The sequence below is a fragment of the Rhizobium sp. L51/94 genome, assembly GCF_019355555.1.
Taxonomy (GTDB): Bacteria; Pseudomonadota; Alphaproteobacteria; order Rhizobiales; family Rhizobiaceae; genus Rhizobium; species Rhizobium rhododendri.
In genome coordinates this window covers 113,580-169,765 of sequence record NZ_CP072144.1, presented here as the reverse complement: position 1 = coordinate 169,765, position 56,186 = coordinate 113,580, and the positions used below count along the sequence as shown (strand labels likewise).

The 56,186-nt window shown below is 62.0% G+C and carries 56 protein-coding genes (2 of these 56 cut by a window edge); 32 read left to right on the top strand and 24 right to left on the bottom strand.

All coding sequences use genetic code 11. The features are described from left to right. Window positions 1-383, bottom strand: partial view of a Urease operon accessory protein gene (locus tag J5274_RS26570; protein ID WP_142829456.1) — the 5' portion only. It extends 253 nt beyond the left edge of the window; the window shows 383 of its 636 coding nt (coding positions 1-383); the start codon lies at window positions 381-383; the stop codon falls past the left edge of the window. Window positions 384-528: 145 nt separating this feature from the next. Here J5274_RS26570 and folE point away from each other — a divergent pair, with 145 nt between their 5' ends. The 5 genes from folE to J5274_RS26545 all read left to right on the top strand — a co-directional run bounded on the left by folE (window position 529) and on the right by J5274_RS26545 (window position 3,697). Then, window positions 529-1,134 carry a GTP cyclohydrolase I FolE gene (gene folE / locus J5274_RS26565; protein ID WP_142829374.1) on the top strand — a complete coding sequence of 202 codons (606 nt, stop codon included), beginning with the start codon at window positions 529-531 and terminating at the stop codon, window positions 1,132-1,134. Window positions 1,135-1,162: 28 nt separating this feature from the next. Further along, entirely contained in the window at window positions 1,163-1,870 is a 708-nt protein-coding gene (locus J5274_RS26560) for an SDR family NAD(P)-dependent oxidoreductase (protein WP_224128006.1), read from the top strand. Window positions 1,871-1,929: 59 nt separating this feature from the next. After that, on the top strand, window positions 1,930-2,295 hold the full coding sequence (locus J5274_RS26555) for a thiol-disulfide oxidoreductase DCC family protein (RefSeq protein WP_142829372.1): 366 nt from the start codon (window positions 1,930-1,932) through the stop codon (window positions 2,293-2,295). A gap of 97 nt (window positions 2,296-2,392) precedes the next feature. Then, window positions 2,393-2,977 carry a response regulator gene (locus tag J5274_RS26550; RefSeq protein ID WP_142829370.1) on the top strand — a complete coding sequence of 195 codons (585 nt, stop codon included), beginning with the start codon at window positions 2,393-2,395 and terminating at the stop codon, window positions 2,975-2,977. An 81-nt stretch (window positions 2,978-3,058) separates the two neighbouring features. Continuing rightward, on the top strand, window positions 3,059-3,697 hold the full coding sequence (locus tag J5274_RS26545) for a glutathione S-transferase family protein (protein ID WP_142829368.1): 639 nt from the start codon (window positions 3,059-3,061) through the stop codon (window positions 3,695-3,697). A gap of 29 nt (window positions 3,698-3,726) precedes the next feature. Here the strand turns inward: J5274_RS26545 and J5274_RS26540 are convergent, their stop codons facing one another. Together J5274_RS26540 and J5274_RS26535 are read right to left on the bottom strand one after the other, a co-directional pair. Beyond that, a complete protein-coding gene (locus J5274_RS26540; protein WP_143122941.1) occupies window positions 3,727-5,094 on the bottom strand; it encodes a sensor histidine kinase in 1,368 nt (455 codons plus the stop codon). After that, on the bottom strand, window positions 5,091-5,759 hold the full coding sequence (locus J5274_RS26535) for a response regulator transcription factor (RefSeq protein WP_142829364.1): 669 nt from the start codon (window positions 5,757-5,759) through the stop codon (window positions 5,091-5,093). The genes J5274_RS26540 and J5274_RS26535 overlap by 4 nt, the downstream gene beginning before the upstream one ends. A gap of 134 nt (window positions 5,760-5,893) precedes the next feature. Here J5274_RS26535 and J5274_RS26530 point away from each other — a divergent pair, with 134 nt between their 5' ends. The 6 genes from J5274_RS26530 (at window position 5,894) to J5274_RS26500 (ending at window position 10,564) form a co-directional block, all read left to right on the top strand. After that, window positions 5,894-6,385, top strand: coding sequence for a hypothetical protein (locus tag J5274_RS26530; protein WP_142829362.1), 492 nt, complete (start codon window positions 5,894-5,896; stop codon window positions 6,383-6,385). Window positions 6,386-6,438: 53 nt separating this feature from the next. After that, a complete protein-coding gene (locus J5274_RS26525; protein WP_142829360.1) occupies window positions 6,439-6,861 on the top strand; it encodes a hypothetical protein in 423 nt (140 codons plus the stop codon). Window positions 6,862-7,009: 148 nt separating this feature from the next. After that, window positions 7,010-7,414 (top strand): hypothetical protein, encoded by a 405-nt coding sequence (locus tag J5274_RS26520; protein WP_142829358.1) that lies wholly within the window; start codon window positions 7,010-7,012, stop codon window positions 7,412-7,414. 227 nt (window positions 7,415-7,641) lie between these two features. Next, window positions 7,642-9,030 carry a PepSY domain-containing protein gene (locus J5274_RS26515; protein ID WP_142829356.1) on the top strand — a complete coding sequence of 463 codons (1,389 nt, stop codon included), beginning with the start codon at window positions 7,642-7,644 and terminating at the stop codon, window positions 9,028-9,030. Further along, a complete protein-coding gene (locus tag J5274_RS29195) occupies window positions 9,027-9,962 on the top strand; it encodes a copper uptake system-associated protein (protein ID WP_224128009.1) in 936 nt (311 codons plus the stop codon). The genes J5274_RS26515 and J5274_RS29195 overlap by 4 nt, the downstream gene beginning before the upstream one ends. Then, window positions 9,959-10,564 (top strand): SCO family protein, encoded by a 606-nt coding sequence (locus J5274_RS26500; RefSeq protein WP_142829354.1) that lies wholly within the window; start codon window positions 9,959-9,961, stop codon window positions 10,562-10,564. The genes J5274_RS29195 and J5274_RS26500 overlap by 4 nt, the downstream gene beginning before the upstream one ends. Window positions 10,565-10,581: 17 nt before the next feature. On the opposite strand, the gene J5274_RS26495 is transcribed toward J5274_RS26500, so the two are convergent. The 8 genes from J5274_RS26495 to J5274_RS26460 all read right to left on the bottom strand — a co-directional run bounded on the left by J5274_RS26495 (window position 10,582) and on the right by J5274_RS26460 (window position 21,121). Further along, window positions 10,582-11,349: an EAL domain-containing protein gene (locus tag J5274_RS26495; protein ID WP_142829353.1), complete on the bottom strand. Its 768-nt coding sequence runs from the start codon at window positions 11,347-11,349 to the stop codon at window positions 10,582-10,584. 101 nt (window positions 11,350-11,450) lie between these two features. Then, window positions 11,451-14,618, bottom strand: a complete 3,168-nt coding sequence (locus tag J5274_RS26490) for a PAS domain-containing protein (protein WP_142829351.1) — start codon at window positions 14,616-14,618, stop codon at window positions 11,451-11,453. 134 nt (window positions 14,619-14,752) lie between these two features. Beyond that, on the bottom strand, window positions 14,753-15,958 hold the full coding sequence (gene pcaF / locus J5274_RS26485; protein WP_142829349.1) for a 3-oxoadipyl-CoA thiolase: 1,206 nt from the start codon (window positions 15,956-15,958) through the stop codon (window positions 14,753-14,755). A 10-nt stretch (window positions 15,959-15,968) separates the two neighbouring features. After that, window positions 15,969-16,658, bottom strand: coding sequence for a CoA transferase subunit B (locus tag J5274_RS26480; RefSeq protein ID WP_142829347.1), 690 nt, complete (start codon window positions 16,656-16,658; stop codon window positions 15,969-15,971). Next, the gene (locus J5274_RS26475) at window positions 16,655-17,362 is read right to left on the bottom strand and encodes a 3-oxoacid CoA-transferase subunit A (RefSeq protein ID WP_142829345.1); all 708 of its coding nucleotides are present in this window, start codon (window positions 17,360-17,362) and stop codon (window positions 16,655-16,657) included. The genes J5274_RS26480 and J5274_RS26475 overlap by 4 nt, the downstream gene beginning before the upstream one ends. A gap of 140 nt (window positions 17,363-17,502) precedes the next feature. Then, on the bottom strand, window positions 17,503-18,624 hold the full coding sequence (locus J5274_RS26470) for an FAD-binding oxidoreductase (protein ID WP_142829343.1): 1,122 nt from the start codon (window positions 18,622-18,624) through the stop codon (window positions 17,503-17,505). A 64-nt stretch (window positions 18,625-18,688) separates the two neighbouring features. Further along, entirely contained in the window at window positions 18,689-20,221 is a 1,533-nt protein-coding gene (locus tag J5274_RS29320; protein ID WP_142829341.1) for an amino acid ABC transporter permease/ATP-binding protein, read from the bottom strand. A gap of 66 nt (window positions 20,222-20,287) precedes the next feature. Continuing rightward, window positions 20,288-21,121, bottom strand: coding sequence for an ABC transporter substrate-binding protein (locus J5274_RS26460; protein WP_244615327.1), 834 nt, complete (start codon window positions 21,119-21,121; stop codon window positions 20,288-20,290). Window positions 21,122-21,342: 221 nt separating this feature from the next. Here J5274_RS26460 and J5274_RS26455 point away from each other — a divergent pair, with 221 nt between their 5' ends. Continuing rightward, window positions 21,343-22,413, top strand: a complete 1,071-nt coding sequence (locus tag J5274_RS26455; RefSeq protein ID WP_142829339.1) for a LacI family DNA-binding transcriptional regulator — start codon at window positions 21,343-21,345, stop codon at window positions 22,411-22,413. 41 nt (window positions 22,414-22,454) lie between these two features. On the opposite strand, the gene J5274_RS26450 is transcribed toward J5274_RS26455, so the two are convergent. Next, window positions 22,455-23,432 (bottom strand): magnesium transporter CorA family protein, encoded by a 978-nt coding sequence (locus tag J5274_RS26450; RefSeq protein ID WP_224128013.1) that lies wholly within the window; start codon window positions 23,430-23,432, stop codon window positions 22,455-22,457. Between the two features lie 262 nt (window positions 23,433-23,694). Here J5274_RS26450 and J5274_RS26445 point away from each other — a divergent pair, with 262 nt between their 5' ends. After that, the gene (locus J5274_RS26445; RefSeq protein WP_142829338.1) at window positions 23,695-24,492 is read left to right on the top strand and encodes a creatininase family protein; all 798 of its coding nucleotides are present in this window, start codon (window positions 23,695-23,697) and stop codon (window positions 24,490-24,492) included. A gap of 3 nt (window positions 24,493-24,495) precedes the next feature. On the opposite strand, the gene J5274_RS26440 is transcribed toward J5274_RS26445, so the two are convergent. After that, window positions 24,496-25,446 (bottom strand): LysR family transcriptional regulator, encoded by a 951-nt coding sequence (locus J5274_RS26440; protein ID WP_142829336.1) that lies wholly within the window; start codon window positions 25,444-25,446, stop codon window positions 24,496-24,498. 186 nt (window positions 25,447-25,632) lie between these two features. Here J5274_RS26440 and J5274_RS26435 point away from each other — a divergent pair, with 186 nt between their 5' ends. The 6 genes from J5274_RS26435 (at window position 25,633) to J5274_RS26410 (ending at window position 31,695) form a co-directional block, all read left to right on the top strand. Continuing rightward, entirely contained in the window at window positions 25,633-26,655 is a 1,023-nt protein-coding gene (locus J5274_RS26435; protein WP_219276098.1) for an ABC transporter substrate-binding protein, read from the top strand. Window positions 26,656-26,723: 68 nt separating this feature from the next. Beyond that, entirely contained in the window at window positions 26,724-27,548 is an 825-nt protein-coding gene (locus J5274_RS26430) for an ABC transporter ATP-binding protein (protein WP_142829332.1), read from the top strand. Then, window positions 27,548-28,393: an ABC transporter permease gene (locus J5274_RS26425; protein WP_142829330.1), complete on the top strand. Its 846-nt coding sequence runs from the start codon at window positions 27,548-27,550 to the stop codon at window positions 28,391-28,393. The genes J5274_RS26430 and J5274_RS26425 overlap by 1 nt, the downstream gene beginning before the upstream one ends. Next, complete coding sequence (locus J5274_RS26420) at window positions 28,393-29,706, top strand: cytosine deaminase (RefSeq protein WP_142829328.1); 1,314 nt, start codon at window positions 28,393-28,395, stop codon at window positions 29,704-29,706. The genes J5274_RS26425 and J5274_RS26420 overlap by 1 nt, the downstream gene beginning before the upstream one ends. Before the next feature lies 1 nt (window position 29,707). After that, window positions 29,708-31,114 carry an FAD-binding oxidoreductase gene (locus J5274_RS26415; protein WP_142829326.1) on the top strand — a complete coding sequence of 469 codons (1,407 nt, stop codon included), beginning with the start codon at window positions 29,708-29,710 and terminating at the stop codon, window positions 31,112-31,114. Next, complete coding sequence (locus J5274_RS26410; protein WP_142829324.1) at window positions 31,114-31,695, top strand: NAD(P)H-dependent oxidoreductase; 582 nt, start codon at window positions 31,114-31,116, stop codon at window positions 31,693-31,695. The genes J5274_RS26415 and J5274_RS26410 overlap by 1 nt, the downstream gene beginning before the upstream one ends. A gap of 15 nt (window positions 31,696-31,710) precedes the next feature. Here J5274_RS26410 and J5274_RS26405 read toward each other — a convergent pair whose 3' ends face one another. The 4 genes from J5274_RS26405 to minC form a co-directional block, all read right to left on the bottom strand. Next, complete coding sequence (locus J5274_RS26405; RefSeq protein WP_142829322.1) at window positions 31,711-32,100, bottom strand: RidA family protein; 390 nt, start codon at window positions 32,098-32,100, stop codon at window positions 31,711-31,713. A 76-nt stretch (window positions 32,101-32,176) separates the two neighbouring features. Continuing rightward, complete coding sequence (gene minE, locus J5274_RS26400) at window positions 32,177-32,434, bottom strand: cell division topological specificity factor MinE (protein ID WP_111221087.1); 258 nt, start codon at window positions 32,432-32,434, stop codon at window positions 32,177-32,179. Next, window positions 32,431-33,246, bottom strand: coding sequence for a septum site-determining protein MinD (gene minD / locus J5274_RS26395; RefSeq protein ID WP_111221088.1), 816 nt, complete (start codon window positions 33,244-33,246; stop codon window positions 32,431-32,433). Before minD ends, minE begins: the two co-directional genes overlap by 4 nt. Before the next feature lie 33 nt (window positions 33,247-33,279). Further along, complete coding sequence (minC, locus tag J5274_RS26390) at window positions 33,280-34,002, bottom strand: septum site-determining protein MinC (protein ID WP_142829321.1); 723 nt, start codon at window positions 34,000-34,002, stop codon at window positions 33,280-33,282. Window positions 34,003-34,287: 285 nt separating this feature from the next. Between minC and J5274_RS26385 the strand changes: the two genes are divergently transcribed. Continuing rightward, window positions 34,288-35,019, top strand: a complete 732-nt coding sequence (locus J5274_RS26385) for an SDR family NAD(P)-dependent oxidoreductase (RefSeq protein ID WP_142829319.1) — start codon at window positions 34,288-34,290, stop codon at window positions 35,017-35,019. A gap of 96 nt (window positions 35,020-35,115) precedes the next feature. Continuing rightward, a complete protein-coding gene (locus J5274_RS26380; protein ID WP_142829317.1) occupies window positions 35,116-35,331 on the top strand; it encodes a hypothetical protein in 216 nt (71 codons plus the stop codon). Between the two features lie 37 nt (window positions 35,332-35,368). Here J5274_RS26380 and J5274_RS26375 read toward each other — a convergent pair whose 3' ends face one another. Together J5274_RS26375 and J5274_RS26370 are read right to left on the bottom strand one after the other, a co-directional pair. After that, entirely contained in the window at window positions 35,369-36,151 is a 783-nt protein-coding gene (locus J5274_RS26375) for a cell wall hydrolase (protein WP_374113783.1), read from the bottom strand. Window positions 36,152-36,443: 292 nt separating this feature from the next. Further along, a complete protein-coding gene (locus J5274_RS26370) occupies window positions 36,444-37,016 on the bottom strand; it encodes a tyrosine phosphatase family protein (protein WP_142829311.1) in 573 nt (190 codons plus the stop codon). A 337-nt stretch (window positions 37,017-37,353) separates the two neighbouring features. On the opposite strand from J5274_RS26370, the gene J5274_RS26365 reads away from it, so the two are divergent. Then, the gene (locus J5274_RS26365; RefSeq protein ID WP_142829309.1) at window positions 37,354-38,325 is read left to right on the top strand and encodes a DMT family transporter; all 972 of its coding nucleotides are present in this window, start codon (window positions 37,354-37,356) and stop codon (window positions 38,323-38,325) included. A gap of 7 nt (window positions 38,326-38,332) precedes the next feature. Here the strand turns inward: J5274_RS26365 and J5274_RS26360 are convergent, their stop codons facing one another. The 4 genes from J5274_RS26360 to J5274_RS26345 form a co-directional block, all read right to left on the bottom strand. Continuing rightward, a complete protein-coding gene (locus J5274_RS26360; protein WP_224128015.1) occupies window positions 38,333-39,331 on the bottom strand; it encodes a YihY/virulence factor BrkB family protein in 999 nt (332 codons plus the stop codon). Between the two features lie 69 nt (window positions 39,332-39,400). Continuing rightward, window positions 39,401-41,323: a molecular chaperone HtpG gene (gene htpG, locus J5274_RS26355; RefSeq protein ID WP_224128017.1), complete on the bottom strand. Its 1,923-nt coding sequence runs from the start codon at window positions 41,321-41,323 to the stop codon at window positions 39,401-39,403. 939 nt (window positions 41,324-42,262) lie between these two features. After that, window positions 42,263-42,553, bottom strand: a complete 291-nt coding sequence (locus J5274_RS26350) for a GIY-YIG nuclease family protein (RefSeq protein WP_111221098.1) — start codon at window positions 42,551-42,553, stop codon at window positions 42,263-42,265. Between the two features lie 96 nt (window positions 42,554-42,649). Continuing rightward, window positions 42,650-43,621, bottom strand: a complete 972-nt coding sequence (locus tag J5274_RS26345) for a GlxA family transcriptional regulator (protein WP_142824869.1) — start codon at window positions 43,619-43,621, stop codon at window positions 42,650-42,652. A 104-nt stretch (window positions 43,622-43,725) separates the two neighbouring features. Between J5274_RS26345 and J5274_RS26340 the strand changes: the two genes are divergently transcribed. The 8 genes from J5274_RS26340 (at window position 43,726) to J5274_RS26305 (ending at window position 54,149) form a co-directional block, all read left to right on the top strand. Further along, a complete protein-coding gene (locus J5274_RS26340) occupies window positions 43,726-44,628 on the top strand; it encodes a 3-keto-5-aminohexanoate cleavage protein (RefSeq protein WP_142824870.1) in 903 nt (300 codons plus the stop codon). 45 nt (window positions 44,629-44,673) lie between these two features. Beyond that, window positions 44,674-46,170, top strand: coding sequence for a carnitine 3-dehydrogenase (locus tag J5274_RS26335; RefSeq protein WP_219276096.1), 1,497 nt, complete (start codon window positions 44,674-44,676; stop codon window positions 46,168-46,170). 392 nt (window positions 46,171-46,562) lie between these two features. Beyond that, window positions 46,563-48,152, top strand: a complete 1,590-nt coding sequence (locus tag J5274_RS26330; protein ID WP_142824872.1) for an ABC transporter substrate-binding protein — start codon at window positions 46,563-46,565, stop codon at window positions 48,150-48,152. 126 nt (window positions 48,153-48,278) lie between these two features. Beyond that, a complete protein-coding gene (locus tag J5274_RS26325) occupies window positions 48,279-49,286 on the top strand; it encodes an ABC transporter permease (RefSeq protein ID WP_209185700.1) in 1,008 nt (335 codons plus the stop codon). After that, the gene (locus J5274_RS26320; RefSeq protein WP_142824874.1) at window positions 49,283-50,110 is read left to right on the top strand and encodes an ABC transporter permease; all 828 of its coding nucleotides are present in this window, start codon (window positions 49,283-49,285) and stop codon (window positions 50,108-50,110) included. Before J5274_RS26325 ends, J5274_RS26320 begins: the two co-directional genes overlap by 4 nt. Continuing rightward, complete coding sequence (locus J5274_RS26315; RefSeq protein WP_142824875.1) at window positions 50,103-51,734, top strand: ABC transporter ATP-binding protein; 1,632 nt, start codon at window positions 50,103-50,105, stop codon at window positions 51,732-51,734. The genes J5274_RS26320 and J5274_RS26315 overlap by 8 nt, the downstream gene beginning before the upstream one ends. Window positions 51,735-51,876: 142 nt before the next feature. Next, complete coding sequence (locus J5274_RS26310) at window positions 51,877-52,062, top strand: type II toxin-antitoxin system Phd/YefM family antitoxin (RefSeq protein ID WP_142824876.1); 186 nt, start codon at window positions 51,877-51,879, stop codon at window positions 52,060-52,062. A gap of 86 nt (window positions 52,063-52,148) precedes the next feature. Then, window positions 52,149-54,149 (top strand): CocE/NonD family hydrolase, encoded by a 2,001-nt coding sequence (locus J5274_RS26305; RefSeq protein ID WP_142824877.1) that lies wholly within the window; start codon window positions 52,149-52,151, stop codon window positions 54,147-54,149. Here J5274_RS26305 and J5274_RS26300 read toward each other — a convergent pair whose 3' ends face one another. Next, window positions 54,150-55,067: an alpha/beta hydrolase gene (locus J5274_RS26300; protein WP_224128019.1), complete on the bottom strand. Its 918-nt coding sequence runs from the start codon at window positions 55,065-55,067 to the stop codon at window positions 54,150-54,152. 122 nt (window positions 55,068-55,189) lie between these two features. On the opposite strand from J5274_RS26300, the gene J5274_RS26295 reads away from it, so the two are divergent. Continuing rightward, entirely contained in the window at window positions 55,190-55,765 is a 576-nt protein-coding gene (locus J5274_RS26295; protein ID WP_142824878.1) for a transglycosylase SLT domain-containing protein, read from the top strand. Between the two features lie 81 nt (window positions 55,766-55,846). Continuing rightward, window positions 55,847-56,186 carry the 5' portion of a D-2-hydroxyacid dehydrogenase family protein gene (locus tag J5274_RS26290; protein ID WP_142824879.1) on the top strand. It continues 596 nt past the right edge of the window, so 340 of the gene's 936 nt are visible here — the first part of the coding sequence; it begins with the start codon at window positions 55,847-55,849; its stop codon lies beyond the right edge, outside the window.

Genomic DNA, 56,186 nt, shown 5'->3' with positions numbered 1-56,186 from the left:
CGGTCGTGGTGATGGCGCGGTATGATCTCGAAGCTCTTCCCGGTCATGGCCGCGAACCGTGCGAATTCCGCCGTGTAGTCGTCGCAGAAGTCTTCCAGACCGGGATCCAGCTTCGGTTTCAGCTCCGCGAATTTGTGATAGTCGCGCACGCACCAGATGGCGGAGGCTGAGGCGACCGCCGGGAGCTCGCGCCACGAGGCGCTGCGGATCATGGCCAGCGCGGGCCGCCCGGTGTTGCAGACTGCAACCACGTCTGTGCGCATGCCGCCCTCGCCGACCGAACGGCAGTCGTTGAAGCGTATTACCAGGTCGCACGAGTCGATCACGCCAGCATGGGCGCTGGCGAACGAGCCGTTTCCAACAATTGCGATCCTGCGTGACACAAATCCACCCGTCGAATTTTCAGCCAATACGGTGCCATTGCCCGACCGGATCAAAGCCCAGCTTTGAACGGTTCAAAATCTGTCGATTGATCTGAAGCCTGGAAGTTCCCGTACGCAATGTCGTTTATGAATTTGGAGAATAGCAATGGATGCCATGCTCGCCAATGCCGACCTCGCCGCTTTCGAGCGCCCCTCGCAACAGGAGGCAGAGGCCGCAGTCAGAACGCTGATCCGCTGGGCTGGCGAAGACCCGACGCGCGAAGGCCTGCTGGACACCCCGAAGCGCGTCGCCAAGGCCTATCGCGAACTGTTCGCCGGCTATGACATGGAACCGGAAGACGTCCTGTCACGGACATTCTCCGAAGTGGCCGGGTACAATGACATGGTGATCGTCAAGGACATCACGTTCCACTCCCATTGCGAACACCACATGGTACCTTTCCATGGCGTGGCCCACATCGCCTATGTGCCCGACAAGGGCGTGCTCGGCCTTTCCAAGATGGCGCGCCTCGTCGATGTCTATGCCCGACGCCTGCAGACACAGGAAACCATGACGGCGCAGATCGCCACGGCGCTCGACGAGAGCCTGCGGCCGAAGGGCGTGGCTGTCATGATCGAGGCGGAGCATATGTGCATGGCCATGCGCGGCGTTGCAAAACAGGGTGCGAAGACTTTGACGACGCGCTTTACGGGAACGTTTGAAATGTCGGCGGCGGACCAGGCGCGCTTCATCACGCTCGCAAGAGGATAAGCGCTGGAGGGGTGAGATGGAGGGGTACATGTCGGACGCGTTGATGACATCGCTCGATGTCGGCTATAGAGCCCTGGTGATCGGCGCCAGCGGCGGCATTGGTGGAGCCCTTGCTGGACAACTGGCCGATGATGGAAATTGTGAAAAGCTGGTGCTGCTGTCACGCCGGAACGACGGTTTCGACATCACGGATGAGGCTTCTGTCAAGCGCGCCGCCGAAGCCCTTGCACCTCAGGCGTTCGATATCATCCTGTGTGCGACCGGGGCTTTGACCATCGACGGTGTGGGTCCGGAAAAATCCATCAGGCATATATCGCAGGATGCGATGATGGCGCAGTTTGCCGTCAATGCCGCCGGTCCGGCGATCGTCCTCAAGCATTTCGTGCCGCTCCTTGCCAAGCGGAAGAGGGTCATCATGGCGTTCCTGTCGGCGAGGGTGGGCTCGATCGGCGACAACGGTCTTGGCGGGTGGATTTCCTATCGTTCGGCAAAGGCTGCCCTCAACCAGATCGTTCATACCGCCGCCATCGAGGTGGCGCGCAGCTCCCCTCTGGCGACCGTCGTCACCATCCATCCCGGCACCGTCATGACCGGCCTGTCCGATCCCTTTTCGTCCGGTCATCCCCGCACCGAACCGGACGACGCCGCACACCAGATCCTGCGAACGCTGGATGGCCTTCAGCCACACGACACCGGCAAATTCTTTGCCTACGACGGTACGACCATTCCGTGGTGAAGCCCGCCGCCTTAGCCCGCCGGCCATGATCTGAAAGTCGAACCGGCCGTATACCATGCATGATCAAGATTTTTTACGATGGCGCGTGCGGCATGTGCTCGCGGGAAATCAACCACTACCGTAAGGTTGCTCCTGCTGGCGTTTTCGAATGGGTGGACGTCATGAAGGACGGAACTGCTCTGGAAAACGAGAATGTGTCGCTCGCCGACGCGCTGATGGAGCTGCACGGCAAGGATGACAATGGCCGAATGCATGTCGGCGTTGATGCCTTCCTGCTGATCTGGCGGCACATACCGCGGTGGCGGACCGCTGCGAAGATTGCAAGCTTCCCGCCCATCAATGCGGCTTTGAGGGCGATATATCCGATCTTTGCAAAATGGCGGTTCGCGCGGCTCGCCCATTGCCAGGTCGCAGCGAAATCCTGAGGGTAGACGTCGACTTCCGTCGGCCCTTCTGAATGCGTGACGTGATCATCCGGCAGGCATCTTCTGCCCAATGCCCATTCCTGTGGGGGAGAATGCGATGAGTTATCTAGCTGCAAATTTCGAAGGCGTGTCGGGCAATAGTGACGCCGCGCCCCTCTCCCTCCTCATCGTCGATGACGACAGCGTTTTCGGCCACAGGCTCGGAAAAGCATTCTCGGATCGGGGCTTCGACGTGGAAGTGTGCGAGACCGTAGACCATGCATTGGGCCTCGTGGGTAAAAGACATCTCGACATCGTCATCACAGATCTCAGGATCGGTGAAAAAAGCGGTCTTACTGTGATCGAAGCGGTGAACACGCTGTCGAAGAACACCAAGACGCTGGTTTTGACAGGCTACGGAAATATCCATTCCGCAGTGGTAGCCGTGAAGCTCGGGGCGACCGAATATCTCAGCAAGCCTGCGGATGCCGACGAGATCCTCGAGGTGCTGGGCTTTGTCGACAAGTCGGCAAGCGAGCCGAATACGGCGCTGAAGCCACCGGATCTCGTTCGCTGGGAACACATCGTCAGCATTTTCGAGGCGACCGGCGGGAACATGTCGGAGTCAGCAAGGTTGCTCAACATGCATCGCCGCACACTGCAGCGAATGCTGGCGCGTGGCGGACCCGGTCCCACGGACTGAAGTCCATCTCGCCCACAATACGTCAGTAAGTTTCGCTTGCTGCCTGCATCGTGCAGACAGATCACACGAGGAAGACAAGATATGGCCAATATCAAGCTTTGGGGCTTCGACGGCTCCACCTACGTTCGCACCGTAAAGATGCTTCTCGCGGAAAAGGGCGTCACCGATTTCGAGCAGATCCCGCTCAACGTCCTGAAGGGAGAGCCAAAGTCGCCGGAGCATCTGAAGCGCCACCCGTTCGGCAAGGTTCCCGTGCTCGAGCATGACGGCATTACGATCCTGGAGACTGCGGCGATCACGCGCTATCTCGATGACGTCCTGCCGGGCAAATCGCTTGTTCCGGCGAACGCCAAGGATCGCGCCCGCATGGACATGGCCGTCGGCATCATCGATTCCTACGGCTACGGAGCGCTTCTCGGTGGCGTCGCGGCCTACCACTTGTTTCCGGATTTCGTCGGCGGCAAGAATGAAGACAGCCGCAAAGAGGGAATCGCGAATGGCCGCAAGGTGCTCGAATTCATCATGACGACACGAGCCGGCGACACGTTCATCGCGGGCAACGAGCTCAGTCTCGCAGACCTGTACCTCGCGCCGATAGCCTTCTACATCTCCCTGACCCCCGACAAGAGCGCCCTTTTCGACGTTCCGGGCTTCAGCGACTGGTGGACGGCAATCCAGGCCCTGCCGAGCTATAAAGCCACTCAGCCCAATCTTGGCTGATATTCTTCGCTTTTAGATCAACGTCTCCCCTACGCCTGGTAAACGGCGGCGGGGAGGCGGAGAACAGCCCGCAAGCCGGCCGGCGACGCCGGTTCCAGCACCAGCGAGCCGCCGTAGAGCCCGGCCATTTCAGTTACAATGGTCAGCCCGAAGCCGTCTCCCGGAACGCGCTCGTCCTCCCGGACACCGGGCAACAACACTGCCTCTATGCGCTCCTGGGGGATACCGGGTCCGTCATCCTCGAAGGTGATACGAACAAAGGCGCCGTCTCTGACGGCAAAAGCGGTAACGCGCGACGATGCCCATTTGAAGGCGTTGTCCATCAGGTTCCCCAGCATTTCCTCGACATCGCTTTCCTCGCAGGCGACAGCTAGCCCGTTCGTTACGTCCGCCTTGAACGCGATGCCGCGTTCGGCGTGGATCAGGCTGATGGCGCCGTGGATGTCGGCTAGGGACTTCGCAACCTCTGTTCGCGCTACCGTCCCAGATGACGCCATGACCCGCCGGGCGGAGCTCAGGTGATGCTTGATGCGGTTGTCTATGCGCAGGGCGAGGTCGCGCAGCGTCCCATCGGGATCATTGCGGCCGTCGAGCGCCAGCAAAAGGCTTGCGACCGGTGTCTTGAGGCCATGCGCGAGGTTTGCAAACTGGATACGGGTGGCCGCCAGCCTTTCGTCGTTGGACTGGATCAGCGCATTGGTTTTCGAGGCGAGCGGTGCCAGTTCGACGGTGGTCTCGTTCGCAAGCCGCGACTGCTCCCCGCGGTTGATCGCGTCGATGCCGGCTGCCATGGACTTCAGCGGGCGCAGGCCAAAGCGGATCTGCCAGAGCGTTCCGGCCAGCAGCACCACGCCCAAAATCAGCATGCAGGGCACCAGCCAGAAAAGCGCGCGCACGGCGGGATCGACCAACGCACCCTCTGGCGCTGTCACAGTGATCAGCACCATCTCGCCGTCGACATCGCGCGAGCTCTGGCGAAGATAGAGCTTGCGGCCGTTCTGCCTGCCCTCCCCGGGTGTCGGCATGGCCGTCAGCATGTGGAGAAAGTCCTGGCGCGGGGGCGGCGCATCTATCGTGCCATTCAGAAGCGAATGCGATGCAAGGCGTTGGCCCGTGCCCTCCACCTGCCAGTACCAGCCGGAACCCGGGCGATCGAATGGCGGCGCATCGAGGGTGGTCGACAACTCAAGCCGTCCGTCCGGCCCGTGTGTCACTGCGGAGGCGAGCGCGCCGATCTGTGTGTCGAGGCGTTGATCGATCTGCTCGCGTATAACGGCATTCAGTGCCAGCCACAGGATTGCGGACGCGACCACAAGCGCCAGCGTCACGAAGATGCCCGAAAATATCAGCAGTCTGCCGGCTATCGATTTCGGTCGCGCGGGGAAAAATAGCTTCATGGCATCGACGCGGCAGTCAGCATATAGCCCCGCCCACGCACCGTCTCGATGAGGTCTGGCCCGAGCTTCTTGCGCAGCCTGCCGATGATGACCTCGATGGAGTTCGAATCCACCTCGGCATCCCCGTCATAGACCCGTTCGTTCAGTTCCCGCCGGTCGACAACCGTCTCCTTGCGCAGCATCAGGCAGGAAAGCACCCGCCATTCCAGCGCCGTGAGCTTCAGAGGCAGGCCATCTAGTTCGAACGTGCCGAGCTGGGCATCGAAGACGAGGCCGCCACAGCTGACGCGCGAGGCGGCGTGACCTGTAGAACGCCTGACGAGGGCGCGAAGCCTCAGCACGAGCTCCTCGATCTTGAAGGGCTTGCCTAGAAAGTCGTCCGCCCCCGCCTTGAAGCTCGAAACCTTGTCCGGCCATCCGTCACGGGCGGTAAGCACGAGGACGGGAAGATTGCGTTCGCTCTCCCGCCATCCCTTGAGAACCGTCACGCCATCGATCTTTGGCAGCCCGAGGTCGAGGACTGCGACGTCGAACATCTCGGTCAGGCCGGCATGCAAGGCATCTTCGCCGTTGCGGGCAATATCCACCACGAAATTTTCTGACCTGAGGGCCGCAGCGATGCGGCCGCTGAGGTCGTCGTCGTCTTCAACGAGCAGTACGCGCATGAGGTGACTTTCGGCTGCAAAATGATCGCCCAGTCCTAGCGAAATTGCCTGAACTGAATCTGAACCGCGAGGTTCAGCCGTGTGATGGCACATGGGGCCTAGATTGCGGTTGTCACTCACAAAGGAGCACCAAGATGACGATTGATCACGACAGCAGCGAGCGCCCCGGCAAGGGCGGCGCCCACGTTCCTCCGCATGAGCGCCGCCGCCACTGGATCGTCTTTCCGGCGATCGCGATTGCGCTTGCAGTCGGTGCTGCAGGCGGGGCCGGCGCGATGCGGATGGTTCGTCCGACGGCGGAAATGGCCCCGATGACGCCGATTTCCATTTCGACGATGCCGGCTTCGAGCCTGGTCACCATCAAGGGCACTGTCACAGAGATCTACGGCAACAAGTTCATCCTGCAGGATACCAGCGGCAAGGCCCTGGTGGAAACCGGACCAGCCGGCGACGGTGGCGATTTGGTCAAGCAGAATGAAGCGGTCACCGTCCAGGGCCGCTTCGACCAGGGCTTCGTCCATGCGAGCTTCCTGGTCGACAAGGACGGGAAGACCGAAGCGCTGCGCGCGCCCGGTCCTCCACCGCACGGGCCATTCGGCGATCTGATCCACAGACCGGGTCCATGATCACTCCAGCAATCCCGATTGACCCATCCTCAACCTCACAGAAAGTCGATACGATGAGAAAATATATTCTGTCTGCAATCGCGTTCGCTGCCCTGGCAGGAACCGCCTTCGCCCAGCAGCCACCGGCCCCGCCTCCGCCCGGCGGCCCCGCACCTGTCGTCGATCCCGGCGCACCACCCCCGCCGCCGCCTGTGCCTCCAATGCGCGGTGGTCCTGGTGGCCCTGATGGCGGCCCGGATCGCATGGGTCCTCCTCCCGGCGGACCGGATGGCGACATGGGACCTCGCGGCCACCGCCCACCCCCGCCACCACCGCCGTCCAAGGCTGCGCACTTCCATATCGACCACGGTGATACCCGGATCGACGTGAAATGCGCTGATGACGAACCGATGAAGGTCTGCTCGGACACGCTGATGCAGTTGATGGATCGCCTCAACGGTCCTGCCGCCCAGCCAGTCCGTCCTCCGGTCCAGTAAGCCAGCCGTAAATGCAGCCGCGCGCAGAAATGTGCGCGGCTGTCGGTATGCTGAGGTGCTGCCGTCCACGAGCCGATCTGTGCAATTTGCCGCATTGAGCTCGCCAGCGTAATGACGTACCACCGTTACGGTCGATGTGGTGGGCGATATGAGGACGGTTTCTTCCGACATAAGGCAATGGACGGTGCGCCTGCTGTGCGCGCTGGCTGTCGTGTTTGTCGGCTTCGGTGCGCAGCCAGCCATTTCAAGCCCCGATCAACTGACCCCGGCAGAACTCGCCCAGTACCGCCTGCCCGATGGCACCTTGCCGATCTTCTGCATCACCTATCGCGACGCAGACGGCAAGGCGCATGGCGAAGTCCATATTCCCGGATGCTACCTTTGCCAGACCGCTCCGGCCGCACTTCTGCCGGCAGCACCCGTTTTCGACTACGGCCACCTCCCCTTCGTCTTCGCCCGCCTGGCGGCGCCTCTCTCGGTCGCCTTTCACCGCCGGCTCTATCCTCCGAACAGCGGCCCCCGCGCCCCACCACTTCTGTCGATCGTTGCCTGAGCCTGCGTTGCGGCCTGAGCCGTGACGCGTTCTGTCAACGGCGGCCGTATGATCGTGGGCGGAGAGCCCGCAAGGCTGCGGGAGAATGCCATTTGCAGGTTGCCTGTCGCGTATCGGACTGCTCGTTCCGGACGCCGCAGCGGGGCTGCACAAGGCGATGACCTCAACGGTCATTTCCTCCCCCGCACGAGATCATCTGCGTCGTCGCGATCCCCAGGGGGAATTCCATGTCTGCTTTTGCAGCGGCCGACCCGTCGGCTCCGTCTACTACCCATGTTTCGCTCTACCGGGCCATCTGGCGCTGGCATTTTTTCGCCGGCCTGCTGGTCATCCCGTTCATGCTCAATCTGGCGATCACCGGATCGCTCTACCTTTTCAAGGATGAGATCGCCGATACGTTCTACGCGCATCGCCATATCGTCAGCGATTTGGGGCCGATGCAGTCGCCGCAGCAGATCGTCGATGTCGCGGTCGGGAGTATTCCGGGCGCCAAAGTGACCAGCTACCGGGAGGCTGCATCTGCGACCCGCTCCGCCGAGGTCACCGTTGCAAAGGACGGCGTGTCTACCATCGTCTACGTCAATCCGCACAACGGTGCTGTGCTCGGCACGGTCAATTCCAAGGAGGAGTTCGGTTGGGTCGTCAAGCGGATCCACAGCCTCGAATATTTCGGAGAATGGACCAACCGGATCATCGAGATCGTCGCCGGTTTTGCGCTGGTGCTGGTCGTCACCGGCATTTACCTCTGGTGGCCCCGACAACAGACGGGCGGTGTCCTGACAGTCCGTGGGACACCGTCGCGGCGGGTTTTCTGGCGCGACCTTCATGCTGTCACCGGGGCCATCGCCGGCATCGTCATTTTCTTCCTCGCCTTCAGCGGCCTGCCCTGGTCCGGCTACTGGGGCGCCAATGTCAACGCCTGGCTGACCGCCCATGACCTTGGCGCGCCGGCAGCGCTCTGGGACAACGTTCCGGTCTCGACCAAGGTGACGCAGGATGTCGTCGCGCGGGCCGGATGGGTCGTTGAAAACGCACCTGTTCCGCTCTCCGACATCGCCGCAGCCCAGGCTGTGAAACCCATCGGCCTCGACAGGGCTGTGGAGATCATGCACGAGCTGGGGATGGTTCGGGGTGCCGACCTCGCCATTCCTTCGACCGACACCGGCGTCTATACGGCAAGCCACTATTTCGGCGATCTCGGCAAGGAACGTACAGTCCACATCGACCAGTATTCGGGAAAGCCGCTCGTCGATCTCTCCTACGACCAGTACCCGGCGCTGGGCCGCGCGATCGAGTGGGGCATCAACCTCCACCAGGGCCAGCAATGGGGATTGTTCAACCAGCTCGTGATGCTGGCGACCTGCATTGCGATCGTCCTTTCCTGCGTCACCGGCGTCGCCATGGGGTGGAAGCGGCGACCGGCAGGGCGTCTCGGCGTGCCACCGATGCCACAGGACAAATCAGTGTATCTCGGCCTCTGGCTGATCGCCATCGTCTTCGGCGTCCTCTTCCCCCTGACCGGCCTTGCCATCGTTGCCATGGTTGTCATCGACCAGGTCGTCATCCGCTTCATTCCCGCCATAAGCCGGGTCTTCCAGTCGGGAGTTTCGTCATGAACAGAACAATCGCAGCCGCTCTCTTCGCCTTGGCGGCGATGTTTTCGACTCCGGGCTTTGCGGCCGGGACAATCAGGATCGACAACGCCCAGGCACGCGCCATGCTGCCGGGCGCAACGGTCGGAGGCGGCTATCTCGCGATCACCAATACCGGCCCGCAAAGCGACACCCTGGTTTCGGTGACCGCCCCCCGTGCCAGCAGCGTCCAGCTGCACCAGATGAGTATCGACAATGGAATCATGATCATGCGCGAGCTGCGCGATGGCATCGAGATCCCGGCCGGGAAGACCATCCTGTTCAAGCCGGGCGCCTACCACCTGATGTTCATGGATGTCCGTGAACCCTTCAAGCGCGGCGAAACAATCACCGCGACGCTGACTTTCGCCAAGGCGGGCGCTGTCGAGGTCGCCTTTGCCGTCGGCAGTGCGGGCGGTGACATGAGCGCCCCGGCTGCTGGTGCCGAACAGGCTGGGGACGATCACGCCATGCCTGGCATGGACATGGGAAAGACGGATATGGGCGGAATGGATATGCCGGGCATGTCGATGGATCCGAAGCAGGAGATCCGGCAGACGATGCGCAAGCAGTTCGAGACGCCAGAGAAGCCGTTGACGACGGACCCCATCATTGTCCGGAACGACTGGGCCATTGCCGCCTGGCAGCAGGATGGGCGTGGCGGCAGGGTGTTGCTGAGGAAAGGTCCGCATGGGTTCGAAGCGCTGCTCTGCAGCGGCGACAGTCTGAAGGACCCGGCAGTGCTTCAAACGTTGGGCGTCGATGCGGCGGACGCCAAGGCGCTGACCGGCCAGCTGGCGACGGCTGAGCATTCACTCGATCCAACGACGGTTGCGCTGTTTGCGAGCTTCGTTGGAACAGTGATGCTGGATAAGGCTGCCAGTGGGCATACCGATCACGCGGGGCATTCAAAATGAGGCCACGCACCCTTTTGCTAAGCGCGTCGATGGCCGCAGGCGTGTTCGTATCCTGCCTCGTTGGCTCGCTGGTCTGGCTTTACGCGTCCGAACCACGCAGCGGGCCCTTCGACGCGTCGTTTTCGTTGATCGACGATCGCGGGCGTCCAGTCGACAAGAGCGTTTTCCACGGCCGTCCGGCCCTTGTCTATTTCGGATACACCAATTGCCCCGAAATATGCCCGACGATGCTCCTCGAGGTCACGGACTGGCTCCAGACGCTGGGTCCCGAGGGCAAGGAGCTTGCCGCCTACTTCTTCTCTGTCGATCCGGAGCGCGACACGCCAGCCATCATGCACGATTATGTCTCCGCTTTCGGCGATCGCATTGTCGGTGTGACCGGCAGGCCTGAGGAAATGCGCAAGGTCATGGACGGATGGATGATCCGCGCTGAAAAAGTGCCGAGCGAGGATGGCAGCTACCATATGAGCCACACCATCACTATGCTGATGATTGGCGCCGATGGACGGCTGAAGGGCTTGATCCCCTATGGAACGGATCGGGAGGCAGCGATTTCCAAGATAAGGGCAGTGCTCCTGACGAAAGGGCTCGGGTCCGCCTGACCTCTTCAGGGTGAAATTCAGGTCTCGATTGATCTTCCGCCGAGACCGTGAATTTCACCTGCTACAGCCTCGAAGACCGGCTTGGAAAACAGGTATCCCTGCATCAGCTCGACACCTAGATCCTCCAGCACCGTCTGTTCGGCACGGGTTTCGATGCCTTCGCAGAGGGGAGTTATGCCCATATCCTTCAGCATCGCAACGGTGTGGCGAACGATAGTCTGCTTGGCTTTATGGCTGTCGATATTCCGAACCAGTTCCATGTCCAGCTTGACGATATCGGGCTGGAATTTCGATAGTAGGCCCAGGCCGGCGTGACCTGCGCCGAAATCGTCGACCGCCGTCTTGAAGCCGATTTCGCGGTAGGTCTCGAGGATGCCGAGGATGTGCTTGGTGTCGAGTTCCTCGACTTCGGTGAACTCGAAAATGATGTGGTCTGCCGGGAACCCGGTTTTCAAAGCAGTTGCCAATGTCAACCGGATGCAGGCGCGTGGCTCGTAGACGGCGTTCGGCATGAAGTTGATGGACAGGCGCGGCCGGTTCTGCTGCGGGAACACTTTCGCTGCCAGCTCGATAGCCTTCACCCTGCACTGCTGGTCGAACGCATAGCGGGTTTCGGCGTCCACCGAGGAAAGGACAGTGGCTGCTCCCTCGCCGTTGACGCCGCGCACCAATGCTTCGTGGGCGTAGACGGTTCCATCCGTGATATTGACGATCGGCTGCAATGCCATCGAGAAATCAAAGGGAAACTTTTGGCCATCGTTGCAGCCTTGGCATTGTTTCGTCATTGATTTTTCCTCCAGTCGGCTCTCAACGTCTATTTCAGCAATATGTTCGGTAACTGAAAATTCGACGGGAGGTCGGGTTTGCTACACCGCAGTGTTCCCGATCAGTTCGTCGTCGATGTCGAGTTGCTGAAACGTCCGCTTTGCTGAGGGGAGGTCTCGGTTTCGGCGCTAGCGCCGTTCGACACTGCGGCCCAGGATCTTTCGACGGCCGCGATTAGTGCCTCGGCATGATAGGGCTTGCCGACAACAACGGCACCGATTTCGCTCTTCACGCTTGAGGGATCGCCCGTTGCAAAGACGATCGCCGCCGACGGTCGCACAGAACGCGCGCGCTTTGCCAATTCGGCGCCTGACGCCCCTGGCAGGTTGACGTCGGTAACCAGCACGTCGAATGGGACTGTCTCCAGGGCAGCCATGGCCTCCTCGGCGCTGCCTGCCTCGACAACGATGCAGCCGGCGTTCTTCAACGCTTCGCCGGTGCTGACGCGGATGAGGTTGTCATCTTCCACCAGAAGGACCGTCAGCCGCGTCGTGACCGATGCGCTCGATGCCGGCGCTTCCAGAGACGGGTTCGAGGCGGGTATGCTTTCTGCGGGCTTCAACCGCTGGCTTCGGTTGGCAAGTACGTGGCGGAACTTGCGGGCCATTGCCTCGCGTGTGTAGGGCTTGGAAAGCAGCTCGATTCCGGCGTCGAGCTTTCCGCCATGGACGATCGAGTTTTCGGTATAACCGGACGTGAACAGGATGGCGATATCTGGCAGGCGTTCCCGAGCCTTGCGGGCAAGTTCAGGACTTTTCAGGGTGCCGGGCATGACGACGTCTGTGAACAGGATGTCGATCGGTATGCCACTCTCGATCACGCTCAGGGCGCTTGCCGCATCGATCGCTTTCAGCACGCGATAGCCAAGGTCGGTGAGCAGGTTGACGACGGTGTCGCGCACGGCATCGTCATCCTCGACAACCAGCACCGTCTCCGTGCCACCGGTGATCGGACCGGTATCGACGGCGACTTCCATGTCTTCGGACTGCATCGCGCGTGGCAGGTAAAGCTTGATCGTCGTGCCCTCGCCGACCTCGGAGTATATCTTGACGTGGCCGCCCGACTGCTTGACAAAGCCGTAGACCATCGACAGGCCGAGGCCCGAACCCTTGCCTTCTGCCTTAGTGGAGAAGAACGGCTCGAACACCTTGTCGATGATATCTGGCGACATGCCGGTACCCGTGTCGCTGACCGCAAGCATGACATACTGACCGGGCGTGACTTCGTCATGCTCCAGCGCATAGCTGTCGTCGAGATGGGCGTTGGCGAGCTCGATTGTCAGCTTGCCGCGACCTGCCATCGCATCGCGGGCGTTGATGGCGAGATTGAGAAGCGCGTTTTCGACCTGCGCGGGATCGATGAAGGTGTTCCAGAGCCCACCGGTAACGACGGTCTCCACCTCGATTGCCTCGCCGATAGCCCTTCGCAGCATGTCGTCCATGCCGCGCACGAAGCGGCTGATATTGACGACCTTCGGCTCGAGCGCCTGCCGGCGTCCGAAGGCCAGAAGCTGGCTTGCAAGCTTCGAGCCACGGGATACGCCCGCCATGGCGTTGGCCACTCGGGTTTCGGCCCTCGGGTTGCCGGCAATATCCCTTGCAAGCAGTTGAAGGTTACCGGAGACGACCTGCAGCAGGTTGTTGAAATCGTGGGCCACGCCGCCGGTCAGCTTGCCGACGGTCTCCATCTTTTGCGCCTGGGCGAGCTTCGCCTCGGCGGCGCGTCGTTCGCCGATCTCGGCAACGACCCGCGCTTCCAGATTCTCGTTGACCTGTCGCAGCTGCTCCTCGGCGCGTTCGCGATGGCGGACCTGCCGCGACAGCACCTCGGCCTGTTCGCGAAGCGCTGCTTCGGCCGCGCGCTGATGGGTGATATCGGTATGGACGCCGACCCATTCGACGATGTCGCCGGATGCGTCGAGGATCGGCAGGCCACGGATGGCGAACTGACGCCAGGAACCGTCGTGGCGGCGCACCCGGTGCTCGTGAATGAACATGCTCTTGGTCGCCACGGCCTCTTTCCAGGCTTCTACCGTCGCAGCCGCGTCGTCGGGATGGACGGCATTCGACCAGCCGTAGCCCTGATATTCTTCTGCGGTCTGGCCGGTCAGCTTCGACCAGCCATGCTGCTCCCCGATCATCCGGCCATCGGCGCTGTTGGTCCAAAGCACGCCGTGCACAGCGTCCATCGCGTAGCGGAAGCGCTTGTTGCTGACAGCGAGATCGGTTTCACGCTGCGCGCGTTCCTCGACGTCAATGCCGAGAATGTGGACGCCGAGGACGGCGCCATCTGCTCCGAAATGCGGGACATAGCGGATCTCGATGCGGCGCAGGGCGCCACCGTTATAGGCAAGTTGCGCTTCAGAGGCGAAAGTCTCGCCGGCGAGGCCGCGAACGATTGATTGGCGGCGATCTCCATAGGCCTTTTCGCCGATGACATCGCTTACGTGCCGGCCGACCATGCTTTGGGGATCGACCCCGAACCAATCGCGGTAGGTGCCGTTGGCAAATCGATAGATATGATCCTGATCGACGTAGGAAATCAGCATGGGCACGGCGTCGGTGACGCTGCGCAGCTCGGCTTCCCTCTCCGCCAGTCGCGTTTCGGCCAGGAGCCGCGCGCTGTTGTCAACTATGGTGCACATGACCCCGCCCACATGGCCGTCCGCGTCATACACCGGTGTGTAGAAGAGATCGAGAAACATGGTCTGCGGGCCGTCAGGCCGGTTGAACACGATAGGCTGATCGCGATGCGTCACGATTTCGCCGCGCAGACCCGCTTCGAGAATGGAACGGTTCCAATCCCATACCTCGGGAAATGCTACGGCAACGGGTGTTCCGAAGGCAGAAGGGTGGCGCTCGCCGGCAATCTCCCGGTAGGCGTCGTTATAGAGCATGACGTGGTGGCGGCCCCACATGAGGACTTTCGCCACGGGCGAATTGACGATGTTGGCAACGGTTGTCCGCATCTCCGTGCTCCATCCTTCGATGGGGCCGAGAAGGCTCTTGTTCCAGTCCATGCTCCGGATCAGCGCGCCGCATTCGCCGCCGCCTTTGGGCCAGTCCTTGACAGATGAAGTCGCAGGCACTGCTGCCCCGTCGCGCAGCCTGCACAAGGCGGCGCGAACCACTTCACTGGCGTTGGCATAGTCACCCGTAGCCAGGCTTTCATGAATGAAAGCTTCTAGCTCGGGGGTCAGCGAGACGTTACGAGATTGACGTGGGGCCATGACTCCTCCTGACAGGTCATTTCTTCCGTGTCAACAAATGTCAGGATCGGCGGATTCACTTTGCATGAAAAGATCCGCCGGCCGTCATATTGGCCTGCTCTGCCAGCGTTTTGCGCTCTCAAACCGGGCGTAGATCAGACCCGCTCGAGGGCGATTGCGATCCCCTGCCCGACGCCGACGCACATGGTCGACAACGAGTAGCGACCACCGGTTTCCTTCAACTCGAGGGCTGCCGTGCCGGTGATGCGTGCGCCGGACATACCGAGGGGGTGGCCGAGCGCAATTGCGCCGCCGTTGCGGTTCACGCGGGCGTCGTCGTCGGCGATGCCGAGTTCGCGCAGGACAGCGAGCCCCTGGCTCGCGAATGCCTCGTTCAGCTCGATGATGTCGAACTGGTCCTGCGTCATGCCGAGGCGCGCCATCAGCTTGCGCGATGCGGGTACCGGGCCGATGCCCATCACCCGTGGCGGCACGCCGGCAGCAGCGCCGCCGAGGATGCGTGCAATGGGCGTCAGGCCGTATTTCCGGGCTGCCGCTTCCGAGGCAATGATGAGCGATGCCGCGCCGTCGTTGACGCCGGACGCATTACCGGCGGTGACGGTGCCGCCCTCTTTCTTGAACGGGGTACCGAGCTTGCCCAGCACCTCCATCGTCGTTGCGCGCGGATGTTCGTCTTTGTCGACCACGATCGGGTCACCCTTGCGCTGCGGGATGGTGACGGCGGTGATCTCCCGTGCCAGCCGGCCGCTTGCCTGGGCGGCGGCGGCCTTGTCCTGGCTGCGAACGGCAAAGGCATCCTGGTCGTGACGGCTGACCTTGTAGTCCTCCGCGACGTTTTCGCCAGTCTCCGGCATGCTGTCGACGCCGTACTGCTTCTTCATCAGCGGGTTGACGAAGCGCCAGCCGATGGTCGTGTCGTGGATTTCGGCGCTGCGCGAAAACGCCGTTTCGGCCTTGGGCATGACGAAGGGTGCGCGCGACATGCTCTCGACACCGCCGGCAATCATCAATTCCGCCTCTCCCGCCTTGATGGCGCGGGCGGCCGCGATGACGGCATCCATGCCGGAGCCGCAGAGGCGGTTGATGGTTGTGCCCGAGACCGAATGGGGCAGGCCGGCCAGCAGCGACGACATGCGCGCGACGTTGCGATTGTCTTCACCTGCCTGGTTGGCGCAGCCGAAGATCACATCGTCGACGGCATCCCAGTCGACAGAGGCATTGCGCTCCATCAGGGCCTTCAGCGGAATGGCGCCGAGATCGTCAGCGCGCACAGAGGACAGCGAACCGCCGAAGCGGCCGATGGGCGTCCGGATATAATCGCAGATGAATGCATCAGCCATGGGGCTCTCCTCAGAGTTCGGGGACGACGAGATCGCCGACCTTGCCGTCGATATGCAGCGTCGCCCCGGTCATGGCCTGCAACTCCTCGAGCGACATGGCGGCAAGCTTTTCACGCAACACGAAGCGGCCGTCAACGATGTCGACGACTGCGTGGCTTGTATAGACGCGCGTGATGCAGCCGACCCCTGTCAGGGGAAACGTGCATTTCTCGACGAGCTTGGGTTCGCCCGCCTTGGTGACATGCTCCGTGATGACGCAAACCTGCTTGGCGCCGTGCACGAGATCCATCGCCCCGCCGACTGCCGGCACGCCCTTGCTGCCGACCCGCCAGTTCGCCAGGTCGCCGTTCTGCGCAACCTGGTAGGCGCCGAGAATGGCGACATCCAGATGTCCGCCGCGCACCATCGCAAAGCTGTCGGCGTGATGGAAGAAGGCGGCCCCCGGCTTCAGGGTCACGGCTTTCTTGCCGGCGTTGATCAGGTCCCAGTCTTCTTCGCCCGCAGCCGGCGGTTCGCCGAAGTTGAGGATACCGTTCTCGGTGTGGAAGATAGCCTGCCGGCCGGGCGGCTGGTAGCGCGCCACCATCTCGGGAAAGCCGATGCCGAGGTTCACATAGGCGTCGTTGGCAATGTCCTGCGCCGCGCGCCAGGCGATCTGGGCATTGGAGAGCTTGATGTCTTCGCGGGTATCGATTGTCATGCGTAGGCCACTCCGGCTCGAATGAGGTCTTCTTCCTGGCGGGGGTCGGCGACCTCGACAATGTGGTTGACGAAGATGCCGGGTGTGACGGCCTGCTCCGGATCGATCTCGCCGGCGGCGACGATTTTCGAGACCTGGACGATGGTGCTTGCTGCCGCCATGCACATCAGCGGATTGAAGTTGCGGCCAGCCTTGTTGTAGGTGAGGTTGCCGTGGGCGTCTCCGACATGGGCCTTGACGATGGCAAAATCGGCTTTCAGCCAGCGCTCCTGCACATAGGACCTGCCCTCGAATTCGGCGATAGGCTTACCCTCCGCGAGTTCTGTGCCGAAGGCGGTCGGCGTGTAGAATGCCGGAATGCCGGCGCCGCCGGCGCGGATGCGCTCGGCCAGCGTTCCCTGCGGAACCAGTTCCAGTTCGATCTCTCCAGCCAGATATCTGTCGGTAAACGCACGCGGGTCGGAAGATCTCGGGAAAGAGCAGATCATCTTGCGCACCATGCCGGCATCGATCATCGCGGCGATGCCGATGCGACCGTTGCCGGCATTGTTGTTGATGACGGTGAGGTTTTTCGGGCCCTTGTCGATCAGGGCGTGGATCAGCTCTATCGGGGCGCCAGAGCCACCGAACCCGCCGATCATAACCGTTGCGCCATCGCCGATGTCAGCGACGGCTTCTGCGGTGCTGCCGATTGTTTTGTCCATGCGTGATCCTCCGACGACCGTATGACCGAAATCTATCTGCGGTCATCGTCTGGAATACCGGCGCAAGGGCTGGGCAGCAAGATATTAGTGCGTTAATCGAGATTTGTTCGTATAACGCACGAAAAATATCCGGGAGATGATCAGGAAAACCGCTCCGGACGGAATTCGGCCAGCAACGGATGCAGATTGCCAGTGGCAATCTCGTCCGCAATCAATTCACCGGCGATCAGCCCAAGCGTCGCGCCGCTGTGGCTGAAGGCGACATAACAGCCCGGTACCTTCGTCAGCGCCCCGAAAACCGGCTCTCCGTCGCCCGGGATAGGCTTCGGGCCGACGCCGTAGCTATCGAGTTCGAGCTTCGGATTGCCCTCGAGAACAAGGGATGCCTCGTCGAGAAGGCCCTGAACCGTCGAATCCTTGACCTCGTAGCTGCCATCGGCCTTGACGATCACTTCCTCTTCCGACCAACCGGAATCCAGCACCAGGGCGCCGGTCGGTGTCTGGCGGACGGCGACGCGCGGGGTGTTGAGGACTGCTTTCAGCGGCAGGTCGACAGGCTTGGTCTTCACCAGCAGCGAAACCGGCGTGCCATCGGCGATGGTCTGTCCAAGCTCGGCTGCCATGCGCGGGACGGCCGGTCCGGTGGCGAGCAACACGGTATCGGCATCGAATTCACGGCCGCTCGAGGTCGTGACGCCATCGACGCGGCCACCGGTTTTGCGGGGCGTGACTTTCCCGGCATCGGTGACGACGGTGCCGCCGAGGGCTGCGAACTCCGCCAGCAGAACTTCGATCAGGCTCGGCAGATCGACCCAGCCTTCGCCGGGATTGAGGATGGCCCCCTGCGGCGTGACCGGACGCGCATCGACGCCGGGCGTCGCATCGGCTATGTCGTCGGCCGATAGCAGCTTGGCATCGTAGCCGATCTGTCGCTCGAACGCGAAGGCCTCGCGGATTTCGTTGGATGCGTCGTCGGCATCCCAGGTCAGCCCGCCGTCGAAGCGCAGCCATGAAGCCTGGGGATATTTGGCCGCAAGCGTCCGGTGACGGTCGATGCCAACCATGCGCAGCCGGTGATAGGCCTCGGAGCGCTTCCGGGACGAGTTGAGCCATGACAGCGAACGGCCGGATGCGCCGTTGGCAGGCGGACCGTCATTGACCAGCGTCGTCTGGACGCCCAGGCGGGCGAGATTGACGGCGGATGCCACGCCGAAAATACCGGCGCCGACAACGATGACCTTCTTGGCGGATGAGACTGACATTCTGGGATAACCTTTGTAGTTGATGCTGGCGGTGTGGTGGTTGAACGGCACCGGGGTTCTTGCGCTAAAGCACCTCGGCGAGAAAGTGTCTGAGACGAGGACTGCTTGGGGTGTCGAAGATCTGAGATGGCGTGCCCGCCTCGATCACCCTTCCCTCGTCCATGAAGATGACCTGGTCGGCGACCTTGCGGGCAAAACCCATTTCGTGGGTGACGACGACCATGGTCATGCCGCGCTTGCCGAGATCGGCCATCAGGTTGAGGACGCCCTTCACCAGTTCCGGGTCGAGTGCGCTGGTGACCTCGTCGAACAGGATCACCTCCGGATCCATGGCCAGCGCCCGGGCAATCGCCACGCGCTGCTGCTGGCCGCCGGAAAGGCCGCCCGGACGGTGGTGCTTGCGGGCCGCAAGTCCGACATCCGCCAGCCGGGCCTCGGCAATCGCCTCCGCCTCGCGCTTGCCCATGCCCTTTATCTTGGTCAGCGACAGCATAACGTTTTCGAGGGCGGTGTGGTCGGGGAAGAGGTTGAAATGCTGGAACACCATGCCGACCCGACGGCGCAGCTTCTCCGGCTTCATCGTCAGGATGCTGGCGCCATCCAGAAGCACATCGCCTCCCTTCGGCTCGACCAGGCGGTTCAGGCACCGCAGCAACGTCGATTTGCCCGAGCCGGACGGACCGATGATGCAGGTCACCGTGCCCGGCTTGACCGTGAGGTCGACGCCTTTGAGGACCTCGAGATTACCGTAGGCCATCGACAAATTGCTGACTTCAAGGCTGCCGCCCCGGAATTTCGGGCCGTTTGGTGGTATAGGACTGCCGGAGCCCGTATCCACCACGCTCGCCAGTTCGCTGACTTCGGCGAGCCCGCTGGTCGGCTCGCCGCCCTTGTGCTTGCCGAGCCTGAGATTGGTGTCGATGGCGTTGACCACATGGGTCAGCGGCACGGTGATGACGAGATAGAAGACGCCGGCCAGAAGCAGCGGCGACAGGTTGCCGGTGACGACGGCCTGATCCTGGCCGACGCGGAAGATCTCGCGTTCGGAAGCCAGCAGCCCGAGGAAGTAGACGAGGCTCGAATCCTTGACGTTGCCGATGAACTGGTTGACCAGCGCCGGCAGCACCCGCCGTATTCCCTGCGGAATGATGATTAGCCGCATGCCCTGCCCGTAGCTCATGCTGAGCGCCCGACAGGCTTCCAATTGCCCGCGCTCCACGCTCTGGATGCCGGCGCGGAAGATCTCCCCGATATAGGCACCGGCAATCAGGCTGAGAGCAAGAATGCCGAGTGGAAAAGGAGACGGACCGAAAAGTTCGCGGCCGATGCGCGCAAAGCCCTGACCAATCAGCAGGATCGTGACGATCGCCGGCAGGCCGCGGAAGATGTCGGTATAGAGCCGTGCCGGAATTCGCAGCCAGCGCGACTGCGAGATACCCATGACGGCCAGTATCATGCCGATGACCACACCCAGTACTGTCGACGTGGAAGCGAGGATCAGCGTATTCTTCAGTCCGACGGTGATCATCGCCGGCAGGACCTCGAGCATCGCATTCCAGTCGAGGAAGCTGCGACGCAAATTCTCAAGCCAGTCCATTCCTATCCCCTTGCTATCGATGGTGTGCCGGCTGCCTGGTTATTGCCGGCAGCCGGCCAGGCGTCGTTATTTCGGGAGATAGTCGGCTGGCATCGGCGAACCCGGGAACCATTTTTCGTAAAGTTTCTTCCAGGTGCCGTCCTGCATCGCGGCGTGGAGGCCGGTGTTCAGTGCTTCACGGAAGGCATCGTTGCCCTTTTTGATGACGAAGCCGGCAGGTGCATCGAAGGACGGGATATTGACCGCGATCTTTAGCGCTGGATAACGCTCTGAATACTGCTTGGCGGCTTCGTAATCGAGGAAATGCGCGTCGACAGTACCGTTGTTCAGGGCGGAAACCGCAGAGTTGTTGTCGGGAAACTTCACCAGATCTGTGCTGGTGAAAGTCTTCGCGGCATAGATTTCCTGCAGCGTCCCCTGGACTACGCCGAGCCGCTTGCCCTTCAGGCCTTCCGCGCCGGTAATCGCCTTGTCGGCGGTCAGCACGGAGAGGTAGCCGGCAAGGTAGCCATCGGAGAAATCGACGGTTTCCTTGCGCTTGGCGGTGGTGCCGATGGCGGCAACCGCGACGTCGAATCGACCGTTGGCGACCGAGGGTATCAGCGCCGAAAAGTCCTGGCCGGTGAAGATAACCTGCTCCTTGGTGAAGCCCATGCGCTTGGCGACATCGAGGAAAAGCTCGATATCGAAACCGGTGAACTGGCCGTCTGCTGTGGTGAAGACGTAAGGCTTGGCATCGCCCATCGTCCCGACGCTGATCTGCTTGGCGTCGATCAGGCCGTATTTGTTGTCGTCTGCGGCAAAGGCCCCGGGGCTCGTGCCGACGGCTGCCAAAGCCGCTGCAAAAACCAGCGCGGCCGATAGAGCTGCCGGCTTCACAAATCTGATTATTCCCATCATGCGCATGTCGTTCTCCTCTGAACTTGTTTTTTGGGTCGAACGGGCACGCCATTTGGCACCGTCGGAAGGCTCGCGCCGACGTTCAGCTGCATGGTTCTTGTTACCCGAAAACTCACTTTTATGCGGATGAGACCGGTTTCTACGTTAGTGAGACCGGTCTCATTGATAATTGGTATATTCGGATTGACGGTTCGTCAACATCTCTTGTAGTCGTTGCCGGGATGAAAAAAATATCCGTGAAAACCCGCGCCGTGACGGTTGCGGATGTGGCCCGGGCGGCCAATGTCTCGAAGGCGACGGCGGCCCGCGTGCTCGGCGGCTATGGCGTCGTCAGCGACAAGGTCCATGCGGACGTCATGACTGCGGCCAAGGCGCTCGATTACCGGCCGAACGAACTGGCCCGGAGCATGACGACCGGAAAGTCCGGCCTGCTGGGCGTGGTCGTCGGCGATATCGAAAATCCTTTCTTCAGCCTTGCGGTGCGCGGCATCAGCGATGTTGCACGGGCGTCCGGTTTCAACGTCATCCTCGCCAATTCCGGTGAAGAACTCGAGGCCGAGAAGGCCGCAGTCCGGGTGCTGATCGGCAAGCGGGTCGATGGACTGATCGTCTCGCCATCGGATAGCCGGGAGATCGCCCATCTCAGGGACATCGACCGCTCCGGCCGTCCCCTGGCATTGCTCGACCGCCCCCTGCAGGATTTCAACGTCGACACCGTGACCGTCGATGACAGGGATGCCGCCAGCCGGGTGGCGCGGCTGCTGGTGGCCGCAGGCCACCGCAGGATCGCCTATTTCACGGCGGCCGAGGCGGAGGCAGGCCCGGACTGGAACTTCAACCACATACCGACGTCAACCGTGCGCGAGCGCATTGCCGGCCTGCTCGCAGTCTGTGCGGAAGCCAATATCCCGGATCCGGAACGCTATCTCATGTTCGGCGCCAAGAAAGCCCGCACGGCATCGATCGTGGCAAATATCATGGCGAAGCCGGATCGCCCCACCGCGATCATCGCCTCCGACAGCATCATCGGCCTGGAGATCTACAAGGCCATTCGCGATCTCGGCCTCAGCGTGCCGCAGGACGTGTCGCTGGTCACCTTCCACGATGCCGATTGGACGAGTGTCACGACGCCGCCGATCACGGCGGTGGATCAACCCGTCTATGAAATGGGCAAGGCGGTTGCAGAGTTGCTGATCCGCCGGCTGAAGGGAGAGACGCATGCGCCGCAACGGATCGTCCTGCCGACGTCGATCATCGAACGCGGCTCGGTCGGTCCGGCGAAGGCGGGTTGAGGTCTGCGAAGAGCGGTCACGGTGTCCACACCCTGGCCGCGTCAGAACCAGCCCTTCCGGCGGAACCAGACGAGTGGCAGGATGGCGCTGAGGGCGATCAGTGCCAGCGATATCGGATAGCCCCATGTCCACGAGAGCTCCGGCATCGACTTGAAATTCATGCCCCAGATACCCGCGAGCAGGGTTGGAGGCACGCCGACGACTGAGGCTATGGTCAGCACCTTGAAGATTTCATTCTGCTCGATGTTGATATAGCCGAGCACGGCGTCGAGCAGAAACTGGATCTTGTCGGAGAGGTGCGTCTCGTAGTCGCTGAGCGACACGACGTCCTTGCAGACCGCGGCCAGCCTGTCGCGGAATTCCGGCGCCAGCCATTCGTGGGCAACGTCGCCGCTAAATGATGCAATACGCCCGACGCCGAGAAGCACGTCCCGCGCCTTCGACAGGCGGTCGCCAAGGCCGCCGATCCTTGACAGCGTCCGGTGCAGCGTTGCGGTCGCCTTGCTAGGGTCTTTGAGACCCGAAATCTGGCCACGAAAAATCGATCTTGAGACTTCGTCGATGGCGGCCCCGAGATGCTCGAGTGCGTCGGCGCCACGGTCTACTATGGCTTCCAGCAGCGAGGTGAATACCCCCACGCTGCTGGCGATAGTGCCATCCTTGTTCATCCGCTCCACAACTGCGTCGAACGTCGGCAGCGATGCGTAGCGGATGGTGACGAGAATGTCTTTGCCGAGCACGAAGCCGGCCGGCGACAGTTCAGCATCGTCCAGCGTCGCGTGGCCGATGACCGGAGTGCTGAGATAGAGGTGGTCGCCCTGCCTCGAGAGCCTGCTTGATGCCTCGATCTCGCTCAGGGCATCCCGCGACGGGACCTTGATATGGGCTCCGGCCTCGACGAATGCAATTTCCTCCGCCGTCGGATCCATGAGGTCCATCCAGATGACCTTGTCTGGGAGGTCAACGCCGGTGTTGGCCTGGCGCACGGAGGGGGTGGTATCGCGGTGGATGGTGAGCAAGGCTGCACTCCCGGGGGTCAAAAAGGCTTAGGCAAGTTGTTTCGGCGGAGCCTTAGGTGGCCAAACTGATATCACCATGATTACGCGGAACAATAGTTCTCGTTCCCGGCATCGGGCTTTACTTTTTCCAGCTGCATGCGGGCATGCGGCGGCGCTAGGTGTCATCGTCCTCAAAAAGGCAGCAGCACGGCCACAAATTGATGCTTTTCGTGCCCGGTCGATTTCCGTAACCCATACCCCACAGACAACGAGGGACGGGTCGATGCCGACGCCATTTTACTGGAACGAGCTGAATACCTACGATTTTGCCGGGCTGTCGCCAGACACGACCATCGCTATCCTGCCGATCGCGTCCACCGAGCAGCACGGCCCGCACCTGCCCGTGGCGACGGATGTGGCGATAGCCAATGGCATGCTGGCCGAATTGCGCGCCCAGCGGCAGGACGATCTCGATATTCTGGTGCTTCCAACTCAGGAAATCGGCAAGGCCAACGAGCATGTCTACGGTCCCGGCACGTTGTCGCTGGGTGCCGAACTGCTGATCCCGGTGTGGACGGCGATCGGTGCCAAGGTGGCGGAAGCTGGCCTGCGCAAGATGGTGATCGTCAATTCCCATGGGGGCAATGTCGACATCATGAGCATCGTCGCCCGCGAACTGCGCGTCCGCTACCAGATGGCGGTCATGTCGACGCAATGGGGCCGGTTCGGCAATCCCGAGGGTCTGATCAGCGATCACGAGTCCCGTTACGGTATTCACGGCGGTGAAGTCGAGACATCGCTGATGCTACATTTCCGCCCCGACCTGGTGCGGATGGACAAGGCGCAGAATTTCGTCTCGAAAGCCGAATGGATGCGCGAACAATCCCAATATATCCAACCGCTGCCGCCGCACTCGTTGGCCTGGATCGCCCACGATCTCAACCCCAACGGTGTCGTCGGCGACGCATCGCTCGGCACCGCCGAGAAGGGAGCGGCAATCTGCCGACATCAGGTCAAGGGTTTCGTCGAGATGCTATACGATCTCAAGGCCTACCCGCTTTCTAACCTCTACTCTCGGTAATTTTCAGGCGGCTGCCGGGCGGTCTGGGGCGATGTGGCCCTTGGCCTGCAACTCGGTGACGAGCCCGGCGAGTTCGGCGAGCAGATATTCGACGAACAGGCTGGTCGTGGCGTCGAGCGGCGCGCGGGCCCGGGCAAACAGCTTCATCGGCTGATGGCGGGTATGCGGCTCGGCGATGGGCCGGAACACCAGTTCGCCAGAGCGGCATTCGGTGATGACGTCGAGCGGATTGAGCATCGTCAGCCCCGCCCCGCATTTCACCAGCTTCTTCAGCATCTCGGACGCGTTGGTTTCGAGGACCGGTTCGACATGCACGTCGAGACGCGCCAGCATGAGGTCGATGGCATCACGCAGGCTCGTTCCCGGCTGTGCCAGGATCAGGCGCTCCTGCACGACGTCGGCAAGGTTGATCGGCCCCGGCGCTAGCAGCCTGTGGCCGGGCGGAAAGACGACCCCGATCGGGATGTCGAAATTGGCCAGCGTCCGGATGCCCGGCGTTGCCGGAATGTTGAAGCCGAGGCCGATGTCGACCTCGCCGGTCAGCACCGGGTTGACCGTCGTCGTGCCTGCGTCGTTGCGCAGTTGCAGGTATACGCGCGGGTGCTTGAGTTGGAACCGGGCGATGATTTCAGGCAGCGGCCCGGAGGCGAGACCGACCGTGGTCACCAGCCGGATCTTGCCGGCCTGCTGCGTCTTCAGGCTGCGGATCCGCCCCTCCAGCCGCTCGTAGGTCTTCAAGACCTCGCGGATATGCTCGATGCAGAGTTCACCGGCGGCCGTCAGGCGCAGGCCGCGCGGCAGGCGCTCGAAAAGCGGCGCGCCCATTTCTTCCTCCAGCGCCAGGATCTGCCGGTTGATCGCCGACGAAGCCACGTTCAGCCGCGCCGCCGCCTTGCGGATCGAGCCGCAGCGGGCGATTTCGTTCATGTAGAGAAGCTTCCTGGAATGCAGCACGGGCGCCTCTTTGCGTTAATTTTAAGCAGCGCGCACAATTTCGGTACAGGCGCGTCTTGAGATGCCAAAAAGGCATCGTTGCGCACGAATTTTGATGCTTTTCAAAGCGCAAGGCAACCGCTCAAATGCAGAAAATCCGGCGTCTTCCAAGGCGACTGGTGGCCACAAAAATGGGGAACGCCTGCCATGTCGAAGCTCATGAACACCATTGCCTTTTCCGCAGCCCTTGGCTTCGGCCTCGTCGGCGCACTGACCGCGCCCGCCTACGCGCTGGATCAGGTGACCTACGGTACCAACTGGCTGGCCCAGGCCGAGCATGGCGGTTTTTACCAGGCCGTCGCCGACGGCACCTACGCCAAGCACGGCCTTGACGTCAAAATCGTCCAGGGCGGCCCGAACGCTGCCAACAGCGCTTTGCTCATTGCCGGAAAGATCGACTTCTACATGGGTGGCCCGCAGCAGGAGCTTTCGGCGGTCGAACAGGGAGTTCCGATCCTCGACGTTGCCGCCATCTTCCAGAAGGATCCGCAGGTGCTGCTCGCCCATGCCGATGCCGATGCCGGTGTCGAGAAGTTCGAGGATCTGGCCAAGCTACACACTATTTTCATGAGCAAGGACGGCTACCTCACCTATTTCGAGTGGATGAAGTCGAACTTCAAAGGTTTTGCCGACGAGCAGTACAAGCCATATACCTTCAATGCCGGTCCGTTCCTTGCCGACAAGCAATCGGCCCAGCAGGGATACCTGACGTCTGAGCCCTACGAAATCGAGAAGCAGACCGGCGTCGCACCGAAAGTCTTCCTGCTCGCCGACAACGGATATTCGCCCTATTCGACGATGATCACCACCTCGCAGAAGATGGTCGACAGCAAGCCGGATGTCGTCCAGCGCTTCGTCGACGCCTCGATCGAGGGCTGGTACAACTATCTGTACGGCGACAACAGCAAGGCGAACGCCCTGATCAAGGCCGACAATCCTGACATGACGGACGGACAGATCGCCTATTCGATCGCCAAGATGAAGGAATACGGGATCGCCGAATCCGGCGAGGCCCTCGACAAGGGCATCGGCTGCATGACGGATGCCCATTACAAGAAGTTCTTTGAGGAGATGGTCGGCATCAAGGTCGTCAAGGCCGATACCGACTACACCAAGGCCTTTACGACGAAATTCGTCTGCAAGGGCGTCGGCATGGCGCTCAAGAAATAAACGCCGCGCGCGCGAGGTTCGCGACCGCGAGGCTGCGAACCGCAACTGCCTTCAGGAAGAGCCAGTCCATGTCCCTAGCCGAAACCCAGGCGTCCCGATCGACGGAAGCGCGCAAGCGTCCGCTGGTCGTGATGCAGTCGGTGTCCAAGGTGTTTTCCAGCGGCACCGTCGCGTTGTCCGACATGTCGCTGACGGTGGAAAGCGGCGAGTTTGTCAGCCTGCTTGGCCCGTCCGGTTGCGGCAAGTCGACAGCGCTGCGGATCATTGCAGGCCTTGGCGGCACCACGAGCGGCAGCATCGACTGGCCGAGCTCACGCATCAATGCCCGGGGCCTGCCGGAAGGCGATATCGGCTTCGTGTTTCAGGAGCCGACGCTGATGCCCTGGAAGACGGCGTTCGGCAATGTCTACCTGCCCCTCCGGCTGCGCGGCGTGTCGAAAGCTGCGGCCCGCGGCCCGATCATGGAAGCGCTCGAGACAGTCGGCCTTGCCGACTTCGTCGATGCCTATCCGCGCGAATTGTCCGGCGGCATGAAGATGCGTGTCTCGATTGCCCGGGCGCTGGTGACCAAGCCGAAGCTCCTGCTGATGGACGAGCCCTTTGCAGCCCTCGACGAGATCAGCCGCCAGAAGCTCAACGACGATGTGCTGCGGCTCTGGAAGACGACGGGCATCACGGTGATCTTCGTCACCCATTCGGTGTTCGAATCCGCCTACCTTTCCAATCGCATCGTCGTCATGAAGTCGCGGCCCGGACGCGTCCATGCCGATATTCCGCTGGTCACCAGTCTCGAGCGCGACGCCCATTATCGCACGTCGGAAGAGTATCGGCGGGCCTGTGAGACCGTCTCCCGGTCGCTGATCGCAGCCATCAACACGGCAGAGGAGGCGTGATGAGCAACGAGCCCAAAACACACCCGTTGCCGGAAGGCCAGCAGACCACCAATACCGGCCGACGCGATCTCGCCTTGCGCATTGCAGTGCCGATTGCCGTCATCGCCGTACTGGTGCTGATCTGGCATACCTATGTCCGGCTGTCCGGCATTCCGCCCTATATCCTTCCGGGTCCTGTCGCTGTTGCCAATGCCTTCGTTTCCGACTGGGGTACGCTTGCGCCCGCCCTCTGGGTGACGACGAAGATCACACTGATCTCGCTGCTGCTGGCGCTGATCGGCGGCGGTGGTTTCGCGATCTTCCTCGTCCAGTCGCGCTGGATCGAGCTCGCCTTCTATCCACTCGCAGTCATCCTGCAGGTGACGCCTGTCGTGGCGATCTCGCCGCTGATCCTGATCTACGCGCCCTCGACGCAGGCAGCATTGTTGATCTGCGCCTTCCTCGTCGCCTTCTTCCCGATCCTGTCCAACATGGTGCAGGGGCTGAAAAGCGTCGACCACAACCTGATCAATCTCTACGAACTCTATGGCGCCTCACGCTGGCAGACGCTGCTGTATCTGAAGCTTCCAGCAGCCCAGCCCTATTTCATGACCGGCCTGCGCATCGGTGGCGGGCTGGCGCTGATCGCGGCGGTGGTCGCCGAATTTGCCGCCGGCTCGGCCGGGGCCGGCTCGGGCCTCGCGTTCCGGCTGCTCGAGGCGCAATACCGCATGAATATCCCCCGCCTGTTCGCCGCCCTGCTGATGCTGTCGATGCTCGGCGTGGCGATCTTTGCGATTACCTCTTTCATTTCCTGGGTGAGCCTGCACCGATGGCATGAGAGCAGCCTGAAGCGAGAAAACTGATGTCGACATCCTTTTTGTCTCCTCCCAATGCCGGACGCTTCGTGCTCAGTCATGCGACATTGCCGGCAGTTGCCGTCGAGGATTTTGCCGCGGCGTCCGACGAGGGCCTCGTGAAGGCCGATATCGTCATCAACGACGGCCTGATCGAAGCGATCCTGCCGCCGGGGACGGCACCCATCGAGCTTGCCCGATCCGACCTGAAGGACGGCATGGTCTGGCCGTGCTTTGCCGATATCCACACCCATCTCGACAAGGGCCATATCTCCGCCCGCCACGCCAATCCGGACGGCACCTTTGCCGGTGCGCTTGATGCAGTACGCACCGATCGGGAGGCCCACTGGTCCTCGGACGATGTCCGGAAGCGGATGGAGTTCTCCCTGCGCTCGGCCTATGCCCACGGCACCAGCCTGATCCGCACCCATCTGGATTCGCTGAGCCCGCAGCACCGGATCTCCTTCGATGTCTTCGACGAGGTACGCGATGCCTGGAAGGACAAGATCGCGCTGCAGGCCGTCGCCCTCTTCCCGATGGATGCGATGGCCGATGCTGCCTATTTCGCCGACCTCGTTTCCGTTGTGCGGGAAAAGCGCGGCCTGCTCGGCGGCGTCCCGCAGATGAGCGCCGATCTCACCTGGCAACTCGACACACTGTTTCGGGCCGCAGCCGAAAACGAGCTCGATGTCGACCTGCATATCGACGAGACCGACGATCCCGCCGCCGAGACCCTGAAGGCCGTTGCCGAAGCCGTCCTGCGCAACCGTTTTACCGGCAAGGTGACGGCCGGCCATTGCTGCTCGCTGGCCCGCCAGGACGAGGAGACCGCACGCCGCACGGTCGGGCTGGTGGCAGAGGCCGGACTGTCGGTCATCTCGCTGCCGATGTGCAACATGTACCTGCAGGACCGCTACCCGGACCGCACGCCCCGCTGGCGCGGCGTAACGCTGTTCAAGGAATTGGCGGCGGCGGGCGTCGCTACAGCCGTTGCCTCCGACAACACCCGCGATCCCTTCTATGCATACGGCGATCTCGATCCTGTCGAGGTGTTCCGCGAGGCGGTGCGGATCCTCCATCTCGACCACCCCCTGGACACGGCCGCCCGCGTCGTCACGACATCGGCTGCCGCCATTGTCGGACGGCCGGATATGGCGCTTATCGCCGTCGGCGCGCCGGCCGATCTCGTCCTCTTCAGTGCCCGTCGCTGGAGCGAATTTCTGTCGAGGCCGCAATCCGATCGCGTCGTGCTCAGGCGTGGCAAGATGATCGATCGTAACCTGCCCGATTACCGTGAACTCGATAGCGTCGTTGGAGCCTGACATGCCGGATTATCAACTGATCAAACAGGAACTCGAGGGCATCGCGGTCGAGGACAATCCGGCGCTGGTGCGCCAGAAAAGCCGAGATTTCTTCTGGTATTCGCCGATCCTCAAGGCGCAACTCGACAATGTAACCGCCGATCTGGTGGTGACGCCGAAGACCGAGGCGGAGGTCATCCGGACCCTGAAAGTGGCCTTCGCCCATGGCGTGCCGGTCACGCCGCGCGGTGCCGGCACCGGCAACTACGGACAGGCCATGCCGCTTTCCGGCGGTATCGTCCTCAATCTCGCCGGCATGGACAAGATCAAGGAAATCCACCCCGGCCGTGTCATCTGCGAGCCCGGCATCGTCATTGCCGATCTCGACAAGCAGACCAAGGCCCATTCCGGCCAGGAGCTACGCTTCCATCCCTCGACCAAGCAGACGGCTACCATTGGCGGCTTCATCGCCGGCGGCTCCGGCGGCGTCGGCTCGATTACCTGGGGCGGTCTTCGCGATATCGGCAACATACTGCGGCTGCGGGTCGTGACGATGGAGGCCGAACCCCGCGTCCTCGACCTCACCGGCTGGGACCTGCAGAAGGTCAGTCATGCCTACGGCACCAACGGCATCATCACCGAGATCGAAATGCCGCTGGCGCCGGCCTACGACTGGATCGACGTGCTGGTCGGCTACGACGACTTCATGGCGTCGGTGCGCTTTTCGGATGCGCTGGCGAAATGCAACGGCATCCTTGTCAAGGAAATCGCCCCGATCGCAGCGCCTATCCCTTACGACTACTTCACCCGCCACAAGCCCTACATCCGCGAGGGCCAGTCCGTCGTGGTGCTTATGATCGCGCCTCATTCGATGGATGCCTTCCTCGCCTTCGCAGCGTCGCAGAAGGCCGAGGTGATCTTCCGCTCCGACACGGTCGAAAGCATGAAGGGCATCCCGCACGCCTATGAGCTGGCCTGGAACCACACTACGCTGCGCGCTTTGAAGGTCGACCCCGGTCTGACCTACCTCCAGATCCAGTATCCCGGCCCCGACCACGTCGCGAAGGTCGCCGAGATGACCGCGATCTTCGGCGACGAGGTGCCCGGTCATCTCGAATTCATGCGGTTCGACGGCCAGGTCCAGTGCTCCGGCCTGCCGCTGGTGCGCTACACGACGGAGGCGCGGCTGGAGGAGATCATCCAGATCCACCAGGATCACGGTTGCCCGGTCTTCAATCCGCATCGCTACACGCTCGAGGAAGGCGGCATGAAGCGCACCGACAAGATACAGCTGGCCTTCAAGCACGAGACGGACCCGAAGGGCTTGCTCAATCCCGGCAAGATGATCGCCTGGGACAATCCAGATTTCGATTTTACTGCCGGAAAGAATTATCTCTTTCCGGGGCTTGCTGGTGTCATGGAGGGGTGATGAGGGTCCTGGTTCTGCATTCGCATCCGGTGGAATCGAGCTATGGGGCGGCCCTTTACCGGCAGACGGTCGCAAGCCTGGAGGCAGCCGGGCACACGGTCGACGGTTGCGATCTCTATGCGGAGAAATTCGACCCGGTTCTCTCGCGACACGACCGGCTGATCTACCACGACTACCCGCAGAATACCGAACTGGTTGAGCCCTATGTCCAGCGGTTACGGCAGGCCGAGGGCCTGGTTATCGTCACGCCGGTCTGGAATTTTGGCTTTCCGGCGATGCTGAAGGGCTATTTCGACCGCGTCTGGCTCCCCGGCGTCTCATTCGAGCTCGTCGACGGGCAGGTAAAGTCGCGGCTTCGGCACATTCGCAAGCTGGCAGCGGTTCTGACCTACGGCGCAACGCCGCTCCGCGCGCTGGTCGCCGGCAACCCGCCGAAGAAAATCGTCAAGCGGGTGCTGCGTGCGCAGATCAATCCGGTGAAGCCGGTGACGTTTCTGGCCCATTACGACATGAACAACTGCACGGAGCAAACCCGGGCGGCATTCATGGCAAGGGTGAAGACGGCGATGGAGCGCTTCTAGCCAGGGCGGCGCCTGTCAGTTGACCTTGGCTGCCGTCACTTCGACTTCCACCAGGAATTCCGGGCGCGTAAAGCCGCTGACGATGATCAGCGTCGAGACCGGCTTGGGGTCGAGCGTGTAGCGATCGCGGACAGCCATGTAGGGGGCGAAGTCCTCGCGGCGGGTGACGAAGCCTGAGATGCGGATAACGTCAGAAAAATCCATCCCCGCTTCCGATAAGATAGCGGCGATTGCCTGGAAGCAGAGCTCGGCCTGGGCCGTGACGCCGTCGGGGATGGTATCGTCGGCGGCGATGCCCAGCTGGCCGGATGTCACCAGCAAGGAGGCGCCGGGTGGCACCAGCAGGCCGTGATTGTAATGGCCGAAAGGGCGGCGAACGGAGGGTGGGTTGAATGTCTCGGCCATCGGGATCCCGTCTGATCTTACGCGCGGAAAACAACGGCTGGGGGGCATGACCGCTGCCGGTCACGCCCCTGTTGCATCACGCAGCAATCGCTGCATTGAGCGGCAATTCGACGTCGATTTCAAGCGTCGAGACGAATTCCGAACGCTCGATTTTCACCTGCACCTTGTCGTTGTCGAGCTGCACATGCTTGGAGATAACCGCAAGGATCTCTTCCCTGAGCAGGGTGATCAGGTCCGAGCCGGATGACGACCGTTCGTGGGCAAGAAGCAGCTGCAGCCGTTCGCGGGCGGCAGGAGCGGTTCTCTGCCTGTTGAAAAGCTTGAAAATGTTCATGCTGCTCTCCGACCGAAAAGCTTGTCGAAAATATTGCGCTTGTCGCTCGGCATTGCGATTGGCAAGGCTTCGCCGGCAAGACGGCGGGCGGCGTCGAAATAGGCCATGGCAGCGGCACTGCGGCTTTCGGCGATGGTCACGGGCGCGCCGACATTCGAGGCGCGCAGCACGTCCATGCTTTCCGGAATGATGCCGAGCAGAGGGATGGAAAGGATTTCCAGCACGTCCTCGACCTTCAGCATGTCGCCGCGCTCGGCGCGGTTGGCGTCGTAGCGGGTCAGCAGCAGGTGCTTTTCCATCCGTTCGCCGCGTTCGGCCTTGGCAGTCTTGGAATCCAGCAGGCCGATGATGCGGTCGCTGTCGCGCACCGACGAAACTTCCGGATTGGTGACGACCACGGCAACGTCGGCATGGCGCATGGCAAGCGTCGCGCCGCGCTCGATGCCGGCCGGGCTGTCGCAAATGATCCAGTCGAAATGGCGCTTCAGATCGGTGATGACGCGCTCGACGCCCTCTTCCGTCAGGTTATCCTTGTCGCGGGTCTGGGAAGCCGGCAGGAGGAACAGGTTTTCAAGCCGCTTGTCGCGGATCAGCGCCTGCGTCAGCTTGGCATCGCCCTGGATAACGTTGATGAGATCGTAGACGACCCGGCGCTCGGCGCCCATGATGAGGTCGAGATTTCTGAGGCCGACGTCGAAATCGACGACCACGACCTTCTCGTTGCGCTGCGCCAAGGCTGCCCCCAGAGCTGCAGTCGACGTGGTCTTGCCAACTCCGCCCTTGCCCGATGTTACGACGACGACTTTCCCCATCTCGCTCTCCTTATGTCCCTGCCGGCATCCGGCTTAATTGAGTTTCTCTGCCATGATCCTGTCGTCCTCGAGCCAGAGTTGCACGGCTTGCCCGTGAAGCTCTGGAGCGAGGTCCTCCGCCATCTTGTAGACGCCATCGATCGCGACCAGCTCGGCCTCGAGTTTCCGGCAGAAGATGCGCGCAGAGGCGTGTCCGACAGAGCCCGCCATGACGCGGCCTCTGAGTGTTCCGTAGATGTGCACCGACCCGCCGGCGACGATCTCGGCGCCAGAGGCGACCGAGCCGATGACGGTGACGTCGCCTTCCGGAAAGATCACCGACTGGCCGGAGCGAACCGGCTCGCGGATGACCAGCGATTGTGTCGCAGGCCGCGGCTCGGTCACTACCGGCTTGGCGGGTGCATCGGCGTCCGGCTCCTTCGAGGCAACCTCGAAGTCGGCAACGGGACGGCCGCCCTTCAGCGCCGGCGGCATGCCCGGCCCGAGGATCGAGGGACGTCCGCCCTCGATGCCCATGATGCTGACGTTGCGGCTCGAAAGTTCGGCAATCAGAGCCTTCAGCTGTGCCCGGTCTATCGGCAGGTCCGTCACGTCGAGGACGACGGGACGTCCGAGGAAAAAGCCTGCAGAGCGCGCGGCCAGATCGTCCAGCCTGATCAGCCAGTCGTCAAACGGCAGATCGGGGGATAGCATGACCGCCAGAAACGAGCGGCCTTTAATGCGAATCGAGCGAGCATCTGTTAGCAATTTGGTCATCTGCGTTAAGAATTCATTGACGATGTTTAAGGGCGATTTGGTTAACAGAGTGTTAATTTCATCCCCGTGCCCGGCGCCGGGGCACGAAATTTTCGGCAATGGTGCAAGTGTGTTGCGGGCGCCCCGGCAGCAGCAGCGGGAGCCGCTCAGGCGCGACCGTCGAGAACCGTGGCGATGCTTGCAAAATGCATTGCTTTTACGCATCAAACGTCTGCAAGTCGTGCAATGGCGAATGATCGTGGCGCCCCCGTCACGGCTTCCTGAAATTGCGGTGGGTGGAAAGAAATGACCAGAAATATCATGTTGTTGACCGGCGCAAGCCGTGGGATCGGGCACGCGACGGTCAAATTCTTCACGGAAAAAGGCTGGCAGATCCTGACGGTATCGCGACAGTCGTCCGAGGACTGCCCCTGGCCGGCCGCGCGGGAAAGCCATATCCAGGCCGATCTGTCGGAGCTTGACCAGATCGAACGGCTTGCCGCCACGGTGCGCGAGAGGTTGCCGGAGGGTGCGTTGCATGCGCTGGTTAACAATGCCGGCATATCGCCGAAGGGGCCGGATCAGACCCGGCTCGGCGTCAGCGCGACCGATGCCCAGACGTGGACGAAGGTGATGAACGTCAATCTCATCTCGATAGCCCTACTGGCGCGCGAACTTCGTCCGGAACTGGAAAAGGCCAAGGGATCGATCGTCAACGTCACCTCCATCGCCGGCTCTCGCGTCCACCCGTTTGCGGGCGTTGCCTATGCTGCATCGAAAGCCGGGCTGGCGTCGTTGACCCGCGAGCTGGCCCATGAATTTGCACCGATGGGTATTCGCGCCAACGCTATCGCCCCCGGAGAAATCGCCACGTCGATGCTGTCCCCGGGGACAGACGACATCGTCAGACGCGATGTGCCGATGGGGCGACTGGGGTCGCCGATGGAGGTTGCAGAGACGATCCACTTCCTCTGCACCGCTGCATCCTCGTACATTAACGGTGCTGAAATCCACATCAGCGGCGGGCAGCACGTCTGAGACGCTGGCCTTTTCGCGGCACGGGCTTACATGGCAAGGACGACAGAACGGCGCCGTCCGGTCGGGATGGCGTCGGCGCCCTGAAAGGAAAAATCCATGCAGAAATTCAAGATCGCCGTGATCCGCGAGATCGAAGCCGACAGTGCCGATGAAGCGGCTTTGCTGATGTATCAGGAACTCAGCAAGGCGGCGGCACCCCTGATATATACCCTGATGGAAGGCGCGCAGGTGTCCGGGGAAATCGTTCTCGACCGCAAGGTGGCGGAGGAATTTGCCGAGATCGACCATACAGCCGATCCAGGAAACTGGTAGCGGGCTCGCAGGTCGCAAACCCGCTGACGTGTCGCTTTTAGTTAAGTGGCCCGGAGATCGCGTAATCCGGACGCTCTATCGGGACAACGACCTTCTGCGGCACCGTGAATGCGGTATCGATCGGCTTCATTGCTGTCGGGGCAAAGGCAGTTGCGGCGGTAAAGGCCGGGACCGGGCCTGTGGCTGGCAGCAGGTGATCGAATTGCGGCGATGTGATCTGCTCGGAAGCCTGCTGGTTGCCGACGTAGTTCATAGCGACTTCATAGGCCGGCAGCGGCGGCGGCGTCTCGAGCGTACCGTCCTTGGCACGCTTCTCGTAAAATGCGTTGCCGCCGGCAACGGCGACGTAGTGCATGTTGCCATACGGATATTTCAGTCCCTGCGTATGGAAGAACATCGCGCTTTCCAGCGCCGGATGCCGCTCGCCATGCAGGATGGCATCGGCGGCCGCATCGAGGGTCGGCTCGGCCTGGTCCTTGATGACGACTTTCATGACGCCGGGGGCAAACTGCTTTTCCTGGCCCACGACGCCACAAATGGTTTTCGGGTAAGCCGGCGAGGTCAGGCGATTGGCAACGACGGTGCCGACCGCCAGATAGCCATCGGGGTCGGAGGCCAGCGATTCCGCGTACATCGCCCGCTTCAGGCATTCGCGGTCTTCGCGGGTGTAATTGTAGGTCACTTTGACAGCGCCGTTGGCGGTCTTCGTGCGGGTAACTGGCTTGGTCTCGGGCTTCGGCATGGTCGTGCACCCTGCCATAGTCAGTCCGACAACAAAAATCCCCACGAAGGATTTCATCCAATCACTATGCGTCCGCAACGGCAGGTGCCTCCTGTTTGGTATGGCCCATACTTGTATCGACGCAACGTCTTAACAAAAACTTTACGTATTCCAAATTCATTTTTTCCGAGATGTCGTTTTTTGAATTTTTCTTCTGGTTCTCCGGGATTTTCGCGATCGCTGCGTTGGCTACTTTTTGGCTTAAACGAGCCGGCAGCTTCCATAATTGACGCCGTGGTGATTCGCCGTCATTCCGCCGCTGGGCTCGCAAGTGTCTGATGCAGTACGGTGTGACCGGCGACCATTGAGGTGTTCGCCGGCCACGGATGCGTCATTCTGCCATGTCGACTTCGCGTTGGCGTCCGAGCGAGCTCATCCAGGTGCCGACGTCGGGGGTCGTTGCCAGCTGCACGGCGTAGTGGCGGCGCAGCGCGGCGGTGAGCTTGCCCTCGCGGTCGAGCTGTTCGTCGGCGTAGCGGATCATCAGCGAGTTCGGCCAGGCTTGCGGGCGGATGCGGCGGAGCGTTTCGAAGACGTGATCTTCCGCCTCTTCCGGATGGGCCTGCGCCATGATCGCTACCATCGCAGCGGTCGAGCGCGATACGCCCATATGGCAATGGACCAGCAGCGAGCCGAAGGAGTTGCTTTCGGTCTCGACCAGATGGCCGAATTCGAGAATGGATTTCATGTGCGATTTTTCCGGCAGGATCATGCCGGGCTTGGGCTCGATGATATCGTGCATCTTCAAGACGAGGCGGCGGGTGCTGCCATAGGCTTCGAAATGCTCCATCTCCGGAAGCTCCGGATCCACCAGCGACAGGACATGGGTAATGCCATGCCCGGACCGCGCTGCCAGCTCGTCGATGCCGCAGATATACCGCTTGGGCAGATTCAAGGTTTTCATGCGCAGTTCCTTTGTTGTCGAGGGCGACATTCCGGACGGGTTTCATCTGTCAACGCGATAAACTTAAGACACTTTCGCGTCGTCGCCGACCCCCCAAATATCAGAAATTGAAGAATTGCTGCGACACCCTTCAAATCCCGCCCTGGAACGCTGTTACGAAGCCACAATCTGCGGCATCGGGCGAAAAGGGGGCGACGCACCAAAGAAAATCTGGCATTGATTCTGTAAGCAAATCATCCGGAAATGCGGTCGAGCCGATTGCCGTTCGTCGCTAGCCATTGCTTTTCGTTGTCCGGCCAAGTCCGGTCCTGCTGATGTCAATCACAGATATGGAATCATGACGGCACCCTATTCTCCCCTCCGCGGCGTGCTTGTCGCTTTCGCCGCCTATGCCGTTTTCGCGTTCAGCGATGCGTCGATCAAGATCCTGCACGGCGCCCTGCCCTCCTATCAGGTGACCTTCATCGGCGCGCTGTTCGGGATAGCCGCCCTGCCCTTCCTGAAGACCAAGAACGATACGTGGTCGGATATCGTCAAGACGTCGAACCGGCCGCTCTGGATGCTGCGCTTCGTCTGTGGGGCGATCGGCTCCATCTGCTCGGTTGTTGCCTTCACCAAGCTACCGATGGCCGAAGCCTTCGCGCTGCTGTTCCTGCTGCCGTCGTTCGTGACCATCCTGTCGGTAATCTTCCTGAAGGAGGACGTCCGCTGGCAGCGCTGGACGGCTGTTACCATCGGCTTTGTCGGTGTCCTCATCGTGCTGCGGCCCGGCTTCCGCGAACTGACGATCGGCCATTTCTGCGCGGCTGCCGGTGGTCTCACCGCCGCCATCTCGATCGTCATCTTCAGGGCCATGGGCCCGAGCGAGAAGCGCCTCTCGCTTTACGGCGCGGCGTTGTTCGGCGTGCTGGTGATCAGCGGCTTGCTGATGCTCACCGATCTCGCCTTGCCGACGCCGCGGCAGTGGGTGTTTCTCGCCAGCTACGGCCTTCTCGGCGCTGCCGGTAACGTGCTGCTGATGAATGCCGCCAAGATGGCGCCGGCAAGCCTTGTGGCGCCGCCGCAATATAGCCAGATGATCTGGGCGATCCTGTTCGGCTACCTGATTTTCGAAGATCACATCGATGCGCCGATGGCTGTCGGCATCGTGCTGATCATCTTCTCGGGCCTGCTAACGCTGCTGCGCGAACGCAAGCGCAAGACGTCGCTGCCGACGGCGGTGGCCTCCGCCGACAGCCAGGCCGCGCTGGTGACGCTCGAAGACCCCGGCGATCCGGCCGCAAAGGAAGTCCGCGCCGAAAACCGCTGAGACTGCCCTAGTCTGCAGTCTTGCCGAGCGTATCGGCGACATAGGCGCCGCGTTCGCCCATCGGGCGCGGCGGGCCGGTGGTCGAATCCTCGCGCGTCTGGTGTTCGAGTTCGGCGTTGATCTCGGCTCCGACGATGATGATGATGACCGAGATCCATATCCACACCATGAAGCCGATCAGCGCGCCGAGCGTGCCGTAGGTGGCGTTGTAGTCGGCAAAATGGTCGAGGTAATAGGAAAACACGAAGGACGACAGCAGCCATAGCAGCGTGCTGAAGACAGCACCCCAGCTGAGCCAGACGACCTTGGCCGGCTGTCGGCTCGGGCCGTAGTTATAAAGCAGCATGATGCCCGACATCACCAGGCCAAGGATGATCGGCCAGCGCGCCAGCCTCGTCAGCAGATCGGTCCATTCGCCGAGCCAGATGAACGAGAGGATCGCCGGAATGACGCCGATGGCAAAGATCAGTACGACGGCGAAGATCAGCAGCCCGAAGGTGAAGACGAGCGACAGAAGGTTGAACTCGACGATTCCCCGCTTTTCTTCCTCGCCGTAAGCGACGTTCATGGCGTCGCAGAGTGCCTTGACGCCGTTATTGGCGCTCCACAGCGCGATCAGCAGGCCGGTGACGAAGCCAATGCTCAGCGTCCCCGGCTTCTGCTGGGTCAGAGCCGTCAGCTGCGACAGGATGAGATCGAAGGAGCCGCGCGGGAAGATCTGCGACAGGAAACCGATATGGGTGGCGATGGTCGTCGGATCGGACACGAAACCGTAGATCGAGACCAGCGCGCCCAGCGCCGGAAACATCGCAAGCAGCAGATAGTAGGTGACGCCCGCCGCAATCAGCGTCACCCGGTCCTCCATCACTTCCGAGACGACCCGCCAGAGGACGTCCTTCAGGCCCTTCATCGGGATCTGGCTCGGCGTCTCGGCGTCTCGCCCGCGTCCAGCCTCGCCCAACGCCGGTCCCTCGGTCAAAGCCGCCGTCCCATCCTGTTCGCCCACGCCCGTCGATCTCCCCTGTTATCCCGTCGAACTAGGGCTCTTGCGGCATTCGTCGAGTCGTCCCGGATGTTACGACTTCAGGGCGCGCTCCAGCACCCGCGACAGGCGATCAGAAAACGCCCGCGGGTCCTCGGGCTTGTCGCCGTCGAGGATGCGCGCCTGGTCGAGCAGCAACTGCACGGCATCCGTCTGGAACGCCGCGTCCTGTCCGGCAGTGCCGGCAAGCGCGGTAATCAGCGCGTGGTCCGGGTTGATTTCCAGCACCGGCTTGGCGGCGGCGTCGAGGCGGCCGGCACCCTGCAGGATTTTTTCGAGCTGCCGGTCCGGGCCATGCTCGGGGGCAACGAGGCATACGGCGCTTTCGGTCAGCCGGTCGGAGGCCCTGACATCTGAGAGTGCATCTCCGAGCGTCGTCTTGGCAAAGGCGATAAAGTCGCTGACCAGCTGCGTCGTCTCGGCCTTCGGCTGGGCTTCGCCATCGGCTTTTTTTATGTCGGCGAGATCGGCTGATCCCTGCGATACCGACTTGAAGCTCTTTCCATCGAAATCGGGTGCATTGGTCACCCAGAAGCTGTCGACGGGATCGGTGAGCAGCAGCACTTCGACGCCCCGGGCGCGGAAACCTTCGATATGCGGGGAAGCTGCCAGCTGGGCCGTATTGCCGCCGGCGAGATAGTAGATCGCCGTCTGGCCTTCCTTCATGTCCTTGACGTAGTCGGCAAGCGACCGGTATCCGTCGCCGGACGCCGTGCTCTTGAAGCGGGCCAGAGCCATCAGCTGGGCGCGGCGCTCGTAATCCTCGTAGATGCCTTCCTTCAGCACGGTGCCGAAGGCTTCCCAGACCTTGATGAAGGTGTCGTTGTCGCTTTCGGCCAGCTTCTCGAGGCTGGTGAGGATGCGGCTGGTCAGGCCCTTGCGGATGGCGGCAAGGATCGGGCTCTGCTGGATCATCTCGCGCGACACATTGAGCGGCAGGTCCGACGTATCGATCAGGCCGCGCACGAAGCGCAGGTAGCGCGGCAAAAGGTCGGCGTCGTCGGTGATGAAGACGCGCTTGACGTAAAGCTTGATGCGGCCCTTGCGGTCGGGATCGAAGAGATCGAAGGGAGGCGAGTTCGGCACGAAGGCAAGCCCGGTATATTCGTGGCGACCCTCGGCGCGGAAATGCACGGTGACGGCCGGCTCGTCGAACTGGCCGGAGAGGCCGCGATAGAAATCGGTGTATTCCTCCTTGCTGATGTCGCTCTTCTGCTTGGTCCAGAGCGCTGAGCCGTCGGCGATCTGCTTCGGCTCCTCGCCGGGCTTCTCGACGATCTCGATCGGCACCGGCACATGGCCGGACTGTTCCTTGACGATGCGCTCGACAGTCCAGCGCGAGGCGTAGGACTGGGCATCTTCCATCAGCGCCAGCGTGATCCGCGTGCCGCGCGCCGGTGCCTGCTCGAGGGGAACGGCGGTAATAGTATAGGTGCCCTTGCCGTCGGACGACCACATCCAGGCTTCATCCGATCCGGCGCGCCGCGAGATGACGTCGACGCGATCGGCAACCATGAAGGCGGAATAGAAGCCGATGCCGAACTGGCCGATCAGCTGGGCGCCGTCCTTGCCCTTGGCCGCCTCGACCATCTCCATGAAGGCGCGGGTACCGGAGCGGGCGATGGTGCCGAGCGCCTCGATCAAGTCGTCGCGGCTCATGCCGATGCCGTTATCCTCGAGCACGAAGCCGAGGTTCTCCTCGTCGAGCGTCAGCCTGATCCTCGAGGCAGGGTCGCCGGCCAGCAGTTCGGGCGCTGCTATGGCCTCGTACCGCAGCTTCTCGCAGGCGTCGGCAGCGTTCGAAATCAACTCGCGCAGGAATACGTCCTTGTCCGAGTAGATCGAGTGAACCATCAGGTGAAGAAGCCTGGATACATCGGCTTCGAAGGCGTGATTTTCCACGGGGGTCTCGGCAGCAGTCGTCATGGCAATCTCTTCAGGCGTTGTCGATGTCATTGGGGCCTCTGACTTGGCAAAGACAGCTCTCGAATTCAAGGGGGAGGACAACCCGCAAGCGAAGATATCCCCGCACGCCCGCCTCCTCCGGCCCAGCATCCGCACCATCCCGTTCACGCGACCTGTTCGGTCCGTGTCATGACAATTCTGATGGCCGGGGCACACCGAGTGCCTGATGATTTTTTAGTGAAGTGACACGCGATGTGCCCCGTTCGACAGTTTTTATCCGCAACTCCGGATCCTCTGTTTCCGACCCAGATCCCGTTGAGGGGAAAAGCTGCCGGAGTTACGCCACACAGGCATGCCGAGCCTAAGGGGCTCGAAGGGATCCACTTTCTGCGGACCCTCGAAGAAGTCGCCTGCGTAGACGGCAACCCCTCCAAGACCCGGCCCCACCTCGCCGGCAACGCGGACCGGTGTATCCGATGGCGGAACGGGGTGATTATAGATCAACCCGCAAAAGCGGGGATGAAACTATGATGCCGGCATTGTTTCCAAACGGAAATCCCAACGGTTTATCCCCATGAGGTGCTGCGAGCAGGGGCGATGGAGGGAAGCGAGAGAGGAGAGAGAGAGTGTAAGAAATCAGAAAGATCACAAAACCGGAAAGAGCCACCCCGACCTCCCTCATTCCTGTGCTTGTCACAGGAATCCAGCCGCCCAAGTCCTTGGGCGATAAACACTTTTCTCACCAACAGAGAGTCCTCTCACGGCGCAGACGCGCCGTGACTGGATTCCTGTGACGAGCACAGGAATGAGGGAGCCGGGGGCGTCAGGGCAAGGTTGGAGTTTGAAGCGTTTGGCAGTTATGGATATATTTTTCAATACCTGCTCAGTCTGTGGATCCGCGCCACACACCTATGCTTGTGACGAGCCTACACGTGCGAGGGTTACCGCTTGTGGGCGACTCCAGCGCCGTCGTGCCGGGTTTCCACCGTTCTACAGGCCGTGAAGATAGTGGGAGATGTCTTGCCAATCGGGGTTGGTGGTCTCGATCAGGTTGAGCTTCCATTGTCGGGGCCACTTTTTCATCGTTTTCTCGCGGGTGATCGCGGCTGTCAGCAGATCGTGCTCCTCGAACCAGACCAGCGTTTTCACACCGTGTCGCGAGGTGAAGCCGGGGGTCAGTTCATTCTGGTGGTCGTAAAGCCGGCCGGCCATATCCCGAGTCACGCCGATGTAAAGCGTACCGTTGCGTTTCGATGCGAGTATGTAGACGTAGCCTTTCATCGCCGTATCTTTGCGCGAGTATATCAATAGGTACAATCAAAAATTGAAGCCTGGTTACCCGCCGATATTCTTCTCCCTTCTTCTCCCATGGCCCGCTCAAACCCTCCGGCCGATGCGGTTGCGGGTTTGGGAGGGGCTTTCGGCGAACTGGGTGCGGTAGCTGCGGGAGAAGGCGGAGGCGGAGTTGAAGCCGGTGGCGGCGGCGATGTCGGCGAAGGTGGCGGGTGTCTCGATCACCTTGCGGCGGGCGGCGTTGAGGCGGAGCGCGAGGTAGTGGACGTGGGGCGCAACGCCGACGCTTTCGCGGAACAGCGTTTGCAGATGACGGGCGCTGAGCCCTGCGCGCCTGGCGAGGCGGGTGAGCGACAGGGGCTGCTCGACGGTCTCTTCCATGAGCCGCACCGCGTGAGCGACGCGGGGATCGTTCATCCCGAACGCTGCCGTCGACGGCATGACCTGCGTGTTGCTGCGGGAACCGGCCTGCTCGTAGATGAAGAGCCGGGTTACCTCCAGTGCCAGCGAATAGCCCTGCCGCCGCCGGATGATTTCGAGCATCAGGTCGACTGTTGGCAGCGAGCCGCCGGTGGTGATGCGCTTGCCGTCGATGACGAAGCGTTCGCGCACCATCCGTACCTGCGGATAGGCTGCGGCAAAATCGTCGAAATCCTCCCAATGGGTCGTGGCCGCCACGTTGTCGAGCAGGCTTGCTTCCGCCAGCAGCCATGTTCCGGATTCGATGCCGGCGATGACCGTGCGATAACGCGCGGTCTGGGACAGCTGCATCTTCAGGGCCGGCGTGGCGCTGCGCTGCCAGTTGTAGGCGCCGAGCACGAACAGCGGCGTCGTCTCCCTGGCCGGACGGAAGGCGGCGTCTACAGGGATTTGGATATTACTCGTCGTCTGCACCGGAGCGCCGTCGGGGGTGAACAATCGCCACCGGTAGATCTCGCTGCCGGCAATGCGGTTGGCGCCTCGCAGCGGCTCGATGACCGAGGCGATCAGGATCAGGTTGGTCTCCGGCAGGATCAGCAGGTCGATATCCAGCGGGGCATTCGACGAGGTCAGCATAGGGATCGCGGTCCGTTTCCGATAATGTATAATCTACTTCCGAAAATGCAAAGCAATCCTCTCTGTCATGCCGCGTAATCCGGTCAACCAATGGAGACCCCCAAATGCCTCTTGCCATGAATCGCGATGTGTTCATCACCTGTGCCGTTACCGGTGCCGGCGATACGGCTTCGAAGTCCGCCCATGTGCCGGTTACCCCGAAGCAGATCGCCGAATCCGCCATCGATGCCGCAAGGGCCGGCGCTGCCATCGTCCATTGTCATGTTCGCGATCCCGAAACCGGTGCCGGCAGCCGCCGCATCGAGCTTTATCGGGAGGTCACGGACCGCATCCGCGCCTCCGAGGTCGACGTCGTGCTGAACCTGACGGCGGGCATGGGCGGCGACATGATTTTCGGCGACGTCGAAAATCCACTGCCGCTCAATCCTGTCGGCACCGACATGGGCGGCGCCACGGACCGTGTTGCCCACGTCGCCGAGTGCCTGCCGGAAATCTGCACGCTCGACTGCGGCACGATGAATTTCTCGCTTGGCGACTACGTGATGACCAACACGCCGGGCATGCTGCGCGCCATGGCGAAGAAGATGACCGACCTCGGCGTCCGCCCGGAGATCGAGGCCTTCGACACCGGCCACCTTTGGTTTGCCAAGCAGCTGGTCGAGGAAGGCTTGATCGAGGACCCGGTGTTGATTCAGCTCTGCATGGGTATCCCGTGGGGAGCGCCCGACGATCTCAATACCTTCATGGCGATGGTCAACAACGTGCCGCCGAGCTGGACATTTTCGGCGTTCTCGATCGGCCGCAACGCCATGGCCTATCCGGCAGCCGCCATCCTTGCCGGCGGCAACGTCCGCGTCGGGCTGGAGGATAATCTCTATGTCGGCAAGGGAAAGCTCGCCACCAATGCCCAGCTGGTCGAAAAAGCCGTCACCGTCGTCGAAGGCATGGGCGGTCGCATTATCGGGCCGGACGAGGTCCGGCGGAAGCTGAAGCTGACAAAGCGGTAGCAATATGGGTCGGACGACGGAAGTTAGAGCATGGCAGGAACCACTATGACCAAAATCAATAGAGCGGCCTGCATCGGCGGTGGCGTTATCGGCGGGGGGTGGATTGCCCGGTTTCTTCTGGCCGGCATCGACGTCAAGGTGTTCGATCCGCATCCGGACGCGCAGCGGATTGTCGGCGAAGTGCTGGCCAATGCCGAGCGGGCCTATGCGATGCTGACCGGGGCGCCGCTGCCGGCGCGGGGTCAGCTGACGTTCACGGCAAGCCTCGAGGAGGCGGTTGCCGATGCGGACTGGATCCAGGAGAGCGTGCCGGAGCGGCTCGACCTCAAGCGCGGCGTGCTCAACCAGATCGATGCGGCCGCCCGGCCGGACGCGCTGATCGGCTCCTCCACCTCGGGCCTGCTGCCGAGCGAATTGCAGCGCGACATGCGCCACCCGGAACGCCTGTTCGTCGCCCATCCCTACAACCCGGTCTACCTGCTGCCGCTGGTCGAGATCGTCGGTGGCGAGAAGACCTCCGCCGAAACGATCAGGGCGGCAATGGAGCGTCTGGTGCCCATCGGCATGAAGGGCGTCCATATCGCCAAGGAGATCGAGGCGTTTGTCGGCGACCGCCTGCTGGAGGCGCTGTGGCGCGAGGCGCTGTGGCTGATCAGGGACGATATCTGCACGGTCGAAACGCTCGACGACGTCATCCGCTATTCCTTCGGCCTGCGCTGGGCGCAGATGGGGCTGTTCGAGACCTATCGCATTGCCGGGGGTGAAGCCGGCATGCGGCATTTCCTCGCGCAGTTCGGCCCGTGCCTCGCCTGGCCCTGGAGCAAGCTCACCGATGTCGTCGATCTCGACGACGCGCTGGTGGAAAAGATCGGCCGGCAATCTGACGAGCAGGCCGGCGGTCGCTCGATCCGCGAACTCGAGCGCATCCGTGACGAAAACCTCGTCGGCATCCTGCAGACGCTGAAGGGCGGCGACGGCGGCAATGGCTGGGGTGCCGGCAAGCTGCTGAAGGATTTCGAGGATGGCCTCTGGGCCGAGGGCGGCAAGCGCGATACGCTGCACGACACGGCGCGGCCGCTGACACTGGTGGAGACCAAGGTCAGCCCGGCCTGGGTCGACTATAACGGCCACATGACGGAACACCGCTATCTGCAGGTGTTCGGCGACACGTCGGATGCGCTGCTGCGGCTCGTCGGCGTCGATCTCGCCTATGTCCGGGACGGTCACAGCTACTACACCGTCGAGACCCATATCCGGCATCTCGGTGAAGCGAAACTCGGACAGCCGATCCATGCCACCTGCCAGATTCTTTTCGCCGACGACAAGCGGCTGCAGGTTTTCCACACGATCCACAACAGCGAGACGGGCGAAGCGATCGCCACCGCAGAGCAGATGCTGCTGCACGTGGACTCCAAGGCTGGCAAGGCGATGCCGGCGCCGGAAATTATCTTGAACAGAATCATGGCCATCGCCGGTGCCCATGCGACGCTGCCTCCGCCGGAGGGAGTGGGACGGCATGTCGGGCAGAAACGACAGGGGTAGAATGGGTATCGCAATCGGTGCCGCCGGCCCGGGATTCGGGCCGCGAGGCGACAGCCTGGAGATCGATGGGCGGATTGGCAGGGATGCCGGTCCGCATCGTCGCATCGGGGGTAGTTTCTGTCGCGTTCAACCGCTGCAATCGGTGGTGAACCCGCCATTACTGCAGGGTGAAACCGATGGCGGGCGGCCAGCCGATCCGCCGATACACGTCGAGGATTGCCGCGCATCCGGTCACGAAAAGATGCGGCGAATTTATCAGGGAGATCGATCAAGGGTTTGAATTGGCTGCTATCTCCGTATAGTCGTCGGCAATGGATCGGACCGGGAAGTTAACGCCGAAAACGGCAGCCGGGATACGAAGTCTAATAACAACCAGAGAAGAGGAACAGGGAATGAGCGAGTTTACGAAATATCTGACCGGTCGTGTCACCTCGGGGGGCATGAACCGCCGCGAATTCATGGGTCGCGCCATGGCCGCCGGTATCACGCTTGCCGCCGCCGACGCGATGTTTGCCACCAGCGCCATGGCGCAGACGCCGAAAAAGGGCGGCCACCTGAAGCTCGGGCTGGAGGGCGGCTCGTCGACCGACAGCATCGATCCGGCCTCGGCCACCTCGCAGGTCATGTTCGTCGCGGTACGCACCTGGGGCGACACGCTGGTCGAAACCCATCCGCAGACCCGCAAGCCACTTCCGGCACTTGCCGAATCCTGGACATCGTCGCCTGACGCCAAGATCTGGACCTTCAAGATCCGCAAGGGCGTGCAGTTCCACGATGGCAAGGAAATGACCATCGACGACGTCGTCGCCACCCTGCACCGCCATTCCGACGAGAAGTCGAAGTCCGGCGCTCTCGGCATGATGAAGTCGCTGACCAAGATCGAGAACCAGAACGGCGATCTCGTCATCACCCTCGACCAGGGCAATGCCGACATGCCGGCGCTCCTGACCGACTACCACCTCGTCATCCAGCCGAACGGCGGCATGGACAACCCGACGGCAGCGATCGGCACCGGCGCCTACAAGGTGGCCAATTTCCAGGCCGGCGTTCGCATGACCTTTGAGAAGAACCCGAACGACTGGCGCACGGATCGCGGTTATGTCGACAGCGTCGAACTGATCACCATGAACGACGCGACGGCCCGCGTCGCCGCCCTCACCTCCGGCCAGGTCCACTGCATCAACCGCATCGATCCAAAGACGGTCAACCTTCTGAAACGCGCCCCGAACGTCCAGCTTCTGACGACGGCCGGCGGCGGTCACTACGTCTTCATCATGCACTGCGACACCGCACCGTTCGACAACAACGACCTGCGTCTCGCGCTGAAATACGCCATCGACCGCGAGGAAATGGTCAAGCGCATCCTTGGCGGCTACGGTTCGCTCGGCAACGACTTCCCGATCAACAGCACCTATGCGCTGTTCCCCGATGGCATCGAGCAGCGCAAGTACGATCCGGACAAGGCGAAGTTCCACTACAAGAAGTCCGGCCATGACGGCTCGATTCTGATGCGGACCTCCGAAGTTGCCTTCCCCGGTGCCGTCGATGCGTCCGTGCTGTTCCAGCAGAGCGCCAAGAAGGCCGGCATCAACCTCGAGATCAAGCGCGAGCCGGCCGATGGCTACTGGACCAACGTCTGGAACAAGCAGCCGTTCAGCGCTTCCTACTGGGGCAGCCGCGCGACGCAGGACCAGTTCTATTCCGGCGCCTATCTGTCAACCGCCGACTGGAACGACACCCGTTTCAAGCGCCCGGATTTCGACAAGCTGCTGGTATCGGCCCGTGCCGAACTGGACGAGACCAAGCGCAAAGACCTCTATCGCCAGATGGCCATGATGGTCCGCGACGAAGGCGGCACCATCCTGCCGATGTTCAACGACTTCGTGAACGCCGGTTCGAAGAAGCTGATGAACTATGTCCAGGACATCGGCAACGACATGTCGAACGGCTATGTCGCCACCCGCGTCTGGCTCGACGCCTGAGACTGAAACCGGGCGGCCGATGCGCCGCCCGCCAGACTGGAGTGTGGATCGTGGGACGTCTCGCCCCCGATCCACCCCCTCAAGTTTCAGAAAAGCCCTATCCGTTTCAGAAAAGGCGGTCAGCCCATGTCCAATTCGATCGACACCGACGGTCTTCCCGGCCGCAGGCTGCGCGAGAAGTTTCCACTGGCGGCGCTGATCCTCGAGCGTCTCATCCTCAGCATAGTCCTGCTGTTTGCCGTCTCGCTGCTGATCTTCGTCGGCCTCCAGGCGCTGCCCGGCGATTTCGCCTCCACCTATCTCGGCCAGTCGGCGACGCCTCAGGCAATCGCCAACATCCGCGATCAGCTGGGCCTCAACCAGCCGCTGCTGTCGCGCTATCTGTCGTGGCTCGGCCATGCCATGGTCGGCGACTTCGGTACCTCCTGGGCGAGCCAGAATTCGGTCAGCGAGCAGATCGGCCTCAGGCTCGGTAATTCGCTGTTTCTCGCCGGATTTGCGGCATTGATCTCCGTGCCGCTGGCCGTCGGGCTCGGCATGCTGTCGGTGCATTTCCGCAACCGGATGCCGGACAAGATCATCAACATCGTGTCGCTGGCGGCGATCTCGCTGCCTGAGTTTTTCATCGGCTACCTGCTGATCATGTTCTTCGCCGTAAAGTTCGGCGTCGCCACCTTCCCGGCCACCGTCTATGCCGAAATGAGCCTCTACGACCGGCTGCAAGCAATTGCCCTGCCGACGGCAACGCTGGTTCTCGTCGTGCTCGCCCACATGATGCGGATGACGCGGGCGGCGATCCTCTCGGTGATGTCGTCCGCATATATGGAGACGGCGGAACTGAAGGGCCTTAGCGCCTTCCGCTCCATCGTCCGGCATGCGGCGCCGAATGCGCTGGCGCCGATCATCAACGTCGTGGCGCTGAACCTTGCCTATCTCGTCGTCGGCGTTGTCGTGGTCGAGGTGGTGTTCGTCTATCCCGGCATGGGCCAGTACATGGTGGACGCCGTGACGGTGCGCGACATGCCCGTCGTCCAGGCTTGCGGCCTAATCTTCGCTGCCGTCTACATCCTCTTGAACATGGTGGCCGACATCCTTGCCATTGTCGCCAACCCCCGTCTGAGGCATCCGCGATGAGATTGAGAGAGATCCCCATCACCGCCTGGGTCGGCATGGCAGGCATCCTGCTGGCGCTGGTCTGCGCTATCTTCGCCCCGTGGATCGCCCCGCATGGCGAGACCGAGGTCGTCGGCGAGGTCTGGGCGCCGGCCGACGGGCAATTCTACTTCGGGCTCGACAATCTCGGCCGAGACATTCTCTCGCGGCTGATCTTCGGCGCCCGGACGACGCTGTCCGTGGCGCTCGGTGCGACGCTGATCTCGTTCTCGCTCGGCATCATCCTGTCGTTTACCGCAGCCGTCTCGCGCGGCGTGATCGACACCGTGCTGTCGCGCTTCAACGATCTGATGATGTCGATCCCGACGCTGATTTTCGCGCTGGTGGTTCTGGCGGTGCTGCCGCAGAACCTGGTCGTGCTGATCCTGGTCATGGCTATTCTCGACAGTACCCGCGTCTACCGTCTCGGTCGCGCGGTGGCGCTCGACGTGGCGGTGATGGAGTTCGTCGAGGCGGCAAAGCTGCGTGGCGAAGGCAAGATCTGGATCATCTTCCGCGAAATCCTGCCAAACACGCTGTCGCCGCTCCTGGCTGAATTCGGCCTGCGCTTTGCCTTCGCAATCCTGTTTCTTTCCACCCTCTCCTTCCTCGGTCTCGGCATCCAGCCGCCGACTGCAGACTGGGGCGGCATGGTGAAGGACAACAAGGACGGCATCATCTTCGGCATTTCTGCGGCGCTCCTGCCCGGCGGGGCCATCGCGGCGCTCGCCATCTGTGTCAATCTGGTGGTCGACTGGCTGTTGAAGCGGACGTCCAGCCTCAAGGGAGGACGTGGCGATGCCTGAGCTGCTTTCGGTACGCGGCCTGAAGATCGAGGCCACCAGCTATCCGCCCGGCGAGCCGCCCAAGCGCGTGACTATCGTCGACGATGTCTCTTTCGATCTCGCCAAGGGCAAGGTGCTCGGCCTCATCGGCGAATCCGGTGCGGGCAAGTCGACCATCGGCCTGTCGGCACTTGCCTACGGTCGCGGGGGCGCCGAAATCACCGGCGGGGAAGTGCTGCTCGACGGTGAGAACCTTCTGGCGCTCGGCAAATCCGGCATCCGCCGCGTGCGCGGCGCCCGCGTCTGCTACGTGGCACAATCGGCTGCGGCCGCCTTCAATCCGGCGCACCGGCTCGGCGGACAAGTCATCGAGGCCTCCGTCAAGCACGGCCTGATGACCAAGGAAGAGGCCCGGGCCCGCGCGCTCTATCTGTTCCGCGTCCTCGGCCTTCCCAACCCCGAGACGTTTGGCGAGCGCTATCCGCATCAGGTTTCCGGCGGGCAATTGCAGCGCGCCATGACCGCGATGGCACTGTGCTCCAACCCGGAGCTGATCGTCTTCGACGAGCCGACCACGGCGCTCGACGTGACGACCCAGATCGACGTGCTCGCCGCTATCAAGCACGCCATCGAGGCGACCAACACGGCGGCCCTCTACATCACCCATGACCTTGCCGTCGTTGCCCAGATTTCCGACGACATCATGGTGTTACGCAACGGCAAGACGGTGGAATACGGCACCGCCCAGCAGATCATCGAGGCGCCGCGCGAGGCCTATACTCAAGCGCTCGTCAACGTCCGCCAGGCGCTGCGGACCGAGGCTGCCGTCCAGACCGGCACGCTGCTGAAGGTCGAGAACATCACTGCCGGCTATTCCAACGGCTTCAAGGTGCTGTTCGACGTCACGCTGCATGTGCCGAAGGGCCAGACGCTGGCGATCGTCGGCGAATCCGGTTCCGGAAAGTCGACGCTGGCACGCGTCATTACCGGCCTGCTACCGCCCCAGCAGGGCAGTGTCTCGTTCGGCGATAAAATGCTGTCCCCTGCCCTGAAAGGTCGCTCGAACGACGACCTTCGACGCATCCAGCTGATCTACCAGATGGCCGACACGGCGATGAACCCGCGCCAGACGGTGCGCGATATCATCGGCCGGCCGCTGACCTTCTATTATGGCCTGCGCGGTGCGGCAAAGACAGCCCGGGTGAAAGAGCTGCTCGAGCAGATCGAGATGGGCACCGGTTTCGTCGATCGCTATCCGGCCGAACTCTCCGGCGGCCAGAAGCAGCGTGTCGCCATCGCCCGTGCGCTTGCCGCCAATCCGGAGCTGATCCTTTGCGACGAGCCGACCTCGGCGTTGGATCCGCTGGTCGCGGAAGGCATCCTAAACCTGCTGATGAAGCTGCAGGAGGAAAAGCAGCTCTCCTACATCTTCATCACCCATGACATCGCCATCGTGCGCGCCATCGCCGACAGCGTCGCAGTTATGCATCGCGGCAAGCTGGTTCGGTTCGGGCCGAAATCGACGGTCCTTTCGCCACCCTTCGACGACTACACCGACCTGTTGCTGAAATCGGTGCCGGAAATGGAGATCGGCTGGCTGGAGAAGGTCTTGACGACGCGGAAGATGGAGAGCGCGGGGAATTGAGCTATGATGCTGGTGTCTGTCGGCGCTGGCTCAAAGTCTTCCTCATACCTGTGCCCGTCACAGGTATCCAGCCACGGCGCGTCTGCGCCGTGAAAGGACAGGGCGCGGTGCTAAGATCAACTATACTCTTTGGAGGTGCAACATGCGTGAGATTGAACTTCAGAAGGCACAGGAAAAGTTGTCCGCCCTCGTTAAAGACGCATTGAAAAGCAAGCCCACCATCATCACCCGCGATGGCGAAAAGTCGGCGGTCATTCTATCCTATGATGACTATCAAAATCTTCCAGGCGTTCGGCTGAGTGCTGAGGCAGGGGTCATGCACGAGTAGCTATTGCTGGAACGAAAGACTGATACCTATCAAGTTCTTCGACATCTGATTATTGCCTTTGACTATTGCCTTGGAATTGGAATGCCATGACTGACCGCCCCTTCACCGTCATCGAAAACCAGTGGATCACGCTTGCCGACGGCACGCGGCTCGCTGCCCGTATCTGGATGCCTGACAATGCCGAGGCAGATCCGGTGCCGGCGGTGTTCGAGTTCCTGCCATATCGCAAGCGTGATGGAACCAGCCCGCGAGACGAATCCACCTATCCAGTGTTTGCGGCTGCCGGCGTTGCCGGGGTGCGCGTCGATATCCGGGGGTCGGGCGAATCCGATGGCGTCATCGATGGCGAATATACCGAGCTGGAGCTCGCCAATGCCTGCGAGCTGATCGCCTGGATTGCCGCCCAGCCGTGGTCGAACGGGTCTGTCGGCATGATGGGGATTTCCTGGGGCGGCTTCAACTGCCTGCAGGTGGCAGCCCTCAATCCGCCGGCGCTGAAGGCGGTGATCTCGATCGCCTCGACCGTCGATCGCTATAATGACGACATTCACTACAAGGACGGCTGCCATCTGTCGGCGCAGCTCTCCTGGGCAGCGACCATGCTCGCCTACCAGTCACGTGCGCCCGACCCCGAGATCGTCGGCGAGCGCTGGCGCGAGATGTGGATGGAGCGGCTGGAGAACGAGCCGTTCTTCATGGAGGAGTGGCTGCAGCACCAGCGTCGCGACGCATTCTGGCAACATGGATCGATCGGCGACGATTTCTCGGCCTTCAAGGTTCCGGCCCTTGTAATCGCCGGGTGGGCCGATGGTTACCGCAATACGCCGCTGAAAGCCGTCGAGGGACTGGGCGACAAGGCCAAGGCGCTGATCGGCCCCTGGGTTCACAAATATCCACATTTCGCCTGGCCGAAACCGCGTGCCGATTTCCATGGCGAGGCAATTGCTTGGTGGAACCGCTGGCTGCGCGGCGAGGACAACAGTATCGAAAACCTGCCGCAGGTGCGCGCTTTCATGCTCGATGCCCCGAAGCCCGCGACCCGCCGCGATGTCGATCCCGGCTTCTGGGTTTCCAAGCCCGAATGGCAGCAACCGGATATGCAGTGCTTCTATGTCGAGCAATTCGGTACGCTGATGGAAGGGATGCCGATCCCGCATGCGCCGGAGCACCCGGTCTTCCTGAAGTCGCCGCTCGACACGGGCACCGCATCCGGCGAATGGTTCACCCTCAAGCCGGATGCCGAGATGGCACTCGACCAGCGCGGCGACGATGGCGGCTCGCTGGTGTTCCAGACGCCGGTGCTGACGGAAGCCCATGACTTCCTAGGGCGCCCCGAACTGACGCTGACAGTCCGCGCTCACGCCGAGCTTGCCAATCTCTGCGCCCGCCTCGTCGATATCCATCCGGACGGTACCGCGACGCGAGTGACCTTCGGCGTTCTTAATCTCGCCCATCGTGACAGTAATGCCGAGCCGCAGCCGATGGTGCCGGGCGAGCCGACGCAGATCCGTCTGGTGCTCGATGCCTGCGGCTATCGATTCCAGGCCGGCCACCGCATCCGCCTGTCGCTGTCGACTGCCTACTGGCCGATGCTGCTGCCGCCACCCGTCGACGAAGGCGTGACCATCGATCTCGCCTCTATAGGCCTTGCGATGCCGCTGCTCGGCGAGCACCAGATGTTCGAGATGAAGCAGCCGGATAACCCCGATCCGCTGCCGAAGTATATCGAGCACAAGCCGAGCGAGACGAAGCGCCAGGTGGTGCGCGATCTCTCCGCCGGTCGCACCGATTACTGCGTTTATGAAGACACCGGCCTGTTCGAGCATCCCGGCACCGGCCTGTCGACGCGCCAGCTGCGCGACGAGGTGTGGTCGATCTCCGCCAACGATCCGTTGTCGATGAAGGGCAAATCGGTGTGGACCTGTGACATGCAGCGGCCCGGCTGGTTCGTCCGCACCGTCTCGACCGCGACGATTGCCTGCACGGCGACGGAATGGCTGATCGGCGGTTCGGTCATCGGCTACGAGGGCGAGACGAAGGTCTTCGAAAAGACCTTCGACAAGGCCGTGCCGCGCGACATGATGTGATCAGAGCGTGTCGGCAAATCGGCTGACCGCGATGCAGACTGCGCGAAAGCCTGCCTGTGCGCCGTTGCTCATATGGCGGGCCCGGAGCCAGGCATGCACCATCTGCGGCTCCTCGCGGAACCAGACCTCGACGCCGTCAGCGGCAAGCCGTCCGGCATAAAGTCTTCCGTCGTCGCGCAGCGGATCGAAATGGGCGACCGTGATGTAGGCTGGCGGCAGGCCCGCACAGGTCCGGGTTAGCAGCGGATGAGCGACAGGCTCGTCTGCAGGTGCCTTGAGGATGGCGCGATAATAGGCGACATCGGCGGTTGTCAGCCCCGGAGCGTCTGCCATCTCCTGGTAGGAGCCCGAGACGAGGTCGCCGCCGAGCGCCGGGTAGATAAGCACTTGGCCGACGATCCCATCCAGCCCTTCGTCACGTGCCCTGAGCGTCAGGCCTGCCGCGAGGTTGCCGCCGGCGCTGTCGCCGATTAGGACGACCGTCTCGCCATCGCCCAGCAGCAGCTTCAGCACCGTGAAGCAATCGTCCGTCTGCACCGGCCACACATGTTCCGGGGCCAGGCGGTAATCGACGGCAATCAGTTCGGCGCCCGCAGCGTCGGCGATCTCGGCGCAGATCGAATGATGGCTCGACAGCGAGCCGACGACATAGCCGCCGCCATGCAGATAGAGCAGTTTCGTCGACGTCCGCACGTCGGCGGGGCGATATCGACGGGTCGGGACGGTGCCAATCGGGCAATCTTCTGCCGTCATGCCGTCCGGCATTCGCCTCTCGAACTGGGCGCAGAGTGCATCGTACCAGAGACGCTGCTGGCCAATCGACGCATCGACGGCATCGGCCGGGTAGAAGCTGTCGCACAGCTGCAGGAATTCGAGGATGCCTGCCTCGCCTGGCATCGGGCGGATGGTTTCCGGCATTGTCTTCTCCCCGTTTGCAGGCGCATTTCGCCAAAAATCACGCTGTGCGATTCCCGGACTCGATAAAAACCCGTTTTTAACGTTTACCGCTTATTCATCTCTCGGAAGAGAGTGAGTTTGCGATGCGAAAATTGTTTATCGCCGCCCTTGTCGTGTTGTCCAGTTGCGCGACGGCGCCCCATCAGATCCGCAACAGCTGCGCCATTTTCGAGCAGCGCGACGGCCTTTTCAACAACTGGCGAAGGGCAGCCGACAAGGCCTCGCGCGAGTACGGGGTCCCCGTGCCGGTGCTGATGGCGACGATCTACGTCGAATCCGGTTTCCAGCCCTATGCACGGCCACCGCGCACACTATTGCTCGGTTTCATCCCATGGACGCGGCCTTCCAGCGCCTATGGTTATGCCCAGGCTCTCGATGGAACATGGTCGCGCTACCAGCGGGCGACCGGCCACTGGTCGGCCCGACGGACCAATTTTGCCGACGCGATCAATTTCATCGGCTGGTACCATGCGCAAAGCCATCTCCAGAACGGCATCGCGCTGAACGATACCTACAATCTCTACATGGCCTATTATGTCGGCCATGACGGCTACAGCCGCGGCAGCTTCCGCTCCAATGGCGAGCTGCAGCGCACCGCCCGCCGGGCCGCCGGCATCGCCTCGACCTACAACAGCCAGCTGCGCACCTGCGGCGGCTGATGGGCCGCCGTCCGCGTTTCGGCCCTGTGAAAATGGTTCTTCGTTCCTAGGTTAGGCTTATCAGCCCTTGAAGGAACACAGATGAAAATCGCAGTCCTGGACGACTATCAGAATGTAGCCCTGACGCTTGCCGACTGGTCCGATGTGACCGCGCGGGCCGAGGTCACCGTCTTCAACGATCACCTCGCCGACCGGCAGAAACTCGTCCAGCGGTTGGCGCCGTTCGATGTGATCTGCGTCATGCGCGAACGCACGCCGCTGCCGGCCGAGTTGCTGGCACAATTGCCTAACCTGAAGCTCATCGTCTCGACCGGCGCGCGTAATGCCTCGATCGATGTTGGAGCTGCAGCGGAACGCGGCATCGTCGTCAAGCACACGGGCTATGCATCGACGGCGACCGTGGAAATGACATGGGCGCTGA

Excerpts from the sequence above, each read along its gene's own strand:
- J5274_RS26525 (WP_142829360.1), top strand. The coding sequence starts at position 6,439 with ATGAGAAAATATATTCTGTCTGCAATCGCGTTCGCTGCCCTGGCAGGA.
- J5274_RS26495 (WP_142829353.1), bottom strand. The coding sequence starts at position 11,349 with ATGACGAAACAATGCCAAGGCTGCAACGATGGCCAAAAGTTTCCCTTT.
- minC (WP_142829321.1), bottom strand. The coding sequence starts at position 34,002 with ATGACCAAATTGCTAACAGATGCTCGCTCGATTCGCATTAAAGGCCGC.
- J5274_RS26310 (WP_142824876.1), top strand. The coding sequence starts at position 51,877 with ATGCGTGAGATTGAACTTCAGAAGGCACAGGAAAAGTTGTCCGCCCTC.
- J5274_RS26340 (WP_142824870.1), top strand. The coding sequence starts at position 43,726 with ATGCCTCTTGCCATGAATCGCGATGTGTTCATCACCTGTGCCGTTACC.
- J5274_RS26420 (WP_142829328.1), top strand. The coding sequence starts at position 28,393 with ATGTCGACATCCTTTTTGTCTCCTCCCAATGCCGGACGCTTCGTGCTC.
- J5274_RS26410 (WP_142829324.1), top strand. The coding sequence starts at position 31,114 with ATGAGGGTCCTGGTTCTGCATTCGCATCCGGTGGAATCGAGCTATGGG.
- J5274_RS26405 (WP_142829322.1), bottom strand. The coding sequence starts at position 32,100 with ATGGCCGAGACATTCAACCCACCCTCCGTTCGCCGCCCTTTCGGCCAT.
- htpG (WP_224128017.1), bottom strand. The coding sequence starts at position 41,323 with ATGACATCGACAACGCCTGAAGAGATTGCCATGACGACTGCTGCCGAG.
- J5274_RS26500 (WP_142829354.1), top strand. The coding sequence starts at position 9,959 with ATGAGGCCACGCACCCTTTTGCTAAGCGCGTCGATGGCCGCAGGCGTG.
- J5274_RS29320 (WP_142829341.1), bottom strand. The coding sequence starts at position 20,221 with ATGGACTGGCTTGAGAATTTGCGTCGCAGCTTCCTCGACTGGAATGCG.
- minE (WP_111221087.1), bottom strand. The coding sequence starts at position 32,434 with ATGAACATTTTCAAGCTTTTCAACAGGCAGAGAACCGCTCCTGCCGCC.
- minD (WP_111221088.1), bottom strand. The coding sequence starts at position 33,246 with ATGGGGAAAGTCGTCGTCGTAACATCGGGCAAGGGCGGAGTTGGCAAG.
- J5274_RS26550 (WP_142829370.1), top strand. The coding sequence starts at position 2,393 with ATGAGTTATCTAGCTGCAAATTTCGAAGGCGTGTCGGGCAATAGTGAC.
- J5274_RS26520 (WP_142829358.1), top strand. The coding sequence starts at position 7,010 with ATGAGGACGGTTTCTTCCGACATAAGGCAATGGACGGTGCGCCTGCTG.
- J5274_RS26545 (WP_142829368.1), top strand. The coding sequence starts at position 3,059 with ATGGCCAATATCAAGCTTTGGGGCTTCGACGGCTCCACCTACGTTCGC.
- J5274_RS26455 (WP_142829339.1), top strand. The coding sequence starts at position 21,343 with ATGAAAAAAATATCCGTGAAAACCCGCGCCGTGACGGTTGCGGATGTG.
- J5274_RS26300 (WP_224128019.1), bottom strand. The coding sequence starts at position 55,067 with ATGCCGGAAACCATCCGCCCGATGCCAGGCGAGGCAGGCATCCTCGAA.
- J5274_RS26415 (WP_142829326.1), top strand. The coding sequence starts at position 29,708 with ATGCCGGATTATCAACTGATCAAACAGGAACTCGAGGGCATCGCGGTC.
- J5274_RS26425 (WP_142829330.1), top strand. The coding sequence starts at position 27,548 with ATGAGCAACGAGCCCAAAACACACCCGTTGCCGGAAGGCCAGCAGACC.
- J5274_RS26490 (WP_142829351.1), bottom strand. The coding sequence starts at position 14,618 with ATGGCCCCACGTCAATCTCGTAACGTCTCGCTGACCCCCGAGCTAGAA.
- J5274_RS26365 (WP_142829309.1), top strand. The coding sequence starts at position 37,354 with ATGACGGCACCCTATTCTCCCCTCCGCGGCGTGCTTGTCGCTTTCGCC.
- J5274_RS26530 (WP_142829362.1), top strand. The coding sequence starts at position 5,894 with ATGACGATTGATCACGACAGCAGCGAGCGCCCCGGCAAGGGCGGCGCC.
- J5274_RS26475 (WP_142829345.1), bottom strand. The coding sequence starts at position 17,362 with ATGGACAAAACAATCGGCAGCACCGCAGAAGCCGTCGCTGACATCGGC.
- J5274_RS26540 (WP_143122941.1), bottom strand. The coding sequence starts at position 5,094 with ATGAAGCTATTTTTCCCCGCGCGACCGAAATCGATAGCCGGCAGACTG.
- J5274_RS26555 (WP_142829372.1), top strand. The coding sequence starts at position 1,930 with ATGATCAAGATTTTTTACGATGGCGCGTGCGGCATGTGCTCGCGGGAA.
- J5274_RS26335 (WP_219276096.1), top strand. The coding sequence starts at position 44,674 with ATGACCAAAATCAATAGAGCGGCCTGCATCGGCGGTGGCGTTATCGGC.
- J5274_RS26535 (WP_142829364.1), bottom strand. The coding sequence starts at position 5,759 with ATGCGCGTACTGCTCGTTGAAGACGACGACGACCTCAGCGGCCGCATC.
- J5274_RS26345 (WP_142824869.1), bottom strand. The coding sequence starts at position 43,621 with ATGCTGACCTCGTCGAATGCCCCGCTGGATATCGACCTGCTGATCCTG.
- J5274_RS26305 (WP_142824877.1), top strand. The coding sequence starts at position 52,149 with ATGACTGACCGCCCCTTCACCGTCATCGAAAACCAGTGGATCACGCTT.
- J5274_RS26380 (WP_142829317.1), top strand. The coding sequence starts at position 35,116 with ATGCAGAAATTCAAGATCGCCGTGATCCGCGAGATCGAAGCCGACAGT.
- J5274_RS26320 (WP_142824874.1), top strand. The coding sequence starts at position 49,283 with ATGAGATTGAGAGAGATCCCCATCACCGCCTGGGTCGGCATGGCAGGC.
- J5274_RS29195 (WP_224128009.1), top strand. The coding sequence starts at position 9,027 with ATGAACAGAACAATCGCAGCCGCTCTCTTCGCCTTGGCGGCGATGTTT.
- J5274_RS26515 (WP_142829356.1), top strand. The coding sequence starts at position 7,642 with ATGTCTGCTTTTGCAGCGGCCGACCCGTCGGCTCCGTCTACTACCCAT.
- J5274_RS26470 (WP_142829343.1), bottom strand. The coding sequence starts at position 18,624 with ATGTCAGTCTCATCCGCCAAGAAGGTCATCGTTGTCGGCGCCGGTATT.
- J5274_RS26350 (WP_111221098.1), bottom strand. The coding sequence starts at position 42,553 with ATGAAAGGCTACGTCTACATACTCGCATCGAAACGCAACGGTACGCTT.
- folE (WP_142829374.1), top strand. The coding sequence starts at position 529 with ATGGATGCCATGCTCGCCAATGCCGACCTCGCCGCTTTCGAGCGCCCC.
- J5274_RS26445 (WP_142829338.1), top strand. The coding sequence starts at position 23,695 with ATGCCGACGCCATTTTACTGGAACGAGCTGAATACCTACGATTTTGCC.
- J5274_RS26435 (WP_219276098.1), top strand. The coding sequence starts at position 25,633 with ATGTCGAAGCTCATGAACACCATTGCCTTTTCCGCAGCCCTTGGCTTC.
- J5274_RS26385 (WP_142829319.1), top strand. The coding sequence starts at position 34,288 with ATGACCAGAAATATCATGTTGTTGACCGGCGCAAGCCGTGGGATCGGG.
- J5274_RS26480 (WP_142829347.1), bottom strand. The coding sequence starts at position 16,658 with ATGACAATCGATACCCGCGAAGACATCAAGCTCTCCAATGCCCAGATC.
- pcaF (WP_142829349.1), bottom strand. The coding sequence starts at position 15,958 with ATGGCTGATGCATTCATCTGCGATTATATCCGGACGCCCATCGGCCGC.
- J5274_RS26430 (WP_142829332.1), top strand. The coding sequence starts at position 26,724 with ATGTCCCTAGCCGAAACCCAGGCGTCCCGATCGACGGAAGCGCGCAAG.
- J5274_RS26330 (WP_142824872.1), top strand. The coding sequence starts at position 46,563 with ATGAGCGAGTTTACGAAATATCTGACCGGTCGTGTCACCTCGGGGGGC.
- J5274_RS26370 (WP_142829311.1), bottom strand. The coding sequence starts at position 37,016 with ATGAAAACCTTGAATCTGCCCAAGCGGTATATCTGCGGCATCGACGAG.
- J5274_RS26315 (WP_142824875.1), top strand. The coding sequence starts at position 50,103 with ATGCCTGAGCTGCTTTCGGTACGCGGCCTGAAGATCGAGGCCACCAGC.
- J5274_RS26325 (WP_209185700.1), top strand. The coding sequence starts at position 48,279 with ATGTCCAATTCGATCGACACCGACGGTCTTCCCGGCCGCAGGCTGCGC.
- J5274_RS26460 (WP_244615327.1), bottom strand. The coding sequence starts at position 21,121 with ATGATGGGAATAATCAGATTTGTGAAGCCGGCAGCTCTATCGGCCGCG.
- J5274_RS26295 (WP_142824878.1), top strand. The coding sequence starts at position 55,190 with ATGCGAAAATTGTTTATCGCCGCCCTTGTCGTGTTGTCCAGTTGCGCG.
- J5274_RS26560 (WP_224128006.1), top strand. The coding sequence starts at position 1,163 with ATGTCGGACGCGTTGATGACATCGCTCGATGTCGGCTATAGAGCCCTG.